This is a genomic window from Robinsoniella sp. KNHs210 (assembly GCF_000686105.1).
Taxonomy (GTDB): domain Bacteria; phylum Bacillota; class Clostridia; order Lachnospirales; family Lachnospiraceae; genus Robinsoniella; species Robinsoniella peoriensis.
Genome location: NZ_JMLZ01000002.1, coordinates 4681716 through 4739386, shown reverse-complemented (window position 1 = coordinate 4739386; position 57671 = coordinate 4681716). Strand labels below are relative to the sequence as shown.

The window sequence follows — 57671 nt, the reverse complement described above, 5'->3', positions numbered from 1 at the left end:
ACGCGCTTACAAAAAAATAGGTAGAAAAAAAATTTTTGGTCCTTATAGCAAAACATCAAAAGTATTAATAAAATAACACTTACTCTTCCCAATATACACAAAAACATCCCGCCCTATCATCGAGCGGGATGTTCTTCACAATTACTATTTATTCATATACTGTTCTTTTATAACCTTTATAGCATATTCAAAATCGTTCTTATTCTTCAATCCCTGCATCAGCTCTTTTATTTTTAGGATCTGTTCATGAGTATAAGTGTTCGTTTCAACAGAAGTTTCATTTTTTAGAATGGCTTTGAGTTCATCTTTATTCCATTTCGAATATTTATCCAGTGTATCCAAATGTTGTAGGGATATAAACCTTACGTATTCAACATTACTTGCTGTTAACTGTGCTGGCTCTAAAACAGTTAGTTTCATAGTTTTCTGCGTTTCTTTACCAAAACGGTCTTTCACTGAGTAAGTAATAAAATACTCTCCTACATCTTGAATAAGCTCTGGCTGTATGATATTGCTCGATTCATTTTGGATGTATAAAATCTTTACTTTATCCTGAATATTAATATAATTTCCATCTGCATCAGTCAAACCCTGATTCTTTGCTGCATCATCTTCAATATCATTTGCTTTTGCATAATTTTGCAAATCATTCATCATTAATGGTTTCCTTCTAAGCTCTTCTGTTGTCATAAAAAGATTCTCCGGTACTTTTAAAGTTGGATAATTGTTATATAATATTCTAATATCACTTTCTCTTGTTGTGCTATTTCCTGTACTGTCTTCGACCTTGAATGTCAGCTTATGCCTAACTTCTTCATCCTGTATCATTCCCTTTTTATCGTAAGTATCTAAGAAATACTCGTCTGGCATATTCTCAGCAAATATTATATTACTTTGATTAGGTTTGTAACCATTTTGTATCGGAAAATATTCAATACCTACAATTTTTACATTATCATCAAGAAGGTGTGGATAATATTCCATACTTTTGATTTTTATTCCATCTTCCTTGTCAGTGGCACCATTCTCTGATAAATAAATCTCCTCCATCAACTGATCTTTTTTTACAACTTCACCTTCATAAAATTCTAATACTGTAGTCTCTATTATTGGAGCTTCATTCCAAATAGCATTTAAATCCAATTGGTAATCATAGTCAACGTCATTTAAAACTCTTGAAACAGGTTTTCCGTATGCCTTTACTAACGCTGATACAGATACATGTTGAGATTTCTTATTTATAAGATGTTTTTTGCTTGTTATTTTTATATAATTTGGAAAAGTTGTGGCTGGTACCACAATCTGTCCTGGCAGAAAACGAATATCAGATGATTGTTTATTTGATTCTGGGTCCCATCCCGCATATGAATGGCTATTAAACACAAACTCATTCTCCCGCAATGTATAATCAGCCTCTAACGGCACAACATCCCCTGCCATCTTCCCTGTTCCCCCATTCGGCAGATAATTAATCAGAACTCTTTTACCATCCAATAATACCTGATACGGATAGTCCCTATCTACACCGGTCTGATCATCAATCACGATTCCCTTTGCGTCTGCGAATTCTTTCGTATCAGCCTCCAAAGAATACTTTCCTGTTTGCTTTTCTGTATTGAATTTGTAGTTAGCCAATATTCTGCCTTTAAAAGTATCCTCTTCCTTCATGGATGTAATAAAAGCCGCTTCGCACGTATTCTCCACAGTAATGAAATGATTCGGTGTTAAAAATATATCCTGTGTCACATTTGGATTTCCCTTTACATTTAAAATACCATTTTGATATATACTATTACCCATCTCATGAGCTCCGGTGACTCCATTGGGAAAGAATTTGGATGTAATTTCTTTGCCGTTATGTAAGATACCTCCGGAATATAGATTAAAGGTTCCTGCATTCTCTAATCCCCTTTTTGTATTTTCTGTGATAGTGCCACCGTTCAAAGTTGCAGTTCCTTCGTTTTTCAACCCTGTTTTTGCAAGCCAGATCTGATTTTCCTCACCCATTGTCATTGTACCAGTGCTTCCATTATAAATTCCAACATCAGAATTACCAGATAATGTACAATTTGCACCGCTAAACATATTTAATTTACCACGGTTATAAATTCCATAGGTGACGCCACTGTATATACGTGACCTGCCTTTAATGTTTAATCGGTCTGCATTGTAAATTGCACCGATTGAATTTTGTTTAGATTCTGCCTGTGCCTGAGTAAGTCCACCCGATGCATTTTCAAATTTTTCGAATCCGATTAAAGACCATCCATTACTGGAAGATGAAGCATTCTCCAAATTTACAGTACCTAACATATTAACAATTCCATACCCGCTATTTCCATAGATTCTGCCTCCGGTCATTGTAAAGGATGCAGCAGCATTTCCAAGCCTGATACCGCCACCGGTATTGCCGGCTTTACATTTATTACTATGGATCGTTCCCCCAGTCATTCGGATTGATCCATCATTGTTTATCCCTCCATCACCGGGAGCAGTATTTCCATAAATAGATGCATCATTTAATACCAGTGTATTACCTGACAACACCTGGATACCTCCACCCCAGGAAAGGGCTGTATTATTAGATATAGAACCTGATTTCATCGTATTCACAGGTCCTCCGAAGACAATGCCGCCACCAGTCACTGCTGTATTGCTGTTAATATTATTACTTTCTAATGTAACATTGGCATTGTAATATATTCCACCTCCATTACCTCCTGTAGCTGCATTACCCGTTATCGTTGTATTTGTGAGACTTAATGTCTTCGTATCATGGGTATCGGTATAGATTCCGCCGCCATTCCCAGCGGAAACTTTATTATTTTTTATGGTACCTCCAGATATGGTCAGTTCATTATTTCTTCCGCTAAAGATACCGCCGCCTCCGTTGGCTGCGGTATTTCCATTAATGCCTCCACCAGTCATGGTAAATGTCCCATCATTCCTGACACCTCCGCCTAATCTGCCTGAGCTATTATCTTTAATCTCTCCCCCATTCAATTTGAATATCCCATTGTTTTGCACACCGCCGCCGCCTGATGAAGTATTATTACGAATAAATCCTGATGTCATAGTATAGGTACCTAGATTATAAACCCCTGCCCCCGTCCCGTAGTTTTTATTATCATGGATATCTGCGTTCCCCATATTTACGATTCCGGAAACTGTATTGTATACCCCATAAGCAGTGCATCCGTAAATTCCTCCACCATTTATATTTATATTCTTACTATTGTAAATTCCGGCTTGTGCATTTAAAACCAGAACTTTCTCTATTGACATTTGTCCTGAATTATCTATTGCATGAGTGGACTTCCCTGTTATAACCGGCAAATTTCCTGATGAATTAATCGTACAAATTCCTACATTATTTATATTAAAATTAGTTGTACTAGCTAGACAAATCCATGCATTTGCACTTCCCTGAACGGTGAGATTTCCCTTATTATAGATATTTCCCTCTCCATTATTACTTGGTGTAAAGGAGGTACTGCTTGTCCATGATGAGAATCCCATACCTGCTCCATCTTTCACTTCTACTGTTCCGGCGTCATTATGTATCCCATAGCCGCCAGCATTTCCATATATCCACCCGCCTTTTACAGTCATTTTGGGATTATATGCACCATGCTGTTCAATTCCGGATCCTTTATTGGAAGTATTACCATATATTTTACCATTTGATATGGTTAAGACTGTAGCAACTCCCTGGGTGCCGCCATCATTACATATTCCACCGCCACTGTTAGCAGCTGCCCGGTTTCCCCCGATCTCGCCCCCGGTAACATTCAGGGTATTTTTATTCATTATACCGCCGCCGTAAGTCGCAGCAATATTATTCAATATCCTTCCGCCATTCATAATTAATCTATTATTGTTATATATAGCGCCGCCACTTGCTGATGCTGTATTTCCCGAAACAGAAGCAGTGCCCTTCATCGTTATTGTACCATCATTATAAATACCGCCACCATAATTTCCTTTATTAGAATTAATTCGGATAGAGTCTGCATCTCCACTTTGTGCATCTAACAAGCAGGTTCTGCCAGTATTATTATAAATTCCACCACCTTTATCTCCCCCTCCATTATTAATAATCTCTACCCGGTTGCCCAGACCATAGTCTGTTGTAACAATTGCCATATTACCGTTATTCATAACACCTCGTAACGTACAATTTTGTATCACCGTGCCTTTCGTTGAAAAAGGTGAATTTTCCATCATACAGCTATCTTTTTTGGTATTCTCATTTAAAATACCTGTCTTAGCGCCATCAATATTGACACCATAAAGGTATACATAACCTGTAAGTGTATTGCGGATACCATATGATGCATTCCCCCATATTTTAGTTCTATTACCATTTGTATTGCTTGTAATATCCAATGTCCCTTCATTGTGTATGGCTTCATTCCCTGTATGGTAAATCCTACCTGCGGATTCTATCCATACTTCTGATTTGTTGGATATGGATATTCCATAGGACGCATTAGAGGAAACTTTATAAGTGTCCGCATTTGCATATGATGTTAATCCAACATATACTGAACTAATGTCTGCCATAGAGTTATTTATTTGAATACCAATATCATTATTATAGATATATCCGCCGCTAAAATTAGCATATGCATCCTCTTTATTACCACCGTTTGCACCATTTCCATGATTAACCCCAATACCAACGATACAGTTATAAATACTTCCTCCAGTGACTTCTATCGTACCACCATTGGAGTGGACGCCCTGTCCATACTGCATTTTCCGATTTGAACTTTCACAATAAATTTTGCCATTTTTAATCAGAATGGTTCCGTAAGATCCAATTCCAAAGGTATTTCCACCGCCGTTTACAGCTGTGATCTCTTTCGTATTCATAATGCTTCCACCATTCAATACTATAGTTGTATTTGGATCTCCATATACGGTATGATAGCGGCTGTTGCGCACAAGAACGTTACTGTTGATTGTAGTTCTAGCCGTTCCCTGAACTATGATATTACTGGAATTGATACAGTTTCCAGTCCCTTTTGACGCACTTGCACCGATATATAGTTTATTATCTGCCACGGAGCCGTTGGATGCCAGATGGGTTCCCGTTGCTGCAAATGTTACTTTGCTGTTACCATTTATAATAAATGCAGTAACATTGTTTCCATTGGCAGGCGTGATTGTCCGGTTGCCGCCGGCTGCCCTAATCGTAATATTTTTATTTGTGATAACAACATTTTTTAATGTCATATTTTTGGAAATATTGATAATATCACCACTGCCGGACTGTCTAATTGCAGTTTCCAGTTCTGCCTGTGTTGATGCACTTCTGGTTGTAGCTGCAAAAGGAGAAATAGCATTTTTTAAACCATTGTTTTTATCTACAATAGAAACATTAAATTTGATATTTGCTTCCGGATAATTCTTCTTAATGTAATCGTCATAATAACTTTTGAGATCTTTGTATTTCTTTCCAGATTTATCACTGCGCTTTTTCAGGATATCCTGAATTTCAGAATCCTGTAATTCCTTAGACATCTGCAGGGCATTGTAATACAGGCTTCCAACATAGTTGCGATTTCCTCTGGAATCTGTTTTTCCATATGATTGAATTTCAAGCTTTACATAGCTTGGATACTGGAAAAATGCATCTTGATTTATCTTAATTCCTTTACCTTCTGCATCCTTTTCTCTGACCTTAAAACAGTTGTAAAATGCATACCCTTCTATTTTCTGCATAGAACCTGGAAAACTCTCTGCCTGAAGATTAATATTCTTACTAAACGCTCCCTCTTTGATAACTTCAAGATTGCCGGGAAACCGTACTTTTGAAAGACAGTAATTGTCAGCAAAAGCATATTTACCAATAACTTTTAAAGAATCCGGCAATCGCAGTATCTCTGCATTTAAACAATTACGAAATGTAAAATCACCTATAGCAGTTATTCCTTCTTCTATAATAATAGTTTCAATTTCAGCCTTTATATCATCGATGGGGTTTTGGGTATACATTGATAAATCAGGGAGATTTCCTTTCCCGGTTACCGTAAGTACTCCATCCAGGAATTCACCCCTTATGTTCTCTGAAAATTGAATAAGTTGCTTTTTACTCTTTGTTTGTTTCGAATTGGCTTGTGTGTTCGTTTGCGTTTTGTTTTCTGGATCAGCTTCTGAGAGAGATTCTGAATCAGCTTTTGAATTTCCTTTTGAATCAGCTTCTAATTTTACTTCTGAATTCGTTTCGTTATTAGATTCTATTTCCTGGCGTTCTGTAACTGTTGTTGTTTCGCTCTCTGACTCAGACTCGGTTTCCTTATGAGACTCATTCACACTCTGCAGTACTTCCAGTCTGTAACTTATTTTTATTCCATATTGCTCAAGTTCTATAAGATAGTCAAAATAGTCATTAACAGTTTCAAACGTCTGATTATATTCCACCTCCAATTGTGATAAAACCTTCCCAGTCTCTTCACTATCCAGCTTTATTGCCAAATCTGCAGCTGCCTTGTATATATTTCCAAATAGTACCCGGCTTCCATTTTCCAAAAAGTATGCTTTATCCGGGGTAAAAACAACTTGATTCCGGCATAAATAGAATGCTTCAGCACCAATTTTAATTTCCTGATCTGTGGCTGTCTTGTTATGATAACAATTGTAAAAAGCTGCTTCGCCTACTGTTTTTAGACTTATGGGGTATTCCGTATTGCTGAGGTTAATCCCATTAAAAAATGCCCCTGCTCCGATCTCTGCCACATTTTCAGGAAAATTTATTTCTTTTAGGGCTACGTTATAAGCGAAAGAATAATTACCTATGGCAACAAGTGTTTTTGGAAGTTCAACCTTCTCTGCATTAACACAATCAGCAAACACATAATTCCCTATTTCTGTAATACCCTCCCCTACCTGTATGGAGGTTATATTTTTCATAACTTCTTTCAGTGGCGAACTTCCTTTTTCGTAATCAGGTATCTTTCCAGTACCTGTAATGATAAGCTTTCCCTTGTCAAATTCTCCCTTTATTTCATCTGTAAAAATAATTTTCAGAGCATCATCCCCTGTCTGTTCCTTCTTATCTTGTTCCCTCTTATCTTGTTCCCTCTTATCCTGTTCCCCCTCCTTATCCTTTTTCTCTGTTGTTTGCGTTTCATTTTCCTTTTCTATTATCTTTTCCTTCTCTGTCACAGATTCAACTGATATCTCCGGTACTCTTTTGTTGACTGCGTAGGCGGTTTCCGGCATACACATCGCAAATATTAATGTAGCTGCTATAATAATTTTTCCTGGTTTTCTTTTCATAATATAATCCCCTAACTGCATACCGCACGAAATGTCATGTCTCCTGTTACTACGATTTTGCTGAAATCCCCATCCCATGCAGTATCATCTGTTAATTCCCACCGAATCAAATTGGCAGGTTCCGGTTGTGGTGCTGTCAGGCGCCCCTCATGGTAGACCTGTATCTGCCGAAACAGTGACCCATCCTTATTCAAAAATCTGACCTGATAGAACTTGTCATTTGGATCCTGAAACTGCTCAAATATCACTGTTTTCCTTACTGCGATCTTCCCCTCATTCCCGTTAAAATATTTAAAGTGTTCTACGGCCTCTACATCCATACAACCATTTTCAAAGTCTATATTTTTAATATGAATATCAATATCTGCATCACTGGTTATTTGTGCAAATAAATTCCCGGTTAAATCTGCAATCAGTTCGTCCTGATCCCTGATTGGATACGTATGATCCAGATATTTAACTTTCATTGTCTGTTCAATTGCATTGGAAAGACTTTTTTCCAGTTCCGATTTTCTGATATTTCTTCCTGAAACAGTATAAATAATGCTTCCTGTCAAAAGTAAAATCAGGATGCTGATAAATGTAATGATTCCCGCTTTCATATAATCCTCCCTTATCTTGCATAACCACGTATTGAATGTTGTTCATTTGTTATATTTAAAATTCCAATATCGTAGTTATAATTAAGAACAACCTCAGCTGTTTTTTCATAATCTTCTATTTCATAAGGAAGTATTGGTTCAAGAACATAACCTTTATCTGCCGCATCGGTATATAGATTTTCTATTATCTCCTGATTAAAATTACTGGCTTCCAACTCATTTATGATAGATGCATGATAGTCTCTTGCATTAGCGGTATTGATAGATGCCGTAATATATGCGGTTCCTGAAATTGCAAGTAACGCAAAAGTAATGGTAATCATAAAAAATTCAACAATTCCTTTCATATTCTCTCCCTTATCTCTAATTTAGTACGACAATGCCCCCATCACAGCCCACAAAATCTTCACCATTGACAATCCAATTATAACAATTGCGGCTGTCTGACCATATTCTTCTAAGATATCCTTCATAAGTGCCTCCATCTCCAAAACCTTCTTTTATATCATCCCCAGCATGTGTTTTAACGTGATCTATTCCTTTATACCCAAATATCTTACATTAGATCCATTCAACTTTATAATCTCCTGTATTACCATCTCTTTTAAGGTGGAACTATTGATTTCATTTGCAGCATATATTTTCAAAGAAACTCCGCCCGTCTGGCTTGCCGTCAACTCCAGGCAGTCCTGGTAGCTTAACGGATCTGCCTCAATTAACAATTCTCCCCTCAGCTTTACACATCCTGAGAAAGCTTCATCCATAATACTTACGGAAGAAAAGATGGGTCCCATTGAAGTCATTTCGGTGCATCCTTTAAAAGCCTGGCTGATATTTTCCACTGTATTTTCGATGTAACCATATTTTATGGCTTTGCAATTTTGAAAAGTCCCCTGCATTTTGCGGACTCCATAGAACTGCGGAATCACTTCCAGTCTGGAGCATTCACTAAACCAATAACTGACATCCTCTGTTCGGACAGAACGTGCAATCTCACATTCCGTTATCTTATCTGCATAATTTTTCAACCATGGTATCTGTTCTGGACTTCCATAAGCCTTTGCTGCTCCTTCTCCATTAATGGTAAGTACATATCTTTTTGTAAAAGTGCCGCCAGCCTGATAATCGTACTCAAAAATCCTTGCCGACACCGTTTCCGCTGCCTGTCCAATATCCCATTCTTCCAATAATTTTGCTGCCCCCAGACTATCCGGATTATTTACGATTGCTATGGCAAATTTCTTATCTGCAGCAAGCCCCTGGGAATCCTCTGCACGAAACCGAAAAGACATCGTCCCAAACTGAACTGCCCTGATTTCATAATCAGATGTTACCGGTGTCCCATCCTCCAGGTAATACCGGATATGCTCTTTCAGATCATTTCCGTCAGCATCGGTTGCACTTACCACCAGATCTCTGATCAGGATCTTATCCCCAAGTCTTAATTCTGGAGAAGAGAAGACAAACTTTGGCTTTTTTCTTTTTGACAGGCTGCCCAGTTTCAATCTTGTAAACTCATTCCGTACATCCGGATTCGCAGGCTTAAGACTATCCACCATATCCATAAATGCTCCATGAAACAATAAAATCATCATGCTGATAATACCAATTAGGGCAATTATCAGCACTTTCCCATACTCCTGTATAAAAACTTTCATCCCAATGCCTCCCGCGTTAGTTGAAATTATATGGCTGTCCCAGCTATCATGCTGGAAAACCTTCTTGCCAGCACTTCTAAAAATCCACCTTCTTTCAAGCCACTATATAAAAACATTAATATCAGTCCCGCCAAAACAATTGCTATTATGACATATGCATATTCCTCTAAAACTGCTTTCATCTGACACCTCCTCTACATTCCCTGTGTTAAACTAAGTAAAGACATAAGAAAGACTCCCAGGTCCGTCATCATTTTCAGGGATCCCGTTACCATTGGAATCAATACCAACATGCCTGTCCCCGCTGTCTTATCTTCATTTATAATTCTTTCCGACTTATCCAAAAGCCGGTTATTACGCTCCACCATAAATATAATCTGCTTTTTAAAGTCTTCACTTCCTGATTCAGACATGGAATATAACATACGAAGGAAAGACTGAACATCCGGCAAATCAAACTCAGTCATAAATCCCAGATACGGATTAATGGCTGCCGGATTTTTTTCCATTTCACTCACCAGTTTTTGTAAGCTTTCCTGTAGTACATAAGGTGCCCGGTCAACAGACTTTGTTAACGCCACCTGCGGATTGTCCGTTTGTAACAGCAGGGATATCTCCATAATCCATACCGGAAATGCCTTGTCAACTTCCCTTACCATTCTTTTTTTAGCCATCTTAAGTCCCATCCCCGGCTGCATCAGTGCATAAATAACAGCTGATGCTCCAATGATCGTTACCGGGATATTTTGCAGTATGATTCCTGATGCACCTATCATCATGCAGAATCCCGCCATTATAAAGGACTTTTTTCTTTCTTTTTTTGGATTATGTTTCATTACACGATCGTAACATCTCTTGATCTCCTCCCGGTTCTCTTCCAGATCGTTTAGCCAGTCCACACTTAGTTTCTTCTGTCCGATATACCAGATGATAATATTGCTGATAATCAACGACATCGTTGCTGCTTGTGATAAACCATTGTGTAAAGTCTGAAAATCCTTTGGGAGCATAAACATGGTCAATCCACAAATCAGAAATGAAAGTGCCAGTGAAATGGTTATTTTCACTTTTAGATTACTTCTGTCCTTCTCCAACTCATATACTCTTTCTATCCACAGCCTTCGGTCTTCCAGTAAAATATCGATTGCTCCGCTGAATTCTCCGCCAAAGCTCTCTACCTTTATTAAGAATTCATGCGCCTGACGCAGTCTGCGGCATCCGTAAGCCTCTTCCATTGCAGAAAATGCATCACGGTATAGATCCCCGCTCTCTTCAAGCGGTTTATTCTGAATGGCGTCCATAACCATCAGAATATGGTCATGCATCTGGCCTTCAGGAAATACGGCCAGAGTATCCTGGAGAGACGAGAGAATCTTTGGTCCTTTACGAAAGGAATACAGTAACTGCTCCAGATAATTTGTCACATCCTGAAATCGCTTCTGCTGATACATATTCTTATACGTATTTAAAATAATAAAAGGGGAGAGAAAAAGAGAAAAAATTGATACAGCCAGAATATAAGGCAATTGTAATTGATAAATCATACTTATGATAAAAATACTGACGAGCGCCAGCAGATAAAATTTCCAAAAACCCAACAGGGAAAAATGATACCCATACCTGTTTACTTCATACACTAAATTTTGGGGGCTGAGCCAGTTACAAATACCCGGTTTTCTTTTCGCACTCACTTCCAATGTTCATACCTCCCTCGTACCCGGAAGGGATCTTCGATATTATCCTGTGTAAATTTTCTCTCGATATTATGTGGAAGTTTACGACTTGTCATTTCGCCATTTTCAGCAAGCATCATAATTTCATTCACCCCTCTAACTTCATTCCTGTTATAGATACAGATTTGTTCGATATATCTCTGTATCACTCCTACATGATTCATTCGCTTTTTTAATAAAACACCCACATTCACAAATGAGTATATGTCATTTTCCATGCGGTTCGCAGCCAGGGAATCTTTCATCATATTCTGAATTCTATCCGGCACTTTGCGAACATCATCTGTATGCAGCGTGGTCAGACAATGGGTACCCGTACTCATTGCTTCCAACAAATATTTCACTTCCGCCGATCTGGCCTCTGACAACATAATCCACTTTGGATTTTGGCGCAGACATGCTTTTATTGCCTTGGTATAATCAAACAATTTTTCATTTACTTTTAGTTCCACCGCATCCTTGCCTGGATTAATATCTGCATAATGAATTTCCAGATTATCCTCAATCGTGATTACTCTTTCATTCGCAGGTACAAATCCAGTCAGATATTTCAGCAATTCCGTCTTTCCCGATCCCGGAAGCCCACACATAATAATATTCATATGAGCTTTTACGGCATTTTCTAAAAATGCCATCATCTCTCCCGAACAATATCCTGTTTTTTGCATCAACGACTCTGTCAGCCGTCTGCAGGGATCTGTTTTACGGATTGATACAGAGCGGCCAGTACTGGCTACACTTTCGTGTATTATTGATATCCGCAGAGTTTTCGTCTCTGCCTCCAGCAGATTTTCATTTTTATTGAAATTTGCGCTGACCGCATTGGACAGACGCATACTGAACTGATTGATAAAATCTGATGTAACTTCGATGTCCTCTGCAAGAAAACGCCCCTTTTCCAGGTGATCTATCCAGGTATCCCTGCCATTATAATTGATGTCTGTCACCAGGTCATCTTTAACATACTTTAAGAAAGGTCCATAATTTTCTTCTTTAAAGGTCCAAAAATCAACTGCATTATTAATACTGCTTCCTCCTTTCTTTCCTTGTTATGCAGGGATCTGAGACGGTCCCTGCAATTAATTGTACTACCAGGGCATTGTTATTTGAGGGGGGCTTGAGATACCAGATTTGGTAATGAAATTTGTGACGGTGGCAGCGACTGCTTCACCGATGTAATGTCCCAGTGGCGTTGCCAGTAATACCATAATCAGCGCAATAATTGCAACGATAATGATAATACCATATTCCTCCAGAAATGCTTTCATAGGCATATTCCTCCTTTCCATATTTTTATATAGAAAATCCCTATAAAAATCAGAGACTATTCTAGCTTCGTTTATAATTGTGCGATTTATCACACTATTAAAACAACAAGTGTTATCGCTTGTTTCTATAATGATTACTGCTGTTATTTGCGTTAAAAATCCTTCTTGTTACAAAATAGGGAAAACCTTTGGCGATATGCCAGAATTTATATCATTTAGATGTATATCCACACTTTAACATAATATATTTATTTTGTCAATAAAAAAGAGTGATGTTTTTAATATTATTAAAACATCACTCTTTGTCTGTATATTCTATTTTTACCAGAGTCAATCCTTCCGGCCTTGCTGTCTCACCTGCTTTTTTCCGGTCCTTACCTTCCAGAATATCCAATACATACTCTGGTTCAAAGCTGCCATTTCCTACCCGGATTAAGGTACCTGCGATTATTCTTATCATATTGTACAAAAATCCATTCCCTCGAACCCGGATTGTAATCAGATCATCATTCTTTTCAATATCCAGTGAATAAATTGTTCTTACCGTATTGGTTATCTCCGGTTTATGGGTACAAAGCCCGGCGAAATCATGCTCCCCTACCATATAAGCAGCCGCTTTACGCATACGCTCCACATCCAGCGGGATATAATAGAACAGGGAATACAGGCGGCGTATAGGGTCCTGAAACCGTTTATTCAAAATTTTATACTCATATGTTTTCACCGTGTTGCAGAATCGCGGATGAAAATCTTCTGGCACTTCACAGGAATCCTGAATACGGATGTCAGACGGAAGCCTGGTATTCATCGCATAAGAAATCTTATCTGCCGGCATTCTTGCCATTGTATTAAAAACAGCTACATTCCCCAGGGCATGTACTCCGGCATCTGTTCTGCTGGCACCGATTACCTTAATTTCCTCCTGGAGAAGTTCGGAAAGATGATGATTTAATTCATCCTCTATCGTATTCCCATTGGGTTGTACCTGCCAGCCGCAATAATTTGTGCCGTCATACGCAACCACTAATTTTACTCGCTTCATGTTCCATGCACCTACTTTTATTTCATATCCAAACTCTCAATATAGTATCAAATTATTTTTCTTTGAAATCAACTGATTATATTTTAATCCCTGAAATCCATTCCTGCTGTTTACATTTTTACATATAATTTTATCAGTATCATTCCTGCTAAATACACTAAAAGGCAGATATACGCTGCATAATCCTGCTTTTTATAAACCAGCGGCTTCATCTTGGTTCTTCCTTCACCGCCATGATAGCCCCGTGCTTCCATAGCCATGGCGAGATCATTCGCTCTTCGAAATGCAGAGATGAATAACGGGACAAGCAATGGAACCAGGTTCTTTGCCTTTTGAATCAAATTCCCATTTTCAAAGTCAGCGCCCCGGGCCATCTGGGCTTTCATTATTTTATCCGTTTCTTCTAACAAAATCGGGATAAAACGAAGTGCGATAGACATCATCATCGCTACTTCATGTACCGGTACATGCAATTTATTCAGGGGACGGAGCCCCTTTTCCATACCGTCTGTCAGCTGGTTCGGTGTTGTAGTCAAAGTCATGACCGATGATCCTATAATTAAAAATGCCAGCCTCAGCGCCATAAATATTGCCGTTTCTATTCCTTCCCGGGTAATGGTAAACTTCCATATTGTCAAAACCGGGGTTCCGCCTGTTAAGAAAAGGTTAAAAACAACCGTGATCATCAGAAGAATCATAATCGTCTTCAGACCTTTTACCATAAATTTAAAAGGTACTTTAGACATTTTTATCACGACACCCAGGCAGACAGCAGCAAATGCATAAGCAATAAAAGACCGGACGATAAATAAAGATACAATAAATACAATCGTACCGACTAATTTAGTCCTGGGATCAAGACGGTGAATGGGAGATTTCACCGGATAATATTGTCCTAATGTAATATCTCTTATCATATTTATAACCATTGCATATTGCAGGACCGCCTGCAATACTGCCACAAATAAAACAGGTTGAAAGAATCACAGTGTGGCTTCCTTTCCATTTCTCATTTTTCTTTCAGCCTTTCAACATCTTCACCATGCATTATTGCATTTTTCTGCCTTTCATGGCTTTTAAGATGGCATCCCTTGCCTCTTCTACCGTGGTAGCGCTGGTATCAATATTCCATCCTTTGTTCTCAAGGGCCTTTACAGCATAAGTTACCTGCGGCGCCGCCAATCCAATTGCTTCTAACTCTTTATAATGCTGGAAGACATGCTTTGGCTTGCCATCAAACATGACTTTTCCTTTGTTCATAACGATAATACGCTCCACATAGCGCGCAACATCTTCCATACTATGTGATACCAGAACAACCGTTATTTTTCTCTCCCTATGGAGTTTTGCTATCTGATCCAGAATATCATCCCGTCCTTTGGGATCCAGACCAGCAGTAGGCTCGTCTAAAATCAACATTTTCGGCTGCATCGCGAGAATTCCGGCAATAGCCACTCTTCTCTTTTGTCCACCGGACAATTCAAATGGAGATTTCTTATAGTACTTTTCCTTAAGTCCTACCTGCTGAAGCGCCTCTAATGCCCTCGCTTCTGTCTCTTCCTTTGACAATCCCTGATTTTTAGGACCAAAACAGACATCGGTAAATACATCAATTTCAAACAGCTGGTGCTCCGGGTACTGGAAAACCAGTCCTACCTGATTTCTGAGACTGCGCATATCATACCCGTCCTGATAGATGTCTTCCCCGTCATAATAGATCTTACCGGATGTCCCTTTAACAAGGCCATTCAAATGCTGGATCAATGTGGATTTACCTGATCCGGTATGACCGATAATCCCGATAAACTGTTCATCTGGAATCTCCAGATTAATATTATCCAGAGCCTTCTTTTCAAATGCTGTACCTTCACTGTACACATAACTTAAATTTTCTATTTTCATCGACATAGTTCATTCACCAACTCATCTACACTTAAAATACCTTCCGGCAGATCTGCACCTGCCTTTTTTAACTCATGAGCCAACAGCGTTACCTGAGGAACATCCAGACGATATTTTTTCAGGGTTTCCACCTGTGAGAAAATTTCTTTGGGCGTTCCCTGCATTACAACTCTGCCCTCATCCATCACAATAACTTTATCGGCATGTACCACTTCTTCCATATAGTGGGTGATCAGAATTACCGTCACCTCTTCTACCTGATTTAAAGCTCTTACGGTACGGATTACTTCTTTTCTGCCGGTTGGGTCTAGCATAGCAGTTGGCTCATCCAGAACAATACACTTTGGATGCATCGCCACGACACCTGCAATGGCAACGCGCTGCTTTTGTCCGCCGGAAAGTTTATTCGGAGATGCTTCCCGATATTCCCACATGCCGACTGCTTTCAGACTCTCCTCAACCCGTTCCCAGATTTCCTTGGACTCCACTCCCATATTTTCCGGTCCGAACCCAACATCTTCTTCCACTACCGTTCCTATAATCTGATTATCCGGATTCTGGAATACCATGCCTGCAGTCTGCCGTATCTCCCACACCTTGTTATCATCCCGGGTATCCATCCCATCCACATACAGCGTTCCTTCCGTAGGTATCAGAATCGCGTTCAAATGCTTTGCCAGGGTAGACTTTCCAGAGCCATTATGACCCAATATTGCAATAAAATCCCCTTTTTTCACATCCAGATCCACATGATCAATCGCTCTTTGGGTAGATTCTACATTTCCGTCTTCCCCATATTTAAAATATTCATATACAAGCTTACTTGCTTTTATAATTCCCATATTGTCACCTGTTTTAGTTTAATCGTTAACAATTATAATCTTTGTATATTGTATATGATTTAATGATTTTTTACAAGGACTTTCGCGCCCAGAATTTCTAAAATGATTCTATATATTTTCTAAAATAAAAAAGCAATGGATGAATAGCGCCCCTTTCGAACAATTCTCTAAAATGAAAATTAAAAGAGAGTGCATAAGTTCGAAGAAACTTTTTTCACTCTCTTTTAATCACAATATTTTACACTCCCATATCCTGCAGATACTTTATCTCATTCTCACTCTATCCTTTTTACGGATTTTCCCTCTATTAGTTCTCCATCAAATACTCTCTGTTGTTCCCGTGCACCGTTTAAGATCACATCAAAGAGCATTTTTATCGTAGCTTCTGCCATTTCCTCTACCGGCTGTTTTATTGTTGTGACAGACGGATGATAATAAGCCGCCATTTCCAGACCGTCAAATCCCGCTACCGAATAGTTCTCCGGCACACTCTTTCCGGCATCAAAAATAGCCTTGCAGCATCCAATTGCAATACTGTCAGAAATTGCAAAGATAGCCGTAAAATCTTTTCCTGATTCCAGCAGTTCCTTCGTAACTGCATAACCGTTTTCCATTGAATAACTATCCACATCGTCCTTCATCCGGGCTACATAGGATTCATCGTATTCAATACCATGTTCCTCCAGCGCCCTTCTGTACCCCTCCAGCCGGAGCCTTCCAATACTCTCATCATCCTCACCGGATGCGATTATAGCAATTTTACGGTGTCCCTGCTCAATCAGGTAACTTACCATCTTGGCACTTTCCTTTACATCATCCACGTAGACACTGGAATACTTTTCACTGCCGGATTGGTCCCGCAGACCGATTGTACTGAGTACAAAGGGAACTGGAATCTGCTCCAGCTTCTCTCTGGAATGGGAAAAATGACCGCCTAAAAATACAATTCCATTCAATCTTTTTTCCTTTTCCAGGCGGATTGCAACATCCACCTCATCCTGGTGGTCATCCACATGCTGCAGGACAAATGTATATTTTTTCTCCTGAATTTCCTGCTCAAATATTTTGATCATTTTGCTAAAAAACGGGTTCGTAATCCCCTTAATTAATACTGCAATTGCCTTTGCATCTGCACGCTTTAAATTCCTTGCGCTGTTGTTGGGGACATAATGATAATCCTTAATCACTTCCATGATTTTCTGCTTCGTTTCTTCATTAATATCCGGATGATTATTCATCGCCCTGGACACCGTACTCACACCAACACCGCATAACTTTGCTATATCCTTAATCGTAATAGTTTCCATTGATCTTCCTCTTCCCACTATCTAATAGTAAAAGTATATCAACTGATGAATAAAAATACAAGAAAAATAAGATGTAATGCAGTACTATCCTCTGCTCCGGTTTTATCTATCCCATTGTCTTACTCACTTCTGCCAAATAAAACACAAAGTTTTCTGATTTTGCTAATCAATTCTTCATCAAAATCTTCATCGGTTAAACGCCAGGTCCAATTATCACCTAAAGTAGACGGCGTATTAATTCTGGCATCGGAATCCAGATAAAGATAATCCTGTACCGGTATTACCGCCAGCATTGCCACACTGGAAAGTGCCAAACGAATGAACTCCCAGTGAATTTCTTCATCGCTTCTGCCATACAGATTCATATATTCTTTAGCAAGCTCCCGGTCTTCCTCTGCCATTTCATAATACCAGGTTCTCAGTGTCTGGTTATCGTGGGTACCGGTATAAACCACACAGTTCTTGTCATAGTTATGAGGCAGGTAATTACTTGGTTCCCTGGAATCAAATGCAAATTCCAGCACTTTCATCCCCGGGAATCCGCTCTCTTCCACCATCTGTATAACACTTGGAGTTAAATATCCGAGATCTTCCGCAATCACCCGCATTTCCCCTAACTGCTTCCTTAACTGCCTGAACAGATCCAGTCCCGGACCCTTTTTCCAACATCCATTTTCTGCAGTCTTATTTCCATAAGGAATCGCGTAATATTCATCAAATCCCCGGAAATGATCTACCCTCACAATGTCGTAAAGGCGGAAACACCGTTCCATACGTTTTGCCCACCATACATATCCGGTCTCTTTGTGATATTCCCATTTATACAGAGGATTCCCCCACAACTGGCCTGTAGCTGAAAATCCATCCGGAGGGCACCCAGCTACATCGATGGGCAGATTCTCATCATCAAACTGAAATAAATCCGGACGCGCCCAGGTATCTGCGCTGTCAAATGCTACATAAATGGGAATGTCTCCAATAATCTCCACACCGCTTTGATTTGCGTATTTCTTTAATGCATACCATTGTTCCTGGAACTTAAACTGCTGAAAGCGGAAAAAATTAATTTCATCTTCATACAGATTCCTGTACTTTTCCATTGCCTCCGGTTTACGAAGCCGGATATCCTCATCCCAATGGTCCCAGCTGACTCCGTCAAAATGATTTTTTACTGCCATATACAGGCAATAATCATCCAGCCATTCCTCATTCTCTGCTAAGAATTTCTGGTAATCCTGATTTCCTTCTAATTCACAGTGCTCGTATGCTTTCCGTAAAAGGAGAAATCGGGAGTCATAGATCTTTCCATAATCAATATGTCTTCTATTTGTACCAAAATCAAAAGACTTACATTCTTTTTCACTTAACAATCCTTCTTCCACCAGCTGGTCCAGATCAATGAAATATGGATTTCCAGCATAGGTAGAAAATGACTGGTATGGTGAATCCCCATAACCCGTAGGACCTAGAGGAAGAATCTGCCAGAACTTCTGGCCTGCCGCCTTTAATATATCTACAAAATCATATGCGCTTTTTGAAAATGTGCCAATTCCATACTTAGATGGAAGGCTGGCTATCGGTAATAACATTCCACTGGCTCTCATATAAGTGCCTCCTCTGTTCTTCTTTATCTGTTTCCGGTAACGTTATCGGTACCGTTTCCAATTCTATAATTATCATAGCACAGATATACACGGCTGGCAACTCCAATTCTCCTGATTTTTTGCATTTCAGAAAAACGCATAAGTTACAGCCCTGTATTCTGTGCACATTTACTTTAACTACTTTATCTTACGCCTGTTAACGACTATAATTCCGGCACTGACGAGAATCAATGCCCCAAGATTTCTCAGGGTAAAGGCATTCTCCTGAAGGAAAATTGCAGATAAAAACACTCCAAACACCGGAATCATAAACCCATAGATCGCTACCTTTCCCACGGGATTATATTTCAGCAGAATCGTCCATATGGAAAATGCTGCAGAGGATATAAATGCCATATATAAAAGCAGAAGTAACCCGGATGCAGAGAATCCGCTGACAATTTTTCCACCGCTTAAAAATCCTATTCCAATTAACAGAGCACCTCCAGATAAGAGCTGCAATGCAGTAATCAAAATGGGATCTTCTTTTTGCGCAAGCCGCTTTGACCACAAAGAAGCCACAGAATATGCCAATGCAGAAATCATCAAAAATCCTTCCCCCTGAATTGAAAAAGATGTATCCCATCCACTCAGGGAAAAATTAGTAAGAATGACTCCTCCAAACCCAAGAAGACACCCCACACATTTTTGAATATTCAGCTTCTCACTTTTCATAAAAAAATGAGCCAGTAATATGGTAAAAAAGGAATTCGACGCACTAATGATTGATCCTTTTACACCGGTGGTATTCGCAACTCCGATATAGAAAAAAATGTACTGTATCGTGGTCTGTACCACACCCAGTCCCAATATTCCGGGTATCATTTTCCGAACCGGAACCGGGAATCTTTTCTTTAGTATCCATACAAAAACAAACGTCATGATCCCTGCAAGGAAAAATCGATAGCCCGCAAATAAAATTTTTGATCCAATATCCTCTGCAGCTATCTGAAAGATCTCATATCCCGATTTCACACAGGGATACGCACTTCCCCACAAAGCAGTGCTGATCACGGCAAGTATTCCTACTATCCAGGGATTTGTCAAATAATGACCCGCATCTTTTTTCATATTCTCTCCAAAAAACAGAGCCAGACACAAGATCATCTCTGAAAAATGCTCTTGTGCGGCCCTATTTCGTATCTATTTATTAATTTACATCCCAGAGACGTTCGTAGATATCCATAATATCATCTTTGGTTGGAACTCTTGGATTGGTTGGTGTACAGGCATCCGCTAAAGCTGCATCCGCCATAGCCGGAATTGCTGCAAAATATTCTTCTTTTGTGCATTTTCCAGTCTGTGCAATACAAAGCGGAATATCCATTTCTCTTAACATGAACTGTACCCAGGCTACCAATGCTCTAATGGTAGTGATTGTATTAAAGTTCTGAAGTCCTAAGATTCTTGCGATCGTTACGTATTTTTTAACCTGTTTCGGGTATTCCTTCTGACTTCTGCTGTGTTTGCTTATGTAACTGTTATATTGAATAATAAATGGCAGCAGCATTGCATTCGCACGTCCATGAGGAATATGGAATCTTGCCCCCAGCTGATGTGCCATACTGTGATTAATCCCCAGCGAAGCGGAGTTAAATGCAAGTCCTGCAAGACAAGATGCAATATGCATTTTCTTTCTGGCATGTGTGTCGCTTCCATCCAGGTAAGCACGTAATAAGAAGCTGCCGCAGATTTCAATTGCTTTTTCGGATAATGCTGCTGCAAATTCCTGATTTTCGGTACTTACATATGCTTCTAACGCATGGGTAAATACATCCATTCCGGTATCTGCTGTGATTGCAGGCGGAACACTTCTGGTCAGCTCTGCATCTAAAATCGCTTCGGTTGGAAGCAGGCTTTCAGAAACCAGTGGATATTTAATCTGTTCTACCGGGTCGGAAATGACAGAAAATGACGTTACTTCAGAGCCTGTACCACTTGTAGTAGGTATTGCAATTAAAGCCATTTCTTCTTTTGCACCAAGCTTTGTAGCAAACTCGCGCATACCTTTTGCGGAATCAATCGCGGAACCGCCGCCTACTGCAACAATTGCTTCCGGCTGATATTCCAACAGTGCTTTTACGCCTAAAACTACTTTTTCAATCGGTGGATCCGGCACTACATCCTTGTATATGGAATATTCTTTCCCACTCTTGTCCAATCGTCTTGTTACCAGTTCGATCATACCGCTCTGGACTACAAACGGATCTGTTATAATCATTATTTTCTGATATGGAATATCTGTCAAACGGTCTAATGCATTGTCACCGAAATATATCTTCGTCTTAATATCAAAACTATTCATGATTCCCGTCCCTTCTTTATCACTTTTTTGTCATTGTTAACATATTAACATTAATATACCACATTTATTTGGGATTCGCAAGTTTAAATCCTAGAAAACAACAAAAATCCACATTGAAATCTACCTAATCCAAAACCCGCTGCTGCCGTATAATAAATGCAGGAAAAGAAAGGTATTCAGAAAAAACTTTTTATAATAAATAAGTGGGCATTTTATCCTTAATACCGATATAATTCTTCTGTACTCCTGTTTCCTGTTCAACCATAACGGTTTCTTTCGTTTCCTTTTTTACTCGTGCGGGAGCCTTGGTTTTTGCAGCTGCTTTTTTCACAGGTGCTGCTTTTGATGTTGTTTTTACTGCAGCCGTTTTCTTTGCCGAAGCCGCTTTTTTAGCTGGTTCTGCCTTCTTTGCCAGTTCAGCCTTTTTATCTGACTCTTCCTTCGTTACCGGCTCTGCCTTTTTCACTGGTTCTGCCTTTTTCACTGGCTCTTCCTTTTTCACCGGCTCTTCCTTAGGCGCAGTTTTTCTTCTGGTCGTTTTTTTCACGGGTTTTTCAGCTGCAGACACTTCCGCTTTTGTTTCTGATTTAACAGATTCCTTTTGTTCTTCTGCCGGCATTTCAGCTGCTTCTTTTACTTCCTGCTTCTCTTCTGCCATACTTTTTTCCTCCACTTGATTTTCTGTTGCCTGTGTCATAAACTCTATATTATTTTCCTTTTTACTTCCTGATTTCGCTGCTCTCATGATGCTTCCTCTACCTACTGCCAATTTCCAGTACCTCCTCTGCCAATGCTGTATATTCTTTTGCACTTCTGCTGCTCTTTTTATAGGCAACTACCGGTGCGCTGTTATCCTGTGACCATTCGATAGAACTGTCCACCCGAATATAAGATTCGAATAAATGGATATCTTCCATCTCCTTTAATGTTTCCATTGTCTGTTTAAAATAATTCTTTCGGGTATCTACTTTTGTTACTACAATTCCCAACAGTTTCAGTTCTGTTGAAATCTGCTTAACCTCATTTAAAAAATCAAACATATTCGCCAGGCCAAATAAGCCCCAGGGACTGGCTTCTACGGGTATGATTACCTGATCGGATGCACAGAGTATGTTCATTACCCATCCTCCAAGCGTAGGAGGTGCATCAATCAGTATATAATCGTAGATACCGGATGTACGAACCTTCTCAAGACACTTTTTCAAAATTAATTCTCTCTGCCATTTTGTAAACAATTCATATTCAATAGAACTCATTAAAGTAGAAGAAGGAATCAGATCCAGATTCTCATAAGCGGTAGAAACTATGTAATCACTCAAGTCCTTTTGGGCCTTTATCGCCTGATAAAGATTCTTATCGCCTGTAGCAAATTCTAATACCTCATCCTCTGTAAAAAATGACAGTGATAAATTCAGCTGCATATCCGCATCGATCAAAAGCACTTTTTTCCCGGCCATAGCCATAGCACATCCTACATTAGAGCAGGTAGTAGATTTACCACTTCCTCCTTTATTATTCGTAAAACAAATGACTTTTGTTTCTTTCATCAGGCACCTCGCTTTATTTCATAGATATTTCTTATATAAAATTGATTATACGAGGTTTTTTGACTTATTTCAACTTTTAATTTCTTACTGTTCCCGGAATAAGATTTCTTTTTCAGATAACAAAAGAACCAGGTTTTGAGTAAATTCAAAACCTGGTACAAGATATTTCTCTAATAACTTCCCACTTCTTCCTTTCCAAATGACTGTCCCATGGATCGGAAGACTTTTCCTGCTGCTAATGCAATTACAATTGAGATAAAAGCTGCACCAAAAATAACGATATGCGGTGTCATTTTAAATTTTTCAAATAGAGCTCCATACATTGCCTGCCCAACCGGCTGCGAACACATAGCCAATGCCAGTACCCAGGAAATTACCTTTCCTAATAAATGTGCCGGAGTCTGCCCCTGAACAAAAGATAACATCTGCACGCTGAACATGGTAGACATACCCATCAATCCAAAACTGCTTATGGTAATAATGATATACGCAGCCATTGGGGTACAATCAATTAAAAACACAGCCCCCATAGGAATTAACAGTATCGCAGAACCTAAAAGCATCCATGAGGTCTGCTCCACCTTTAATTTTTTAGCCAGAACACCCGTCAGTATGCCGCCAAGTAACCCACCTGCTGCCAAAGCCCCCTGGGCATATCCATACATCTGGTCCGGCATCCCCAGAGTCTGTGTAATCATAACCGGCATGGAGACCATCACCATAGAACTCAGGAATAAATTAAACGCTGCCACAATCATGATACCTTTCATGATAATGGGGTTTTCTTTAACAATAAAAGTCATGCTTTCCTTAAAATCACTTTTCACTAATACCAGAATACTTGTCGCTTTTCTGGTCTTCACATTTGGAATACGTATAAAAATCTCCATTACCGCAGAGCAGAAAAAGCAAATACCGCCAATTGCCAAAATCGGGGTCAGTCCCCATAATCCAAATAATATTCCTCCTATAATAGGACCCAGTAAATTAGAAAGTGCGCTGACCTGATTGATCACGGCATTCGCCTGCAGTAAATGTTCTTCATCTGCCAGCAGGGGCATACTAGCCTGAACAGCAGGCTGATAAACCCCCTGTATTCCATAAAGAATCATTAATGTAATGATCAATAGTACAATCAGATTCAATCTCCCCATAGTAATTGAAAATATGGTTATGAGCGCTGCTGTGGCAAAATCCAGTACCACCATAATATTTCTTTTATTCACCCTGTCTGCAATCATCCCTCCAATAGGAGTTAACACAATCATTGGAATAAATGACAGTGCGCTGGCAAGCCCAAAATAAGCAGCAGATCCCGTTATATTCAGCAGGTAAAGTGGCAGTGCAAATCGAATAATTGCATTTCCAAAAAGGGAAATAATCTGTCCGATTACCACCAGTGTGAAATCCCGGTGGAATAAAGTTGTTTTTTGATTCATTCTAAATCCTCCTTAATTGATACCGACGTTTGGTATGTATGTTTTTAAAAATATACTGCCACTATATTACGTGACAGTAATTGAGTTGCTATCTTTTCTATGATAATTCTTTTGCTGTGTTCTCATCCATGATGCGTCGAAAGTATTGCAGTCTTTCAAGCATACTATCATCTAAAACGGGAATGCCTATACGCTCTCCTACATCTTTTAGAAATAAAAATTTATCATACAGTTCATTATCCGGAACCGGAAATACTGCCGGGTTCAACCAGATATTAGACAGGATTATCAGCATCTCCGCCAATTGTTTGGGATACTTCGTACAAATGGAACCGTCTTTAATTCCCTCATGCACCAGAGGCTCTATCACTTCTCTGCAAAAATTATTAATACTACCATACAGTTGTGCTGCCAAAAAGCGTGAGTTATGCATTAGATCCGGCGCCGACTTCAGTACCTTTTCCTGATTTGGATTTCCCAAAGAAACCCGAATCGTTTTCTGTATCTTCTGTAAACCATTTAATGATGAGTCTTCCATTATCGCATATACACTACTATACATCTCTGCAAACATACGCTCCATAACGGCTTCAATAATATCTTCTTTGGATTTAAAATGATGGTAGATGGCACCCTTGCTTAAATCCCCCAATTCATCTATTATTGCCTGAATTGTTGTACTATCGTATCCTTTTTCCACAAACAATCTGGTAGCCACATCTAAGATACGATTTACTGTAACTTCCGGATACTTATTTCTAGCCATACGCTCATCTCCTGTATACATACTATTGGTATGTATGTAGTATACAGGAACTTTTACGCATTGTCAATCATTATTCTGGTCTTCGATAACGTTACCTTCTGATCTGTATAATTTTTACTCTTTATTCTCTCTAAATCTCATTATCATTTCATTCGTCAGACTAATCGCGGTGTCGCAAACCGGTATATCTTCTCTGTTAAACCACTCTGCAAATTCCAGCTCATTCCGATCCAGCGTTATGTCTTTTGCGCCATCAAGGTCTGCATAAAATCCGAACAGCAATGTACTGGAAAAAGCCCAGGGCTGGCTTTTATAATATCTAATATTCTTTACTTTAAGCCCCACTTCTTCCATAACTTCCCGTTTTACTGTTTCTTCAATCGTCTCACCAACCTCTGCAAATCCCGCTATCAAAGCATATTTCTTATAATTCCGCCCGGAATATCTGGACATCAGAAGCTTATTTCCATCTACAATTCCTACAATTACTGCAGGTGAAAGTTTGGGATATTCCTGTAATCCGCATTCGCTGCAAAACATCATTCGTTCTTTATCATGATGTTTCATAGGTTTACCGCATCTGCCACAAAAACGTCTGGTTTGATACCAGCTGAATATTTGAAATGCGGTTATTCCTGCAAATGCCAGATATTGGGGCTGTGCAGTCCGGAATATTTCCACATTCGCCATGGTAAATCCTGTTCCAGGGGAATTTGCTATGTTATTTGCCAGATAAAAACTCTGGCTGTTGATTGAAAATAAATAAGTACATCCCTCCTGCAGATTCTCTTCCATCGATTCCAGGTCTTTTAACCTCGGAAAGACGATTTGGTCATCACTGATATTTATCAAAACTTCATTTCCATGAAAACAAAGCAGAAAACTATCCTTATTTGGCAAATCAGGGGTATACTGATTATCTAAAACATATGGTGCTATATCCTGAATCATTTATTCCTCCACCTTTCGTTTTGTTTTCTGCATTATATCAGGTTTAGAAAAAGCTTTCAATGCTTTTCAGAATCCGCCGCTTATATTCTTTTATTTTCTATATTTTTCAATCCACTTAACAGCAAAGTCCACCAGTTCTCTTTGCTTCATGATGCGAATATCCGCATTTCCCAGTTGTACCACCCTTACTTCGTTTTCCTCTTCAAAAGCTTCACCAATTTTTTGAAAATCCTCACCATCCACCGCCAGTGTCTCGTAAGTAACCCATTGTCTGATTCCGCCTTTATTGACTGCACTGCTCTGAACCTCACTATGCTTTCCCGGATAATCAGCTATTGCATCTGCCAGATGCAGCGATGTGTTCTTATCATATCCCACTCCAATCAGTAAAACTTCCCCGCCCAGCTGGTACAAGCGATCGATCGGGGATCCTGCACCAAAGATATTGGATAAATCGTGCTTTTCTATTAAAAACTCTGCATATCTTCCCACCGCTGTCACAGAACGCACCGGATGACTGCTGCGCTTTGCACCCGGCCATTTACGGAACATTTCTGCTACTGCCCCCATGTTATTGGAAGGGGTGATTTCAGGGTCATATGCAGGCCAGCATTTGCGTATGACAGGATACCACTTTCTTGGAAGATCCCCATGAACTCCTGTATCCGGATCCATGTTCTTCCAGCTCTGGGTTGGCATCATAATGGTTCCTTCCTCACCAACAGACTCTAACAGTGCTTCAATCACAACTTGTGCCCCTCCACATACAAATCCAAGACTGCTCAGCGAAGTGTGCACAAAAACGGCTGCTCCTTTTTTTATCCCTATTTCATGAAATCCTTCCATGAAATCTGCTTTTGTTAAAAATGCTCTGTTTTCATCATTATTCGTCATTTTGTTTCTCCTCGCATTATAAGTCGGCATTCTGGAAAGGAATTTTCCTTTCTTTCCAATACCTTTATCCTATCACGCATTTTCTGAAAAACAAAAGGTTAACCGCGTAACCAAAGCCAATTCTTTCAAGATATTTTTGTACAATTTAACGAAAGCCACATTATATTTTTTTTACACTCTGCCGTTCCACCAGCGTAACCGGTAAGATCCTTTCTTCCTGTATAATATTTCCTTTCATCATTGCCTCCAGTAAATCCATTGCCAAAGCCGCTTTCTCTTTTAAATCCTGCCGGATTGTAGTAAGCTTTGGTCTCACTATCTGTGCCGCCGACACATCATCAAACCCGGATACGGAAAAATCCTCCGGTATACGGTACCCATGATCCGTCAAATAACTCATAAATTCTATGGCATATACATCAGAAGCACAGAACGCCGCCGTATATTCTCCCAGTTGGGATAATAATTGTTCATAGACCTCTGGGCGTTTTCCGGCTTCCATTGGCAGCATTTTAAAATCACACATACCTCCGCCCCATTCCGTGATAGCCTTAACAAATCCACAGTATCTCTGGTGATCTGCGCACTCATCATTATCTGCCAGAAATAATATATTACGATGCCCCATATTCCACAGATACTCCCCCATCTGGTATCCACCGCTAAAGTTATCAATGCCGATATTCCCATAGCGATCTATTTTTTTCAGAAAACCGTCAATTACAACAAACGGAATTCTCATTCTGCTTCTCAGCTTCTCATACTCCTGTTCACAAAATCCCAGTAATAAAATCCCAGCCATATTCCAGATCGAAGAATATCGGACAATTTCCTCCAAATCATCTTCTTCCCGAAGCAGCATAAAATATCCCTTTGCCTGAATTTCCTTCAAAAGGTTGGAAACCACCGTACCGACAAATGGATCTTCAATCATTCTGCCTTCGTATTTACAGTCATCAGACAGTATCACCCCGATGATTCGCGCATCATTTTGCGCCATCAAAATAGATGCCATATTGGGAAAATACTGATTTTTCTCCAATACTTCCTGCACTTTTGCTACGGTAGTCTCGGAAATCTTTCTCGTCTTCCCGTGGATGACATTAGATACCGTGGCTGTGCTCACCCCCAGCTCATCTGCTATATCTTTAATCCGCACACGATATTCCTGCTTTTCTTCTTCAGCCATTATAATCCCCTTCTGTAATACTGTATATCACCATCTTTGATCAGCTGAAAGCCTGCTTTTTCAGCCAAAGCACGGGAACCCAGATTCTCTGATTTCGTTCTGATATAGACTTCCTCAAATCCCAAAAATGTCTTCCCATAATCCAGAACAGCTCTGACTGCTTCAAATGCATATCCCTGTTTCTGCCAGACGCTGCCAATCAGATATCCCAGTTCAATCATTCCTGCTCCTTCCAATTCCCCATTTTCAAATCCCACTCTGCCAATCATCTGACTGGAACTTTTTTCAACTACAGTCCACATACCATATCCATATAATGCATACATATGATCAAAATAGGATTCCAAAATCTCTCTTTCCTCATTAAGATCCTTCGGCAGTGCCGGTAAATACCTGGATATCTCCGGATCTTTGTATATCTCATATAATTCATACACATCTTCCGGTACAGTTTCCCGAATAAGTAAACGGGCTGTCTCCGTGATAACAGAAGCGATCTTATAGTGTCTGTTATAGACACTCATCAAGAAGTCGCTGCCCACTTCTTCCAGACCTTCTACCACCATATCAACCCCGTAAATACCGGCTGCACTTCCCAGTGCATCATAAAAAACGCAGGGAATTCCTGCGTTTTTCGCTTTTTTTCCATTGGCAGCTGAATTTGTGATCAGGATTACGGATTCCAGATCATAAGACATGTCAGATGCTGCAGTTATCACTTTCCATCCTTCCTTTTGCAGGCGATTGAAAAACTGGTTTATTTCTTCTATTATATTGTTGTTCTCTATGTTTTGATTGAATATAATGTCATTTATGATAATCATAGGGCTCCGATTAGGCTGTAATATATATTCTTATTGATGCAGCCTGAAAAGATTTAATTTTTTATTATGTTAAACTATTAAATAATTATTTGCAATATTTTTATTATATCATATTTAGTCCAAAAAATGCTGCAATATCCGCAATCTATATCAGCTTAGTAAACCACAAGAACAAAGGAATGCCCAATCACCCGGCATTCCTTTGTTCCCCACTATTCAATCTTCAATTTTATTCCAGTCATTCTATTGATATTCGCAAACATCAATCCACTTCATTAAGAATTCTTTTTCTGCTTCCACACCCTTTGTGAGGCGGGATGCAGCTACAATCGGAAGCCACTGCTCTACGTATTGTTTTGCAGTGTCACTCTTCCTGCAGAATAGATCCATGTAAAGCTTTGCTGCTTCATGATTTTGCAATGCGAAGCAGAGATAAGTATTGGCGGTATCGGCACTTGCGTTACCCTGGGTGGCATGTGCCCAGTCAACAATCGCAGCTGTTCCGCTTTCATCGATAATAATATTGCTCGGGTTAAAATCGCCATGACATACTTTGGTATGGGTAGGCATCCCCTGCAGGCGGGTGTTGAGTTCATAACGAACAGTTGCATCCAGACCTGCTGCAGTAATCTTACGAATCATCTTATCTTTTAACTTGTTTAATAAAGGTGCTTTTTTGCTGTGCATCTCAAGCTGAAGGTCAACAAATAAATTCATATATTCCTCAAGCCTTTCCGGATGCTCCTGCATCAACTGCTCTAATGTCTTACCTTGGACAAATTCAGATACGATCGCCCATTTTCCATCGACTTTCGTTACTTCCAGAACCTGCGGGATATTAAGTCCCGTTTCTTCTGCTCTTGCCTGATTTAATGCTTCATTTAAAATATTTGCTTTCGTGAAACTTGATTCAAATACCTTGACCGCCTTGCCGCCGTCTCTGTAAACCATTTTCTGGTCCCTTTTTGCAATAATCTGTAATTCTGACATTAGAAAATCCCCCTTTTCCATGTTGTTGGTTCTGCCAGGCAGACACTTGTAATGTACTAAGGAGGACTGCCTGGCAATTGATGTTTACAAACTGCCATTCAACCGTTCTTGGAATAAAACTGATCGTGGAAATTACGGCAGACTGTAGACTCAATCTGCCGTAATTCTTCATACTATAGCAAGGTATCCGACTGAACAGCTTATCTATAAACTATACCATATAGGAATCCTATTTGCCATAGTATGCAGCTAAATAAATTTCTTTGATTTCCTTCATAAGAGGATATCTTGGGTTAGCTCCTGTACACTGATCATCAAATGCCTGTTCAACCATGTCATCTAATGTATCCAGGAAGTATTTTTCATCTACGCCGTAATCAGCGATACATTTTTTAATACCGATTTTTTCTTTTAATTCTTCTAATGCTGTAATTAATTTTTCGAATGTGTCGTTGTCATCCTTGCCTACGATGCCTGCAAAGCGAGCTGCTTCCGCATATCTTTCTTTTGCATGCGGATACTGATACTGAGAGAATGTACCCATCTTTGTAGGAACGTCAACTGCGTTGAAACGCATAACTCTTGTAAGGATTAAAGCATTTGCAACACCATGTGGCAGGTGATGGAATGCACCTAATTTATGGGCAAGAGAGTGGTTGATTCCAAGGAATGCGTTAGCGAATGCCATACCTGCCATACAAGCAGCATCAGCCATTTTTTCTCTTGCGATCGGATCATTTGCTCCGTTTTCATATGCTGAAGGCAGATACTGGAATACATTTTTAATTGCTTTTAATGCAAGACCGTCTGTATAATCTGTAGCCATGATGGAAACGTATGCTTCTAATGCATGTGTCATTACGTCGATACCGGAAGCACTTGTTAAGCCTTTTGGCTGGTTCATCATGTTATCAGCATCAATGATAGCCATGTTAGGAAGCAGTTCATAGTCTGCTAACGGATATTTTACTCCGGATTTTTCATCTGTGATAATTGCAAATGGTGTAACCTCAGAACCTGTACCTGAAGATGTCGGGATAGCTACGAAGTAAGCTTTTTCGCCCATCTTAGGGAAGGTGTATACTCTCTTACGGATATCCATGAAGTCCATTGCCATTCTCATGAAGTCAGCTTCCGGATGTTCGTACATTACCCACATAATCTTAGCAGCATCCATTGCAGAACCACCGCCAAGTGCAATGATCGTATCCGGTTCGAATTCTGTCATTGCTTTTGCACCAGCCTGTGCACATGCAAGTGTTGGATCCGGAGCTACGTCGAAGAAGCAGGTATGCTGGATTCCCATAGCGTCTAATTTCTCTTCAATTGGTTTTACATAACCATTCTTATATAAGAAACTATCGGTTACGATAAAGCATTTTTTCTTATTCATGATTGTTCCCAGTTCATCAAGAGCAACCGGCATACAGCCTTTTTTGAAGTAAACTTTTTCAGGTGTTCTAAACCACAGCATATTTTCTCTCCTCTCAGCAACTGTCTTGATGTTGATTAAGTGTTTTACACCAACATTCTCGGAAATGGAGTTACCGCCCCAGGATCCGCATCCAAGTGTTAAAGATGGAGCCAGTTTGAAGTTGTATAAGTCACCGATACCACCCTGAGCTGCAGGAGTATTGATTAATACACGGCAGGTCTTCATAGCTGCTGCGTGTTTTTCCATTTTTTCTTTCTGTGCCGGATGGATGTACAGGGATGCTGTATGTCCGTATCCGCCGTCAGCTACTAACTGAGCTGCTTTTACAAGAGCTTCATCGAAGTCTTTTGCTTTATATAATGCCAGTACCGGAGATAATTTCTCATGTGCGAATTCTTCACTGATGTCTACAGATTCTACTTCACCGATCAGGATCTTGGTTGCTTCCGGAACTTCTACACCTGCAAGCTTTGCAATTGTATAAGCGGACTGTCCAACGATCTTAGCATTTAATGCGCCGTTGATGATGATTGTTTTACGAACCTTATCTAGTTCTTCGCCTTTTAAGAAATAGCATCCGCGGTCTGCGAATTCTTTCTTTACTGCGTCATAGATGCTTCCTACTGCTGTTACAGACTGCTCAGAAGCACAGATCATACCATTATCAAATGTCTTGGAATGGATGATGGAGTTTACTGCAAGTTTTACATCTGCTGTATCATCAATTACAACAGGGGTATTACCAGCGCCTACACCTAAAGCGGGTTTTCCTGAAGAGTATGCGGCTTTAACCATACCAGGGCCACCGGTTGCAAGGATGCAGTCTGCTGCTTTCATTACTTCATTTGTTAATTCAAGGGAAGGAACGTCGATCCATCCGATGATGCCTTCCGGTGCTCCTGCTTTTACTGCTGCATCTAAAACAATCTTAGCTGCTGCAATGGTACAGTCTTTTGCACGCGGATGCGGGCTGATGATGATGGCATTTCTGGTCTTCAGAGAAATTAAAGTCTTGAAGATTGCTGTTGAAGTCGGGTTTGTTGTCGGGATAACTGCTGCGATTAATCCTAACGGCTCTGCAATTTTCTTGATTCCAAATGCAGAATCCTCTTCAATCACGCCACAGGTCTTTGTACTTCTGTAAGCATTGTAGATATACTCTGCAGCATAGTGGTTTTTGATAACCTTATCTTCTACAATACCCATACCTGTTTCAGCAACTGCCTGTTTTGCCAGCGGAATACGCTGCATATTTGCTGCCATAGCAGCTTCAAAAAAGATCTTATCTACCTGTTCCTGTGTGAAAGTAGCAAATACCTTCTGCGCTTCGCGCATAGCAGCCAGTTTCGCATTCAATGCTTCAACACTGTCAATCACTTCAGGTACTACATTAACCGTGGTTTCTTTCTTAGCCATGTTTGTTCCTCCTTGAATAGGTGAATTTATAATTTGTTTTGGTTCATTTATTGACAATTTTTTAACAAGGTCATCATACTATACCGTTAAAATTTTGTCAATCCTTTTTTTAAAAAAACTACAAAGATTTTTTTACCATCTGAATACTCGTAAAATTCCACATTGTAACCTGCTCAAATTCGCTATAAATACAGATTTTCTCACAAAAAATCACATTCCAAAAGGACAGGACCCCTAATTATTAAATTTTTGTAAATTGACCTAGTATTTCCAAATAACAAAAAAATATTCCCCAGGTCCGGCGGTTTATTTCGTTAATAAAATGCCAAACTCTGAGGAATATTTATATGAAATTTGTTTTAGTTTGTTAAAAAATTAGCATTTCTCCGGTTCCGGATAATCAACACCAAAAGTATCTACTGTCATAGATTTAATCTTTTGCTCATCTAATGGACGGTCGCTGTAATCTGTATCTGTTTCTGCTATCTTATTTACAACATCCATACCCTCCGTAATTTTACCGAAAGCCGCATAAGATCCATCCAGATGAGGTGAATTCTTATGCATAATGAAGAACTGGGAACCTGCAGAGTTAGGGTCCATAGCTCTTGCCATGGAAAGAACACCCGGTGTATGTTTAAACTGGTTTGCAAAACCATTCTGTGAGAACTCTCCTTTAATACTATATCCCGGACCTCCCATACCATTTCCGTTAGGACATCCGCCCTGGATCATAAATCCATTGATTACACGGTGAAAAATAATTCCATCATAGAAACCTTTTTTTATAAGGCTGATAAAATTGTTTACACTGTTTGGTGCAATCTCCGGATATAATTCTGCTTTCATAACATCGCCATTTTCCATAGTAATGGTTACAATTGGATTCTGTGCCATAGTTTTATTCCTTTCATTAAATGTAATTCCCGCCATAAAGGAGGGCTGTGTTACAAACAGTTACTTTTTCCTGCCTGTACCAATAAATTATAATATGTAATCTTCAATGTTGCAAGGCATATTTACAGCATATCTCTACATAAAATCACAAAGAAACACTCCTTGCCCCCACCTCTTATCCATGCTATAATTATTTAATTATACACTACCGTGTTAACTTGTTAAGTCAAATATCCCGCCTAAGGCGACGGGGGATTTGAACCTCGTGGCAGTCGCCAAATGAACACGCAAGCGCGTCCGTCTGGCTTGTTGCTCACGGGAATAATTATCAGGAGGAAACCAACATGAATTTCTCAACGATCTTATCCGATGTTAACAGTTTTGTCTGGGGGCCTGTCATGCTGATACTGCTGGTCGGAACCGGCATTTTCATGACTATTCGCCTCAAATTTCTTCCCTGGCGCAACCTGGGTTACGCTCTGCGGTCCGTTTTTCAAAAAGCCGATCCGGATATGGATTCTAACAGTGGTGACATCTCACCTTTTCAATCTCTGATGACAGCTCTTGCTGCTACAATTGGTACAGGAAATATCGTTGGTGTTGCTACGGCTATGGTTATAGGTGGTCCCGGAGCTCTTGTCTGGATGTGGATCAGTGCTCTGTTTGGACTTTCTACCAAGTATGCAGAAAGCGTTCTCGCTGTAAAATACCGTGAAACCAATGTATTTGGTGAAATGGCAGGCGGCCCTATGTATGCCATGAAAAACGGTTTTCGCATCAAATGGATCGGCTCTGTTCTTGCCGCACTCTTTTCCGTCTTTGCGGTTGTGGCATCTTTTGGAATCGGCAACATGACCCAGGCGAATTCCATATCCCTTGCCCTGCATGATACCTTTGGCATTCCGCTCTCTGTAACGGGTGCAGTGATTATGATTCTGGCTCTGATCGTGCTTGTGGGAGGGATTAAAAGTATCGGTAAAGTATGCTCCCTGATTGTTCCTTTCATGGCCGTCCTCTACTTTATATGCGGTCTTATTGTCATAATTCTGAATTTTAAAAATCTTCCAGCCGGTATTGCACAGATCATACATATGGCTTTTTCACCGGACGCCATTGCCGGAGGGGTGGGCGGTACCATTATCGCCAGCATGCTTTCTGCAATGCGCTGGGGCGTCGCAAGAGGGGTATTTTCTAATGAAGCAGGGCTTGGATCTGCTCCAATCGCCGCTGCTGCCGCCAAAACGGATCATCCGTCCAGACAGGGTTATATCAACATGACAGGTACTTTCTTTGACACTTTGGTTGTCTGCTCCATTACCGGACTTGCAATCGCTTCCTCCGGTGTTCTTGGTACACTGGGTGTGGACGGAAAAGTAATCACCGGGGTAAACCTGACCATACAGGCTTTTTCTACCGCTCTTGGTGGTGCCGGGGGTTGGCTTGTCACCATCGGCATTACATTATTTGCTTTCTCCACCATTTTAGGCTGGGAATACTATGGTGAAAAATCTTTGGAATATCTGGTGAAGTCCCCAAAGATCACTTATCTTTACCGTATTATCTTCTGCCTGATCATTTTTGTCGGCGCTACTACTACTTTGCAGGTAGTATGGGATTTTTCAGATACAATGAACGGACTTATGGCAATTCCCAATCTGATCTGCCTGTTAGTATTGAATAAGACAGTTGCAAAAGAATGTTTTCATTTCCAGGATACAGTAATAACCCCGGATCGTAAAAAGAAGAAACGATTGAAGTAAAAAATGTAAAAAAGCCCATATCGCTGACGCACAATTACGTACAGCCATATGAGCTTTTTTTAAAATCCTAATTGTTTCCGGTATTTTCCCCATATACTTGCCTGAAAATACTCGTATGCTTTATCATAAATAAAAAGAACAATCTGTCCCAATACTACTGCTACCAGAAGAATCCATCCTGATATCTCCCCAGCAAACAGAAGCTTTGGAAAAAGAAACAGCATCGGTAAGAATAATACATTAAAAATGAGATATTTGAAAATCCAGAATATCCTGCGGCCTTTGGCATTTGGACATACTTTTCCAAGTTTCAGCCATACAAATTCAATCGCCAGAACATAGAGTCCCATAATCGCAAAAGTAAGGCAGTGCAGTTTATCCGGCGCTATCAGCAGGCCCAGAATGACTGCTCCTATGTAAAAGCCGGCGCCCAGCTTTAATCCGAATTCCCGGATCATAATTCCCACGAAAAACGAAGCTGCTCCCAGTAAAAACAACGTGTTAAACTGAAAGACACCGCTCAGCACCATAAGTACAATCGTAAGCGCCAGTAACAGGCCTGAAAATGCCATTTTTTTGCCACTTACATGCATGAACAAAGATCTCCTCCCATACATTCGCAAAGTGAATCTGCACACCACAGATCACAACAACAATTACCGGTCGTACATCCGCCGGCAGAACGCCCGTTCCCATAACTGTTAGACTGGTAACGCTGACCGCTCCACTGCAATTGATTAACCAGATTTCGGTACTCCTGGTTGTTTGGTTCCATACTGCATGCCTGCTGTGCCTGGTTCATCGCCTGCACATTATTGCCGATACCGGAATTAGCCACCGCACTGTAGTAATACCACTTCGCGGTACGATTCTGCATTCTTGATAACATATTCAATGCATCCTGATAATATCCCGAATTTATATAATTCGTTACAGACTTCATCTCATTGGAATCATCCTGGCTGCTTTGATATCCTCCGGCAGTATAACCGCCTGAACTATAGCCGCTTTCCCGTTCCTTCATAATCTGATCATAGGCTTCCTGAACTTCTTTAAACTTTTCTTCAGCCAGACCCGCCAGTGGATTATTCGAATAAGAATCAGGATGGTATTTCCTGCTCAAATCTCTGTATGCTCTCTTTACTTCATCATTGGTCGCATTGGATGAAATCCCCAATACGCTATATGGATCACTTACCATTTTTCTGTTCCTTTCCTTCTTTCATTTCTTTTTGTATTTTATCATATTTTGTCCATACTCCGACGTAGAGTATATTTTTCAGGATATCCACATCCCAAAGACAGGGCAGCAGCTCAAATTCTCTGCTGCACTCTCCCATCATCATATTAAGCATCTGCTCACAAACCGCTTCATAATTCTCTTTACCCTGTAATGGGATGAGAGGATTATAATTACCTTTTTCAATATCTTTTTTCACATCCTCATAGGCATCCATGATATATATAAATTTACCAAGGAAAAATCCCATTTTACGAAGTCTGTCTTCCCACTGGTCTTTCCTGTAAACCAGAAGTTCACCCATTAATTCGCCAAAGCTTCCGGCAACGGCATCCATATCCGTTATCTGCTTTTTTTCATATTCCTGAAGTTTTTTTAAACAGCGCTGTATGGTTTTACACTTATCCGGATATTTCGAAATGATGCTTTTTACGCTTTTGCCAAGCAGCTTACTGCCTGCAAGCCCAGCCATACTCTTTTCATCTTCCCAGTCATCTATAAAATGATAATAAGATAATATTACATTCATCTCTGCTGCATATTCTGTAAAGTCATTTTGCAGCATGTCCATTTTTTTAACCGGATGTACTACACAATGATATTTGCTGTTCTTCATTTTATGTTCGTACAGTGAAGTAAGCAGAATGACTACAAAAGTCATATCATAGGTCAGCGTCATTTGGCCGCGGAATCCGAAGTTCTCTTTTAGGGTTCTGCATAAACCGCAATAATATGCTTTATATTTATAATAATCTTTAACTTTTAACTCCGGTTTATAAATGGTAACATAGCCAAACATGTACAATCTCCTAATCTTTTTGCCTTCATAGGGGATTATACTATATTCGTTTCAAAAATACCAGTTAACTTTATATAAAATATTGGCCTTATCCCAGTATCTACTGCCAGCTGTCATTCTCCTGCGGCAAAGACTGATTCTCTATATCACCAGGCCCGCTGACATCCGGCTCCTGGTAATTTTCCTGCCCATCTGTTACTTCTGGCTGTTCATTTTCTTCGCCACCCTGCACTCCGGGCTGCTGGTAATCACCTGCTCCATCCTGCACTCCGGGCTGCTCATAAGCTCCACTCTCTGCTGTCCCCGGCTGTTGGTAACCTTCCTGCCCATCCTGTACTCCAGGCTGCTGATAGCTGCCGTCTCCTTGTACCTCCGGCTGTTCATAATTTCCTTGTCCATCTGTAGTGTTACCTGCATCCGTCTGTCCATAAGCTTTAGATCCCCGAACATTCCCTCCTGCATTCGTTGAACCAGTACCGGTAGGTGCATCAGCATGCTGAAACAGCTTTGCCAGCACTTCATGGGTATAAGGCTGATCCATGGGAATTGTAACATCCAGATTATCAATGCGTATGGGCACATTCCCTTCCATACAATAATAAATATCTACACTTTCCGGATTTTTTGGACTCGCATAAGTCTGAAGTGTTTTCTGGATACTGTCCAGTACGGCATACACCATACTTTGCGCATCGTAAACATGGAAGTTTTCCTTCTGGTTAGATGGTGGTCCCATAAAAACAGCGCTTTCTCCGGTAATGCACACCGTCATTCCGCCTTTTCCCGTGGTTATCTGATCAGCCAGAGATATATTCCATCCGGTCAGTGTTTCCATTGCTTTTACCAGGCTGTCGGGCGTGGCTTCCTCTGTCTCAGAATAGTCGTAACTCTGAAACTTACCATCTCCCGTAGATATGTATAATTTCACTCCTTCTGAATTCTGTGAATCACCGACAGCATTTGTCTGTGCTCCGCCGCCGCTTTCCGTTACTTTCATAATTTCAGAAGTACTGCTTTCTGCCGTTCCTTTTGCTGCATCTGCTTTGCCATCTTTCTGGCATCCTGCATTAAATCCCAATATACTGCATAGCAAAACTAGTAAAAGTACCTTTTTTCTCATATTTATTCCCATTGCATATTGCAGGTAAGGCTGCAATACTGCCACAATCAAACAGATTGAAAGAATCACATCGTGGCATCCTTTCTGCGTTATTTTCTTTCAACCCTTCTACTCCTCTTTCGGCAATACATTTCTTATGTATCCTGATTATATGCCAGTCGATCATGAAATTCAATAATATGGAATGAACGACTGTTATATTAATTATTTACAATCCTAATTCTTTTAGCGCCGCTTGTCAAACGCTTCTGCATAAAAGTAGATAAAATCTTTTTTCTCCTGTTTGTAGTTTAAACCATTACATTATGAAAAGAAAGTACTTTTATAAAATTAGTTCTCTATTTTTTCCTGTAAATTCATAAAATCAAAAAATGCTCCCTGTTTTTCTTTTAACTGATTGTAAGATCCTTTTTCTACAATCTCTCCATTTTTCATAAAAATTACCTGGTCGTACTGTTTCAGCAATTCTTCCTTCAGATTGTGGGTAATGGTAATCAGCGCCAGTTTTTCCTGGGCCAGAAGCCGGTTTTCCATATCATATGCCGTCTGCATATCTACCGCTGAGGTGCCTTCATCCAATATTAACAGGGGGGTTCTTCGGATCAGTGCTCTTGCTACTGCTACTCTTTGGCGCTGCCCCCCGGACAGGTGTATTCCATTTTCTCCAGCCGGAGTCTTTAGCCCATTTTCCATCTGGTCCAAAAATAAACTGATGCCGCTTCTGTCTATTACATCCTGCAGTTCTGTGCCGGAATACTCCCGCTCCAGGCAGATATTCTGGTAAATATCCGTATCAAATAAATATACATTCTGATGAATCATCGATACAATATTACTTAAATCCTTCCCATTCATATCCCTGATTTCACGTCCGTCAAACTGGATACTGCCACTATATCTGTCTGAATATCCGGTCAGCAATTTTACCAGCGTGGACTTTCCGCTCCCGCTTTCCCCAATAATGGCATATTTTTTGGCAGGTTCTATTTGCAGATCCACTTCGTTCAAAATATTTCTTTCCTCCTGGTATGAAAAACTAACTTTTTCTATGTTCAACAGACTTTTAAAAGAAGATCCGGATACCCCTTTGCTCACTGTTCCCAAAATCCTGCTATCCTGTGTGTCTTGTGTGTCTTGTGTGTCCTGTTCCTGGCTAAGCCGTGAGAGACGCTCTAACACAGGTTTCATTCCCGTAATTTTAGGTAAATTCTGCATAATCATCATTACCGGCGTTATAAATGTTCCGCTTAACTGGACAAGTGCCAAAAGGGTTCCTACCGTAGACCTGCCTGTCAAGACAAAATAGGCTGCTACAAAAACGATAATTACAGTGGAAAGCGCTGATAAAATACTGGCAAAACACTCATTAACCGCCAGCAGCCGGTCAGCCATAAACTTGCTCTCTGCAGTATCCCGGTTTTCCTTTTGGAATTCTTTTCGAATATAACCCTCAATGGCAAATCCCCGTATTACCTCATAACCGGACAAATAATCTTTACATTTTGCCGTAAACTCTGCTATTTTTTCTGAAAAATTGTTCTGCCTTACCTGAAGCGCTTTCCCAAAAAATGCAGGTATTAAAAACATTAACAGCATAAAGAAGATTAGAATCACCGTTACCAGCCAGCTTAAATAAAACAGAATTCCAAGAGTTGCTACAAACAAAACGACCATTTTAGCCAGGAGCTGAATTGGTACTAAATAATTTTCTTCCACAAGCTTCACATCGTTTACTATTGCTGACAGATAATCCGCGGTATTAACCTTATAGAAACCCTCCGGGTTCCTGCTCAGCAATCCCTGAAACGTCTTTTTTCTAAGACTCTTCGTTACATTCCGGATCAGAACCTTTCCACAGTAAGCTTCCAGAAAACCAAATCCGCCCAATATAAGAAGATAAATCATAGTAAATGTAAACAGACGCCAGAAAGTATTTACATCCTGCCCAATCGCCGCATCCACTATCTTTTGCAAAATAATTGATATAAATGCGGATGCTACTGAACTTAGTGCTCCAATGCCAATTACCAATGCAAGAATCCACTTATTTTCTTTTAAACATGCTTTCAAATCAGATACCTCTCTTTTTCGTTTATTGGAATGCATTGTTTTATATATTCTATATTCATCAAATACATTCGTCATTTACAGAATATATTACTATTTTATTTTTGTCAACTATATTTGATCATTGTCGAATATTTTTAAAGCAGGATCAGGATTTTTTATTGAACCTTTCGAATTTTGGGCAAAAAATCAACAGAAGTCTTAAGTCTGCAATAAAATACAGATTTAAGACCCCTGTTGATCTCAACTTTTTCCTATATAACGGAATTCTTACATTAGAGTGTGTTTGAAAATTGATTTCCTGCAGCTGTGCGTCACGGATTCCCTCATTTTTATAATAGCAGCTGCTTCAGATCCCCGATCAGATCCATAACTGCGTCTTCTTCCAGGCAGTAGTATACTTTGCCATTCTTTTTCTCAATATTCACCAACCCACAGGAAAATAATACATTCATATGATGGGACATGGTGGACGCTGATAATTTCATGGTTCCCGCCAGTTCCAGGTTGTACTTTTTGGATTCCTTTAAAATACACAGAATATCCAGTTTGCTCCTGTCACTCAGTGCCTTCAGCTTCATGATAACAGCGTCTTTTGCGGCATCCGTACTTTTTCCTCTCCTGGGCAGGAGCTCTAAGAATAATCCCTGATAACCATGGGAATATAAAATCAGCTGTATTGCCGGAGCCACCAGGGTAGGATAGACTACTGCCTGGGATAAAAAACTCGTAAACAGCCGGTCAAATCTCTCAACCTTGTGTGCTGCATAACGTTCCAGTAAGGTCTGTAAAGGTTTTTCCACTGATGCAAGCGCTTTCTCATACACAGGTATATTTTTACGGATTGCTTCCATGAGGTATTCCATCCAGAACCTGGGCCGGTGTAGAAATTTAAGTAAATGCCACTTTTTTCCTTCATCCATGTCCAGAGGTTCTAAAAACTCAATAATATCCAGCTCGTTTTTGATACAGGGAATTTTCTGTCTGGAAAGCTCTTCCGAATTAACTCCATCATCAATAATAATTGACATCAGAGTATCTCTAAGCTCTTTGTCTGTTACTCCATCCAGGGATTGGATCCATTCCTTGTTTTCTGTAACCGATACAATCAAAATGAGTATCCATTCCTGATCCTTATCCTTAAAAAAGAATTCTTCATTTTCCGTTTTCACGTAATGATCTTTAAAATATTTTTCATAACGTTCCAGGATTTTAAAATGCTTTTGATAAAATGCCTCACCATCAATCCCAATTTCATTCAATTCCTTTATTGTTTCATCTCTTGTCTCTTCACTTTGATAACAACTGCATAATAAGCCAAGTGTTTCAAATACCGGATCCAACTCATTTTTCATGATCATGCCCATAAAAAAATTCCTCCTGACTGCCTGCTATGATTTCATTTGCTATACCGGCTGTCTGCCAGTCTGCCTATTATAACAAATCTTTCCGCTCATAACAAGCGGAAGCGTGTCTTAAAAATCTATGCCGCAGCAATTTTAAGACACGCTTCCGAGGGTGTTTGAAAGTCTCAATATATAATTTAAATTTTTACATGCTGTTCCACATCTACTACGAATATGGTTGCTCCGCCGAACTCAACAGTCATTGGTACTGTGGCGTAGCTGATTGATTGTACGCCGCCGGATACATAAGGGGTGTTCACATTTACTTGCTTTCTGGTTGAGCACTCTTCTTTAATAATATCAATAACCTGCTCCACTTTATCATCTTCCGTTCCAATCAGCAGTGTCGTGTTCCCCCTGCGCAGGAATCCTCCGGTAGTGGCAAGTTTCGTCACAATAAAATTGCTCTTATTTAGTTTGTCAACTACAAATCCTCCGTCCTCGTCATGGACAATTGCAAATATCATTTTCATATTGGACACCTCCATCACTTTTTACATCTCGCAGATGTACTTTTCAATCATTTTACCGGAACTAACCGATTTTCCTTCTACAACCATCTTATCATAAATCACTTCTTTGTTGTTCATCAAAATAGTAAATATCCGCCATTCATTTTGAAAAGCGCAGATCGCATAGACATGATTGTGATAATAATCGTTCAGATACTGGAATAAGACATCTTCACTTTCATTCTCGCCTAAGGACAGCATTACAAGATGATAAGATCCCGCACATTTTTTCAGAATATCACTGTTATCCCAGTCCGTATGTTCCTCGTCATGAAGTATCACAATGACTCTGTCATTTTCTCTTCCAAGTTCGTGGATAATCATAATGTCTGCCTCCTGTTTTCATGCAAGATGGATGCTCTTTTATAATAAACGCTGCCGGGATCTTTTGCAACTAATTTATACTTTTTCATGACTTTTAACAGCTTTTCTGCCATCACCGGCTCCATTTCACAGAGAGGAAGGCGGCATTCCCCCACATCCCATCCCATGTAGTTGAGAGCCTGTTTCACTGGTATGGGATTCACGTCATAAAACAGCGCCTCAATCAGCTCCAGATACTCAATCTGCAATTCATCACTGGTTTCCGGATGATGGTTAAAAAAGCTTTCGCAAATATCATGGGCAACCTTAGGCATAATATTCGATAACACCGAAATTACTCCTTTTGCTCCAAGTGCCAGTGCTGATGTGATCTGATCATCATTGCCAGAATAAATATCCAGTCTGTCCTTACAGAGAGAAGAAATTTTAGCAATCTGGGAAAAGTTACCGCTGGCCTCTTTAACTGCTACAATCTTCTCATTTTCACATAAACGAAGATAAGTCTCCGGCTGAATATTCAACCCGGTCCTGGACGGAATATTATACAAAATTACCGGCAGATCAGACGCATCCGCAATTGCATTAAAATGGTAAACCAGTCCCTGCTGTGAAGTCTTATTATAATACGGCGTTACGTGAAGCAATGCATCTGCTCCTGCCTTTTCTGCCTGTCTGGAAAGTTCAACAGCATGTTCGGTACAATTGGAACCTGCCCCGGCGATGACTGGAACACGATGTCCCACACAAGATGCAATAAACCGGATAACTTCAAAGTGCTCTTTATCGCTTAGCGTTGACGCCTCTCCTGTTGTACCTGCAGCAACAATGGCATCCGTATGGTTTTTCAGTTGAAAATCAATCAGCTCTTCGAGCTTTTCAAAATAAACACTTCCATTTTCTTTGAACGGAGTGACCAATGCAACTCCTGCGCCTGTAAAAATTGTATGCTTCATATTCTTTACCTCTTTCATACATTTTATTTTAAAACTATCTGATTCGCTGTCAAACAGCTAAGTTAAATTTCCTACATCATAGCACAAAGCATATTAAAATGAGATACAGCATCTGCTTTTTTGCATTAAATTTACATAAAAGTCTTGTACTGCCTCTTATTTAATATGCAAAAAGAAGATGTATTTTATTATATTCATCTAAAGTAAGTCAGGAACTTTAAAAAAAGTGAAATTGAACGGTCATGGCAGCCGTTTCCTGCCTGATCGTCCAATCTCACTTTATATTACCCGATACAGCTTATATTATATTGTACTTTTATGACAAATGCAGCAAGGCTTCCGCCAAAGCCAGTATGGTCAGAGACTGCCCGTAAGCCATTGGTGCAATTAATATATTTTTGTAATGATCTGCATCATATCCCATTCCGGTTCCACCGGATACATTCAGCACGGTTCCATCCCGGTCGATATTTTTCAAAATTCCTTTCACGGCTTTCTGGGCACATTCCATATAGGAATCATCCAGAATTCCATAACGGATTCCTTTTAGGATTCCTGCTGCAATTGCCGCTGAACCGGACACCTCTTCATAGCTTGAAGGATCCAGAAGCACCGTATGCCACAAGCCGCTTTTACTCTGTACCTCTTTTAGCTTATGTACCTGCGCCTTATATGTATCTGTGATAAATTGTTTTACGCCAGCATTCATGGTTCCTTTGAACATATCAATATAATCCAGTATCCCCAGGGTAAACCAGCTGTTTCCACGACACCAGAAGATGCCCCCGAAATTATTTCTCTCATTAAAAGTCCACCCGTGGAAGAACAATCCGGTATCCTTATCACAGAGGTACTTTATATGCATCAGAACCTGATGTATGGATTCATCTATCCATTCCTGCTTTTTATATTTCTGACCCATTTTATTCAAGAATAATACTGTCATAAAAATAGTATCAATCCACATTTCATTTTCATTCAAACGAACACCCAGACGATCTCCGTTTGCACTGGTAACATGCTGAAAGCCTCCTTCCTTTGTCCGGGGAAGGCAGTTCATCAGCCAGTCAGCCCACTTCAGGCAGAGATCTTCAAATTCCGGATCATTATACTGCTCATTTAATTCTACCAGCGTTAGCAGCGGCGTAGTGGTATTGATATTTTTTGACGGAAGCCCCTGTTCTATATTTTCCTTAAACCAGTCATATAGAAACTTCTGATACTTTTCATTTTTCTCTGTCTTCATTATTTTTAACAGCCCGTACAGACCTACACCCTGAGGCCAGTCCCATTCCCGGATACCGAAATCTCTTTTGAAAAATCCAATTGATTCCCCACCATTTTCTTCCAGTTCCTTTGCATTATCGGGACCGTCCAGATTCAAAAGCTTATCAATTACCAGATCTAACTTATCTCTCAATTCTTTTTCGTTTATATTTTTCATTAAAATCCTCCATATATTTCAAACAGGCGCCAAGCGTGCAGAACCGGAACAAGGATTTTCTGGCACGTTGGGTCAGGCACTGGCTTTTTTAAGTTGTTTATTATATAATGTACTAAATATATCACACAGCCTGTCTTATGGACAGACCCCGCAGGTGGTTATATTCATATTTATTCCTTAAACAATTCCAAAGAAAAGGTGGTAATCCATGGAAAAAGTGGTCTATTATGCTGAAATGGAAGGAATCTCCCTGGAGCATATGGTGCGAAACGGTAAATTCGACATGCGTGTCAAACATTTTCACAATGAGTATGAAATTTTTTATATCTTAGAAGGCGAACGCCTCTTTTTCTTTAATAACCGTAATTATCTGGCATCCAAAGGTGATCTTATCCTTGTGGATACTAATCTTATACATATGACTAAATCTGTTACTGAGGAAGATCAGGGCCATAACCGGATTATTCTCTACATTGGTAAAGGGAAAATGCAGGAACTAAGTGAAAAATTCCCTGCCCTTGGCCTGGTTCGCTTCTTTCAGGATAACTATGGTGTATATCATCTGAATAAAGATCAGCAGTATCTGTTTATGCAGATGTACGAGCATCTGCAGACAGAATTCAGTAAAAAGCACCGAAACTACAAATATGCTATTGAACTGGAAATCCTCTCTTATTTTCTCAAACTGGTACGTGATATCTCACATAAGAACCAGGAAACTCCACAGTTTGGTAGTGAAAGCAAATACCGGACAGCTTACGCCGTTGCCGATTATCTCTCAGAGAACTGTCAGGAAACCATATCCCTGGAGGATTTGTCCAGTCATTTTTACTTAAGCAAATACTATATCTGCAGAGTTTTCAAAGAAGTAACCGGCTATACCATCAGTGAATATATCAATATCCACCGTATTAAAAAAGCAAAGCGCTATTTAGAGGAAACAGACATGAGCATCTCATCCATCGCACATGCCCTTGGTTATGAAAGCATCACCTATTTTGAAAAAATGTTTAAAACTTACATGACCATCTCTCCTCTGAAATATCGTAAAACATTAAATACAGTCACTCATACAAATATACCAACTAACCCATAAGCCCAAGAACAGACGGCAGCCAGGTACTGAGTGCGGGTATGAAAGTAACAAACAGCAAAGCGATCAGTATCGCACCAAAAAATGGCAGGAGTTTCTTCATAACATCTTCCACCTGGAGCTTTGCCACACTGCATCCTACGAACAATACACTTCCCACCGGGGGAGTTACGGTTCCAATGGATAAGTTCATTACAATCATAACGCCAAACTGAATGGGATCCATACCAAGATTCGTTGCTATCGGAAGAAAGATCGGCGTAAAAATCAACAGCGCCGGAGCCATATCCATAAAAGTACCTACTATTAACAAAATCAGGTTAATGATCAACAGGATGACAATTTTGTTATCGGAAATGCCAAGGAGCAGATTACTGATTGCCTGGGGCAGCCCCGTAAAGGAAAGTACAAAGGATAAAATGGATGATGCCCCGATGATCAGCATAACTACTGCTGTCATAACTCCGGTATCAACCAGAATAGCCGGTATCTCTTTTATTTTAATACTTTTATATACGAATACCGATAATAAAAATGCATACACCACCGCTATCCCGGATGCTTCTGTAGGAGTAAAGTATCCGGAGAGAATTCCGCCGATAATAATTACCACCAATAGTAAGCTTGGAATTGCATCCCAGATGGTTTTCAAAACCACAGATCCGGTAAGCTTCTCTCTTTTAATCACATATCCGTGTCTTTTCCCATAGAAAAATGCTACGATCATACATAGTCCTGCCCATAACAGACCCGGTATCCAGCCCGCCATAAATAAGGTAGCTACCGACGTACCACCGCTTGCTGCGGAGAATACTATAAATGCAGTAGTCGGAGGGATTAACTGTCCTACCGGAGCAGTTGCAATATTAACTGCTGCTGAAAACCCTTCATCATAACCCTGTTTCTTTTCCAGTGGATTCATAACACCGCCGATTGCAGTAGCCGCTGCAATACCGGAACCGGAAATGGATCCAAACATTGCGTTTCCGGCAATATTAGTCAGTGCCAGAGAACCCGGAACCTTACCCAGTACTAATAATGCCAGATTTATTAGTCTCTGTGCAATACCGCCGCTGCTCATCAAAAGACCTGCCAGGATGAAAAATGGCACTGCCAGCAGGGTAAAACTATCAATACCGCCAACTAATTTCTGTGCTGATATGAACATCCCGAATCCCGGGGATAAAAACATGATAATTGTCAAAAGCGCGGAAGCAATAATACTAAAAGATACGGGTGCACTCATTGCCAACAGAAAAAAGAACGTAATAACCAGAACAATAGCTGCCTGTAATTCCATACTATTTTACCTCCTTTAATTTTTTTACAAAGCTAATCATCCGGTTCACACTGTAAATAATCATTAGAACACCACTGATTGGTACACATGCATAATACAGCTGCATCGGAATCTGCATAGCCGGAGAAATCTGTCCTGCGGAGTTCATCGTTACCAGCCATCCTCCCGCGATCATAACAAACACACTCAGTACAATAATTAATACTTCAATTCCTATTTTGGTTAAAACATTATTTTTCGGCTGAAAACTCTTGGTAAGAATACCGATGGATAAATGCTTTTCTTTTCCGTAAGCATACGGAACTCCCAGCATCGTTACCCAGATTAATACATACCTTAGAAACTCTTCTGTGTATTTACTTGGATTTCCTAACAGAAATCTTGTAATTACCTGCCAGAAACAACCGATTACCATTACCGCAACCAGAACAGCAATCACAATTTCCAGAACTTTATTTAATACTTTCATCTTTGTACCCATTGCATAGTGCAGAACCACCTGCAATTTCCTTTCTATTTCTTTTTTTAACTCTGCTGTTTATTCCGCATATTTTTGAATATCCTCGTACAAAGTTTTATACGAATCTCCCTTTGCACAGAATGATTCCCGAATAGGATGTACGGCTTCAATCAATGCAGATTTATCAATATCCCTGTAAACGGTAACGCCATGTTCTTCTGCTTCTTGTATCGCTGCTTCCATCATTCCTGTGTAGAGACTTTTAAAATTCTCATTCGTACTTTTCAGGCTTTCTCTTAAGTAATTCTGCTGTTCCTCTGTCATACTGTTCCATTTTTTCGTACTGATTATATAAATATCCGGTGAATACTGATGCTCTGTGTAAGTATAGGATTTTACCAGATCCTGATGTCCGTCGACGGTCAGTGCCAGCTCTGTATTTTCCGCACCATCCACAATTCCCTGCTGAAGTGAAGTATAGGTCTCTCCTGCTGCCATCGGTACCGGTGAGCCTCCCATTTTTTCAATCATATCCATGGAAGTGGTACTTGGCATAGAACGTATCTTTTTCCCTTTAAGTACGGACGGATTATCACACTTCACATCTTCCTTAAGATAAAAATTTCTTGCACCATTTGCATAATAACCAATTGCTATGTATCCTTCTTCTTCTGTGGAAGTAAAAAGTTTTTGTACCTCTTCACTTTTTTCCATGGCGTCATAGTAATGCTGCTGCCCATTGAACAGATACGGTACTGCAAAGATTGAATACTCATCCTGGAACTGTCCCAGGGTGTTGGAACTGACTTTTGCCATGTCCAGAATTCCCGCTTTTACCATTTCGATGATTTCTTTTTCCGTTCCGAGAACACCGCTTGGATAAATCTTAACTTCCATTTCTTTAGAATCATCTTCTGCAACTATGTCAGAGAGCAATGCAATGGAATCTGCAATCTCAGATCCTGCCGACTGGTTATGCGCCAGCCTGATCTCCACTTTTCCGCTGGAATTCGCACTTACTACTTTAAAAAATGTAACTGCTACAATAACAATTCCTATCAAGCCAACTGCAATTCCGAGTGTTTTCTTAATGCTTTTCATGTATTTCTTCTCCTTCTTCATCGTGAATATATACAAATTTTTGATCTATTTTTTAGTAATGTTGCATAAATTCTCGATATTTTTTTCAGCACTATTACAGCACTTCTTATAGTTGCATTATAACATAGTTAAAAGGCTCTTTCTTCTTTTATGTTGCAGTCCTTTGTACTTTTTCAAACTATATTGCACCATTTTTTTGTTGAAATTTGATTATATTTATGTTTTTTTGTATTTTCCGTTTTATCCGGGCAGAAAAAAGGAACCTCTGACTAAAGAGATTCCTTCTGTTTCATTTATCTCATTGCATAATTGCAGATTTGTGTGCCATGCTGGCTTCTTTCAATCTTTATGATCAAAACTTTTTCAAAAAAGCGATATCCGCTCTTGCAAACTCCGGATTCATCTCTTCTCTGAGGAGATACATATCCGGTTTGTTTTGTCTCAGCCATTGAATGATGGTATCGTAAGCAATTATGCCTTCTCCCAATCTGGCAGGAACGTATGCACGGTTATCATCCAGTGTGAAATCTTTAATATGCATCACATCTATGTATCCGCCAATTTTATCCAGCCACTGGCTCCAATATTTCTCCTGATCCGTATTTTCCGGAAATTCCAGGAGATTAGAAGCATCAAAAATCAGACGCAGATGCTCACTGTCCTGTACCTGGTCAATCACATCCAACACTGCTTCCACATTTTCCAACGGATGCCAGTATACCGGTTCTACTGCCAGTTTTACATCCAGCTTTTGCGCTTCTTCCATAACGCGTTTTATGCTGTCCATCATGAATGGGTACCAGATTTTCTTTTGTTCTTTGCTCAGGTGAGGATAAGCCGTTTCTGTACCTACCACCTTTGCTCCTACTTCTTTACTGTAAGCAAGGCACATTTTTAAGTTCTGCACCCCGTTGGCGCGAATCTCCTCATCCGGGTTTCCAAGATCCATATAACAGCCAAATACCGGAATCTCAATCTGATGCTCCTCAAATGCTTTGCGGATTCTCTCCAGATGCTTCAGGCTTATATCACTGTATTGTTCAATTCCTTTAAAAGCCTTTGGCAGCGCCAGCTGGGCTGCCTGATAGCCCTCTTTGTGCAGTACTTCTGCCAGTTCTTCGATCTCCATTTTCCCATAGTCATGGGCACGAACTCCAATTTTCATAGTCTCCTCCACTCAAAAGCGTATTTGCAGCATGATCTGCTGTGTCATTCTATTAAACTACCACAACTGAATTTTCTTGTCAAAAGTTTTCTACGCTTTTTTTCCTGCTGCTTTCTTTTTATTCCGGTACCAGTTCCCAGCGATCCAGAAAATAACCACCAGAATCAGGCTTGACAAACTATTTATTACAATAACTCCGATGGATGAATTTTTTGTTCCCTGCATTGCCAGGACATAGGCATTGCTCAAGGTGTTGGTAACTATATTTCCCGGTATGCCAAGTAATGTCAGAAATGCCAGACTATGCCAGATATTGAAATGGAAAAGCCGAATCGCCAGATCAGTCACCCAGACAATTACCAGCCACACACAGGTGATCGGAACACCCAGTCTCCACAGCCAGGCTCCTGTATATTCGACGCTAAAATCCTTTAGTGTATATTGAATAATCATCAGTAACGGTATAATGAGTACGGTAATACATAACAGCGTCTTCTCTGGTTTATATTTTTTCGATTTAACTAATACATACCCGCAGGCCAATGCAAATACTACGCTTCCTGCTACAATCAGCGACCAGGTAAATGTTCCGTCGATGGCTAAATTTACGATCATACACACGATAATGCCAATGAAGCCAAGGCCTGCCAGCCCCCCTGTGATATACCTGAGTTGTGTCCATCCCAGATACTTCTTAAAGTTCTTAACCTCGGGAGCAGTCTCTACCTGTATTTCTTCACGCATCTCAAGATAGATTTCTTTGCACTTTGTACATCCTTCCAGATGTTCTTCGATACTCTCATTCGTTGCCATGCCAGTCATATGTTCTATATAATTAGGCAGCAAATCCCTTACAATTTCACAATCTAATTTTTGTCCCATTCTTTTCTTCCTTTCACTAATTTCTGTTTTCCTCTGTAAAAAGTTACTCTTGCCCATGTTTCTGATTTCCCAAGTATGTCTCCTATCTCTGCAAAACTCAGTTCCCCGGTAAGCCTTAAATATATCACTTCTTTGGTCTGTTCATCAAAATGATGCAGCTGTTTAAAAAGCTCTACTTTTTCAATATTCAGCAAATAATCATTTTCAATGTTTTCATATGACGGTATCTCTTCTGTCAGTTCATTAACAGATACCTGCTGTTTTTGCCGCCTTCCCAGTTCCCGGTACCAAAGCCTTTTTGCAATCTGGCACAGCCAGACCGATACTTTACAGTCACCCCGAAACTTTTCAATTCCTCTTGTAGCCTGATAGAAAGTTTCCTGGGTCAACTCCTCAGAAATGTCAGCATTATGGGTCAGGCAGAACAAATATTTATAAACTGCTTTCACATTATTTTCATATATCTGCTCCATATTCTGCTTATCCATCTCATCCACCAAGACCGCCCATTCAAACAGTTTGAAAGTACTGGGCAGAATCGCTTCCTTTCGTAAAATTATCTTTCAAACTTAACCCATGAATAGCTCAAGCAGGCTTGTGCTATTCCCAACTCATCAGTGTGAAAGCGATTTTTCTTTCACACTTTCACCTCCTGTCTATAAGTTACACAAATACACGATTCGTTACAGTAATTTCAAAAATATTTTTATTCAATAAAAATACCGCTATTCCCTTAACCGGGAACAACGGTATTTACATTTTCCATAGTCATAAATCCAGTTTCTGCAGTTTACAGACACCGATCCCGCAGCCGTATCATTTCTCCAGCAAAATCATTTCTCAATCAATTTTATTGAAAATTACCGTCTTTTCTTTTAAAGAAATTTTACCTGCCTGATATCCATATTCCGTTAGTTCTTTTTTATAATTCAAAAAAGAGTGATCTATCTCAATTCCTGCAATGTTTTTAATTTCTTCAAACGTCAGCTTTAATGATGGACTGTCAGTTTCTTTAACGTATTCCCAAAGAGGATTATATTTACTCATCGTACATTTCTCCTATAAATATTCCTGTTTATCTGTAGATCATATTTTACCACACACATACATTAAAGTCATTCTTTTTTTGCTTTTTGTTATATATCTACCCGACTTAATCGTCATATCTCTCATTTATCAGCTCATACTTATCTTCCAGATAATCTTCTATACTGTCTTTGTAATCTTCCAATTTATCTAACTTTCTCTCAAGAGACTTCATCTGGCTATAGGAAAGTTTCCCCGGGCGTTTGACACATCCATCAATCCAAAAGTACTTCAAAGCCTTATTGTAGGCTTAATTTTTTGTCAACTTTTTTGTTTTACTATCTAGTAATATTTAGTGATTTGCGCTATACTGGTATAGAGGTGATTATTATGAGAGTTACAACATCTAAATCAAAAAATTCAGAATCCTTTTACATTACCAAATCCTATACCAATGACCAAGGAAAAAGTACTTCGAAGACCATTCGAAAATTGGGCACTCTGGCAGAACTTTCAAAACGTCTTGGTACCGACCGGGACGGTGTAATGGCATGGGCTAATGAACAGGCACGTCTCGAAACACTGAAATATAAAAGTGAAACCGAAGATGCTGTTATTCTGATCCCTTTCCATTCCAATCGGCTCATGGATTATAACAGAAAAAAACTTTTTACCGGTGGCTATCTTTTCCTCCAGTCTGTTTACTATGGGCTTAAGATGGATTCTATCTGCCGTAAAATCAAAAGCCGCCATAAGTTTGAGTATGATTTAAATGCCATTCTCTCTGATTTGATTTATACCAGAATCCTGGATCCTTCCAGTAAAAGTTCTTCTTTCCGGGCTGCAAAGCACTTCCTTGAAACACCGACTTATGAACTCCATGACATATATCGTGCACTTTCCATTCTGGCAAAAGAAATGGATTTTATTCAGGGGGAAGTATACAAGAACAGTTTTTTCCTGGGAAACAGAAATGACAGAATCCTTTATTATGACTGTTCAAACTACTATTTCGAAATTGAGCAGGAAGATGGGGATAAAAAATACGGGAAAAGCAAGGAACACAGACCAAACCCGATTATCCAGATGGGTCTCTTTACGGATGGTGACGGATTACCGCTGGCTTTTTCTCTGTTTCCAGGTAACCAGAATGAGCAGAAATCACTAAAACCTCTGGAGTCTAAAATCCTACAGCAGTTCGGATGTGAAAAGTTTATTTACTGCAGTGATGCAGGTCTCGCTTCGGAAGATAACAGAGTGTTTAACAGTTTGGGGCAGCGCTCCTTTATTGTTACACAATCCATCAAAAAACTTCCAGCGGAGGAGCGCAAATGGGCGTTGAACCGGAGTGGTTTTAAACACTTATCCGATGACACGCCTGTCGACTTCTCCCTGCTGGCAGATGCTGATCAACAAAGCCTCTTTTATAAAGATGAACCCTATACAACCAAAAAGCTCCATCAGAGACTGATCATAACTTACTCTCCAAAGTATGCGGCCTATCAGAAAGCAGTTCGCGCAGAACAGGTTGCAAGAGCAGAAAAAATGGTTGCCAATGGCTCTTTAAAACGGCAGCGTAAAAATCCAAATGATCCGGCAAGATTTGTAAACAAGCTGGCCGTAACCACGGAAGGGGAAAAAGCAAAAGTACACTATTTTCTAGATTTGGATAAGATTGCAGAAGAAGAAAAATATGATGGTCTCTATGCCATCTGTACCGACCTGCTGGATGATGACGTGGCAGATATCCTGAACGTCAGTGAAGGCAGATGGCAGATTGAGGACTGCTTCAGAACCATGAAAACAGATTTTGAGGCAAGACCGGTTTACCTTGCACGTGATGACCGCATAAAGGCTCATTTTCTCACATGCTTCCTTGCATTATTACATTTCAGGCTGCTGAAACGCTCCTTAAAAAGTACCTATACCACAGAGCAGCTGCTTCAAGTGTTAAGGAGTATCAATTTTGCTGATATAGAAGAACAAGGCTTTATGCCTGTATATGAACGGCAGGAAATAACAGACAATCTGCACAAGGTCTGCGGTTTCCGAACAGACTATCAATTTATAACGAAGCGTAAGATGAAAGAAATTCAGAAAAAAAGTAAAAACAGATAGAACATTACTATATTTCATGTATGGGGCATAAAGTGCCACAAACCCATTATTTTCAAGGGGTTGTGGCACCTATAAATCCCTACATGTGTCAAAGATGGGATTTTACCACACACATACATTAAAGTCATTCTTTTTTTGCTTTTTGTTATATATCTACCCGACTTAATCGTCATATCTCTCATTTATCAGCTCATACTTATCTTCCAGATAATCTTCTATACTGTCTTTGTAATCTTCCAATTTATCTAACTTTCTCTCAAGAGACTTCATCTGGCTATAGGAAAGTTTCCCCTCATGATAAGCATCTTCTATCTGGTCATCTAAACGGTCTGCCTTTCGGGCAATGGCATCCAGTTCCCGTTCAAAATTCAAATATTGCTGTCTCGCTGTTAACGCATCCGCTTCAACGTTTGTTTTCTTAATATTATTGAACACTTTTTTATACTGTTTGCGGTAACCATCAATCTTATCTTCCTGTTTTTTTACAGAAACTCCTTTTGTCTTATTCTGTACCGTAATCTGGAAATCTGCTTTTAACTTTGTATTCTTAATTTTGACTGAAATGACTGCATCTCCAGTTTTCATAGCTTTTACTTTCGTATCATCATCTCTTTTTTCCAGCACTTTAACTACTTTGGGATCACTGCTGGTCCATATAATGTTACGGTCTCTTACTTTTGCTTTCCCCGGGAGAATTTCGCTGTCCAGATCCATGGTCTTACCTACCCGCATAACATTATTGCCACCTTCAATCATAATCTGCTGCGGTTTCGGTGCCGCTAATGCTGTTGCTCCCATCATCAGAAATGTACATCCCATTAAAATCACTGTTTTTGCCATCTTTTTCTTCAACATAATTATTTACCTCCATTATCAATCGTCATTATCTGGTTCATCGTCATCGTCTAAATAATCGGATCGTTCATCCAGGTCCTCGTCATCCCAGTTTTCGTCATCGCGGTTCAGGTTTTCTGCATCGTTATCTAATTCGTCTGCGTCATCATTCAAATCCTCCAAATCCTGATCGAAATCATCTGCATCATCATTTAAGTCGTCCGGATCATTATATAAATCATCCTCATCGTCCCTATCATCTATGTCATCCTCATCGTCTGAATCATTATCCCGGTAACCCCCATCTCTCTGATCGGATCCTCTCTTCTGCATTTTCTGCTTATTCCCGGTGCTTCTTGAATCACTACTCTCTTCAATGATATCTTCCACATTTTCTAAAATAGATTCATCGGATTCATATCCTGCCATATCTGAAATATCGATGCTCCTAATCCTGATCAGCTGGGCAATCTCCTGCATGGTCATTTTTGCCAGCTGTTCCATTTTCAGTTCCGGATCTTTTTTGATCAGCTTTAATAAAAATGCCGCCTTACCCTGGGAAATCTCATATTGCTGCGCAAGACCAGATATTTCCTCACTGCTTGTAATCTCCTGGTTATAGATGACCCCTTTGATATTTTTTTTATCCAGTACCTGCCTGATGTCTCCTACAATAGACTGACAGATTTCATCTGCTTTCTTTGTGTCTTTGTTTTCCACGGATACCAGAATAGAATTATTCACCTCTGTTATATAGCCTTTTCTCACCATAGAGCCAATTAACGCATTCACAGCTGTGTTTAACTCCACATTCTTAAGATTCATATCTGCTATTATAATTTCACCATCTTTATTGAGAGCCTTTACCTCCTTAACCAGATTCTTACGGTTTGTCTGAATCTCAACACTTGGATTGACATCAATATCAATTGTAGAATCAATCTGATTGTTCCAAAAAATACGGATACCCAATATAAGAATCAGACAGGCTGCTAACGCTGCTGCGCCTCTAAAAGCCAAATGAATTTTATGCCAGGATTTTGGTTCATCCAGCAGCCATTCTTCTTTTTGCAGCTTCTCATCTTCAGATGCTGCCACTTTGTTAAAAACGTCAGGAGTAATGTCTTCTACTGCTTGTTTCAATCCTTGCTCGATCTTTTGCATATCTAAGACATCCTCCCTTCTATGTAATTTCGTAGTTTCTTCATTCCGCGGTTATATTTAGACAGTACTGTAGAAAGGGGGAGTTTCAGTAAGGCTGCAATTTCCCGGTGTTTCATCCCGGTATTGGCATGCAGAATAATAATCTGCCGCTCTTCATCCCCTAAAATGGAAAACGCTGCTTCCAGTAACAATTTATTTTCCTTATCTTCTACTGCTGAAAAGTCCAGCATATTCTCAAGCTCTTCATAAGGTGATGTCTGAGTATTTTTATCTTTTCGAATCTTCATATAAGAGAGATTTCTTGCAATGGTAAATATCCAGGCAAGGGGCTTTCCCTGAGGCTTATACAAATGCGCTCCTGTTTTGATCTTGATATATGTCTCCTGCAATATATCCTCTGCATCATACTGATTCTTCAATATCGATAAAATAAATCCATAGACTGCCTTGTAAGTTTGGTAATACATCGTCTCTAACGCCTGCATATCTCCCTCTGCAATCTGAATAAATAACTCTTCTTTCACAATCTGACCCAGCCGTTGATTTTCATTTTGCTCTTCCGGAATTAAACAAAATAGAATCATTCGTAATTCACCTGTATAAGATTGTCTCTTTCCCTTTCTATTTAGTTAATGCCTGTGGTAGCTGTTTTATTGCATGGTAAATAAAAAAATTTGCAGAAATTTATTTATAGGTTTATATTAACATATCAAAGGGATGGGAACAATTGACATTAATAGATTTTGGTATTTTGTTGGAAACTTACACAAAGTAAAACAGTTACCGGCATACATTTGTCTGCATACCGATAACTGTTAATTTTTCTTACCTGTTTCTAACTGTAATGACTGAACAGTGACTGTCTATTCTTTTATCTTATTTTTAACTTTTTATAACTGCTGTAATGTCCGTTTATTTTTTTATCCTTCACACGCGTATAAGCACGAACACGAACATAATAATTTT

Annotated in this window: 53 protein-coding genes (2 of these 53 cut by a window edge); 4 read left to right on the top strand and 49 right to left on the bottom strand. The window is 39.8% G+C overall.

Annotation, left to right across the window (positions count from 1 at the left end; genetic code table 11):
- Positions 1 to 76: the 3' portion of an N-acetylmuramoyl-L-alanine amidase family protein gene (locus CD03_RS0127130; protein ID WP_027296313.1), read on the top strand. 2765 nt of this gene lie to the left of the window's left edge; the window shows 76 of its 2841 coding nt (coding positions 2766-2841); the start codon falls outside the window, past its left edge; the stop codon is at positions 74 to 76.
- Between the two features lie 68 nt (positions 77 to 144).
- Here CD03_RS0127130 and CD03_RS0127125 read toward each other — a convergent pair whose 3' ends face one another.
- The 27 genes from CD03_RS0127125 to CD03_RS0126980 form a co-directional block, all read right to left on the bottom strand.
- Entirely contained in the window at positions 145 to 7287 is a 7143-nt protein-coding gene (locus CD03_RS0127125; RefSeq protein ID WP_197041702.1) for a leucine-rich repeat domain-containing protein, read from the bottom strand.
- 11 nt (positions 7288 to 7298) lie between these two features.
- Positions 7299 to 7889 (bottom strand): hypothetical protein, encoded by a 591-nt coding sequence (locus CD03_RS0127120; RefSeq protein WP_027296311.1) that lies wholly within the window; start codon positions 7887 to 7889, stop codon positions 7299 to 7301.
- 11 nt (positions 7890 to 7900) lie between these two features.
- Positions 7901 to 8236 carry a hypothetical protein gene (locus CD03_RS0127115; protein ID WP_027296310.1) on the bottom strand — a complete coding sequence of 112 codons (336 nt, stop codon included), beginning with the start codon at positions 8234 to 8236 and terminating at the stop codon, positions 7901 to 7903.
- Positions 8237 to 8422: 186 nt separating this feature from the next.
- Positions 8423 to 9547 (bottom strand): leucine-rich repeat protein, encoded by a 1125-nt coding sequence (locus tag CD03_RS0127105; protein WP_027296309.1) that lies wholly within the window; start codon positions 9545 to 9547, stop codon positions 8423 to 8425.
- Positions 9548 to 9573: 26 nt separating this feature from the next.
- Positions 9574 to 9729 (bottom strand): hypothetical protein, encoded by a 156-nt coding sequence (locus CD03_RS38095; RefSeq protein ID WP_156043044.1) that lies wholly within the window; start codon positions 9727 to 9729, stop codon positions 9574 to 9576.
- Between the two features lie 12 nt (positions 9730 to 9741).
- The gene (locus CD03_RS0127095) at positions 9742 to 11238 is read right to left on the bottom strand and encodes a hypothetical protein (RefSeq protein WP_197041701.1); all 1497 of its coding nucleotides are present in this window, start codon (positions 11236 to 11238) and stop codon (positions 9742 to 9744) included.
- The gene (locus CD03_RS0127090; protein ID WP_242849160.1) at positions 11235 to 12227 is read right to left on the bottom strand and encodes a CpaF/VirB11 family protein; all 993 of its coding nucleotides are present in this window, start codon (positions 12225 to 12227) and stop codon (positions 11235 to 11237) included. Before CD03_RS0127090 ends, CD03_RS0127095 begins: the two co-directional genes overlap by 4 nt.
- A 141-nt stretch (positions 12228 to 12368) precedes the next feature.
- Positions 12369 to 12548, bottom strand: a complete 180-nt coding sequence (locus CD03_RS35005) for a hypothetical protein (protein WP_044289699.1) — start codon at positions 12546 to 12548, stop codon at positions 12369 to 12371.
- 295 nt (positions 12549 to 12843) lie between these two features.
- On the bottom strand, positions 12844 to 13590 hold the full coding sequence (gene truA / locus CD03_RS0127080; RefSeq protein WP_027296306.1) for a tRNA pseudouridine(38-40) synthase TruA: 747 nt from the start codon (positions 13588 to 13590) through the stop codon (positions 12844 to 12846).
- A gap of 110 nt (positions 13591 to 13700) precedes the next feature.
- Positions 13701 to 14507, bottom strand: a complete 807-nt coding sequence (locus CD03_RS0127075; protein WP_027296305.1) for an energy-coupling factor transporter transmembrane component T family protein — start codon at positions 14505 to 14507, stop codon at positions 13701 to 13703.
- Positions 14508 to 14637: 130 nt separating this feature from the next.
- Entirely contained in the window at positions 14638 to 15498 is an 861-nt protein-coding gene (locus CD03_RS0127070; protein ID WP_027296304.1) for an energy-coupling factor transporter ATPase, read from the bottom strand.
- Positions 15489 to 16334 (bottom strand): energy-coupling factor transporter ATPase, encoded by an 846-nt coding sequence (locus CD03_RS0127065; RefSeq protein WP_027296303.1) that lies wholly within the window; start codon positions 16332 to 16334, stop codon positions 15489 to 15491. The genes CD03_RS0127070 and CD03_RS0127065 overlap by 10 nt, the downstream gene beginning before the upstream one ends.
- 275 nt (positions 16335 to 16609) lie before the next feature.
- Positions 16610 to 17641 carry a LacI family DNA-binding transcriptional regulator gene (locus tag CD03_RS0127060; protein WP_027296302.1) on the bottom strand — a complete coding sequence of 344 codons (1032 nt, stop codon included), beginning with the start codon at positions 17639 to 17641 and terminating at the stop codon, positions 16610 to 16612.
- A gap of 119 nt (positions 17642 to 17760) precedes the next feature.
- Entirely contained in the window at positions 17761 to 19245 is a 1485-nt protein-coding gene (gene malQ / locus CD03_RS0127055) for a 4-alpha-glucanotransferase (RefSeq protein ID WP_027296301.1), read from the bottom strand.
- Positions 19246 to 19422: 177 nt separating this feature from the next.
- Positions 19423 to 20355: a DMT family transporter gene (locus tag CD03_RS0127045; RefSeq protein ID WP_027296300.1), complete on the bottom strand. Its 933-nt coding sequence runs from the start codon at positions 20353 to 20355 to the stop codon at positions 19423 to 19425.
- A gap of 79 nt (positions 20356 to 20434) precedes the next feature.
- Positions 20435 to 21589: a 1-propanol dehydrogenase PduQ gene (locus CD03_RS0127040; RefSeq protein ID WP_027296299.1), complete on the bottom strand. Its 1155-nt coding sequence runs from the start codon at positions 21587 to 21589 to the stop codon at positions 20435 to 20437.
- A 190-nt stretch (positions 21590 to 21779) separates the two neighbouring features.
- A complete protein-coding gene (locus CD03_RS35000) occupies positions 21780 to 22358 on the bottom strand; it encodes a hypothetical protein (protein WP_052377999.1) in 579 nt (192 codons plus the stop codon).
- On the bottom strand, positions 22345 to 23136 hold the full coding sequence (locus CD03_RS0127030) for a ParA family protein (RefSeq protein WP_027296298.1): 792 nt from the start codon (positions 23134 to 23136) through the stop codon (positions 22345 to 22347). The genes CD03_RS35000 and CD03_RS0127030 overlap by 14 nt, the downstream gene beginning before the upstream one ends.
- A gap of 170 nt (positions 23137 to 23306) precedes the next feature.
- A complete protein-coding gene (locus tag CD03_RS0127025; RefSeq protein WP_027296297.1) occupies positions 23307 to 24575 on the bottom strand; it encodes an MFS transporter in 1269 nt (422 codons plus the stop codon).
- A gap of 97 nt (positions 24576 to 24672) precedes the next feature.
- The gene (locus tag CD03_RS0127020) at positions 24673 to 25341 is read right to left on the bottom strand and encodes a TetR/AcrR family transcriptional regulator (protein WP_044289698.1); all 669 of its coding nucleotides are present in this window, start codon (positions 25339 to 25341) and stop codon (positions 24673 to 24675) included.
- Positions 25342 to 25455: 114 nt separating this feature from the next.
- A complete protein-coding gene (gene nudC / locus CD03_RS0127015; RefSeq protein ID WP_027296295.1) occupies positions 25456 to 26292 on the bottom strand; it encodes an NAD(+) diphosphatase in 837 nt (278 codons plus the stop codon).
- 90 nt (positions 26293 to 26382) lie between these two features.
- Positions 26383 to 27186 carry an aminoglycoside N(3)-acetyltransferase gene (locus CD03_RS0127010; RefSeq protein ID WP_027296294.1) on the bottom strand — a complete coding sequence of 268 codons (804 nt, stop codon included), beginning with the start codon at positions 27184 to 27186 and terminating at the stop codon, positions 26383 to 26385.
- Positions 27187 to 27346: 160 nt separating this feature from the next.
- Positions 27347 to 28375, bottom strand: coding sequence for a LacI family DNA-binding transcriptional regulator (locus CD03_RS0127005; protein ID WP_027296293.1), 1029 nt, complete (start codon positions 28373 to 28375; stop codon positions 27347 to 27349).
- Positions 28375 to 29199 carry a GNAT family N-acetyltransferase gene (locus tag CD03_RS34995; RefSeq protein ID WP_052377998.1) on the bottom strand — a complete coding sequence of 275 codons (825 nt, stop codon included), beginning with the start codon at positions 29197 to 29199 and terminating at the stop codon, positions 28375 to 28377. Before CD03_RS34995 ends, CD03_RS0127005 begins: the two co-directional genes overlap by 1 nt.
- Before the next feature lie 243 nt (positions 29200 to 29442).
- Positions 29443 to 30189 (bottom strand): phosphotransferase family protein, encoded by a 747-nt coding sequence (locus CD03_RS0126995; RefSeq protein ID WP_027296292.1) that lies wholly within the window; start codon positions 30187 to 30189, stop codon positions 29443 to 29445.
- A 229-nt stretch (positions 30190 to 30418) separates the two neighbouring features.
- Positions 30419 to 33040 (bottom strand): bifunctional acetaldehyde-CoA/alcohol dehydrogenase, encoded by a 2622-nt coding sequence (adhE, locus tag CD03_RS0126985; RefSeq protein WP_027296291.1) that lies wholly within the window; start codon positions 33038 to 33040, stop codon positions 30419 to 30421.
- A 375-nt stretch (positions 33041 to 33415) separates the two neighbouring features.
- On the bottom strand, positions 33416 to 33937 hold the full coding sequence (locus tag CD03_RS0126980) for a peptidylprolyl isomerase (protein WP_027296290.1): 522 nt from the start codon (positions 33935 to 33937) through the stop codon (positions 33416 to 33418).
- Positions 33938 to 34281: 344 nt separating this feature from the next.
- On the opposite strand from CD03_RS0126980, the gene CD03_RS0126975 reads away from it, so the two are divergent.
- Complete coding sequence (locus tag CD03_RS0126975; RefSeq protein ID WP_027296289.1) at positions 34282 to 35697, top strand: alanine/glycine:cation symporter family protein; 1416 nt, start codon at positions 34282 to 34284, stop codon at positions 35695 to 35697.
- Between the two features lie 59 nt (positions 35698 to 35756).
- Here the strand turns inward: CD03_RS0126975 and CD03_RS0126970 are convergent, their stop codons facing one another.
- From CD03_RS0126970 to CD03_RS0126925, 10 genes are all read right to left on the bottom strand, one after another.
- A complete protein-coding gene (locus tag CD03_RS0126970; RefSeq protein WP_027296288.1) occupies positions 35757 to 36290 on the bottom strand; it encodes a hypothetical protein in 534 nt (177 codons plus the stop codon).
- Positions 36281 to 36898 (bottom strand): J domain-containing protein, encoded by a 618-nt coding sequence (locus CD03_RS0126965; protein ID WP_027296287.1) that lies wholly within the window; start codon positions 36896 to 36898, stop codon positions 36281 to 36283. The genes CD03_RS0126970 and CD03_RS0126965 overlap by 10 nt, the downstream gene beginning before the upstream one ends.
- Complete coding sequence (locus CD03_RS0126960) at positions 36888 to 37736, bottom strand: DUF5685 family protein (protein ID WP_027296286.1); 849 nt, start codon at positions 37734 to 37736, stop codon at positions 36888 to 36890. The genes CD03_RS0126965 and CD03_RS0126960 overlap by 11 nt, the downstream gene beginning before the upstream one ends.
- Before the next feature lie 100 nt (positions 37737 to 37836).
- Positions 37837 to 38901: a hypothetical protein gene (locus CD03_RS0126955; RefSeq protein WP_156043043.1), complete on the bottom strand. Its 1065-nt coding sequence runs from the start codon at positions 38899 to 38901 to the stop codon at positions 37837 to 37839.
- A 285-nt stretch (positions 38902 to 39186) separates the two neighbouring features.
- Positions 39187 to 40926 carry an ABC transporter ATP-binding protein gene (locus CD03_RS0126950; protein ID WP_027296284.1) on the bottom strand — a complete coding sequence of 580 codons (1740 nt, stop codon included), beginning with the start codon at positions 40924 to 40926 and terminating at the stop codon, positions 39187 to 39189.
- 329 nt (positions 40927 to 41255) lie between these two features.
- Entirely contained in the window at positions 41256 to 42290 is a 1035-nt protein-coding gene (locus tag CD03_RS0126945; protein ID WP_027296283.1) for an ArsR/SmtB family transcription factor, read from the bottom strand.
- A gap of 176 nt (positions 42291 to 42466) precedes the next feature.
- Positions 42467 to 42802: a cyclic-di-AMP receptor gene (locus CD03_RS0126940; protein WP_027296282.1), complete on the bottom strand. Its 336-nt coding sequence runs from the start codon at positions 42800 to 42802 to the stop codon at positions 42467 to 42469.
- 21 nt (positions 42803 to 42823) lie between these two features.
- Positions 42824 to 43165, bottom strand: coding sequence for a hypothetical protein (locus CD03_RS0126935; protein ID WP_027296281.1), 342 nt, complete (start codon positions 43163 to 43165; stop codon positions 42824 to 42826).
- The gene (dapA, locus tag CD03_RS0126930) at positions 43162 to 44118 is read right to left on the bottom strand and encodes a 4-hydroxy-tetrahydrodipicolinate synthase (protein WP_027296280.1); all 957 of its coding nucleotides are present in this window, start codon (positions 44116 to 44118) and stop codon (positions 43162 to 43164) included. The genes CD03_RS0126935 and dapA overlap by 4 nt, the downstream gene beginning before the upstream one ends.
- 316 nt (positions 44119 to 44434) lie before the next feature.
- A complete protein-coding gene (locus tag CD03_RS0126925; protein WP_027296279.1) occupies positions 44435 to 45562 on the bottom strand; it encodes a glycoside hydrolase family 88/105 protein in 1128 nt (375 codons plus the stop codon).
- 208 nt (positions 45563 to 45770) lie between these two features.
- Between CD03_RS0126925 and CD03_RS0126920 the strand changes: the two genes are divergently transcribed.
- Positions 45771 to 46658, top strand: coding sequence for an AraC family transcriptional regulator (locus CD03_RS0126920; protein WP_027296278.1), 888 nt, complete (start codon positions 45771 to 45773; stop codon positions 46656 to 46658).
- On the opposite strand, the gene CD03_RS0126915 is transcribed toward CD03_RS0126920, so the two are convergent.
- The 8 genes from CD03_RS0126915 to CD03_RS38090 form a co-directional block, all read right to left on the bottom strand.
- A complete protein-coding gene (locus tag CD03_RS0126915) occupies positions 46648 to 47955 on the bottom strand; it encodes a TRAP transporter large permease (RefSeq protein WP_027296277.1) in 1308 nt (435 codons plus the stop codon). The genes CD03_RS0126920 and CD03_RS0126915 overlap by 11 nt on opposite strands.
- 1 nt (position 47956) lies before the next feature.
- Positions 47957 to 48424, bottom strand: a complete 468-nt coding sequence (locus CD03_RS0126910) for a TRAP transporter small permease (protein ID WP_027296276.1) — start codon at positions 48422 to 48424, stop codon at positions 47957 to 47959.
- A 69-nt stretch (positions 48425 to 48493) separates the two neighbouring features.
- Positions 48494 to 49516, bottom strand: coding sequence for a TRAP transporter substrate-binding protein DctP (dctP, locus tag CD03_RS0126905; protein ID WP_027296275.1), 1023 nt, complete (start codon positions 49514 to 49516; stop codon positions 48494 to 48496).
- A 352-nt stretch (positions 49517 to 49868) separates the two neighbouring features.
- Positions 49869 to 50681, bottom strand: coding sequence for a sugar phosphate isomerase/epimerase family protein (locus CD03_RS0126900; protein WP_027296274.1), 813 nt, complete (start codon positions 50679 to 50681; stop codon positions 49869 to 49871).
- Between the two features lie 90 nt (positions 50682 to 50771).
- Positions 50772 to 51563 carry a zf-HC2 domain-containing protein gene (locus tag CD03_RS0126895; protein WP_027296273.1) on the bottom strand — a complete coding sequence of 264 codons (792 nt, stop codon included), beginning with the start codon at positions 51561 to 51563 and terminating at the stop codon, positions 50772 to 50774.
- A complete protein-coding gene (locus tag CD03_RS0126890) occupies positions 51548 to 52051 on the bottom strand; it encodes an RNA polymerase sigma factor (RefSeq protein ID WP_027296272.1) in 504 nt (167 codons plus the stop codon). The genes CD03_RS0126895 and CD03_RS0126890 overlap by 16 nt, the downstream gene beginning before the upstream one ends.
- A 352-nt stretch (positions 52052 to 52403) precedes the next feature.
- Positions 52404 to 52610, bottom strand: a complete 207-nt coding sequence (locus CD03_RS0126885) for a hypothetical protein (RefSeq protein ID WP_027296271.1) — start codon at positions 52608 to 52610, stop codon at positions 52404 to 52406.
- 106 nt (positions 52611 to 52716) lie between these two features.
- Entirely contained in the window at positions 52717 to 52884 is a 168-nt protein-coding gene (locus CD03_RS38090; RefSeq protein ID WP_156043042.1) for a hypothetical protein, read from the bottom strand.
- 95 nt (positions 52885 to 52979) lie between these two features.
- On the opposite strand from CD03_RS38090, the gene CD03_RS0126875 reads away from it, so the two are divergent.
- Entirely contained in the window at positions 52980 to 54707 is a 1728-nt protein-coding gene (locus CD03_RS0126875) for an IS1634 family transposase (protein WP_027296270.1), read from the top strand.
- A gap of 162 nt (positions 54708 to 54869) precedes the next feature.
- Here the strand turns inward: CD03_RS0126875 and CD03_RS36565 are convergent, their stop codons facing one another.
- From CD03_RS36565 to CD03_RS0126855, 4 genes are all read right to left on the bottom strand, one after another.
- Positions 54870 to 55562 (bottom strand): Ig-like domain-containing protein, encoded by a 693-nt coding sequence (locus CD03_RS36565; RefSeq protein WP_052377997.1) that lies wholly within the window; start codon positions 55560 to 55562, stop codon positions 54870 to 54872.
- Between the two features lie 18 nt (positions 55563 to 55580).
- On the bottom strand, positions 55581 to 56705 hold the full coding sequence (locus CD03_RS34985; RefSeq protein WP_052377996.1) for an anti-sigma-I factor RsgI family protein: 1125 nt from the start codon (positions 56703 to 56705) through the stop codon (positions 55581 to 55583).
- 2 nt (positions 56706 to 56707) lie between these two features.
- Positions 56708 to 57289: an RNA polymerase sigma factor gene (locus CD03_RS0126860; RefSeq protein WP_027296269.1), complete on the bottom strand. Its 582-nt coding sequence runs from the start codon at positions 57287 to 57289 to the stop codon at positions 56708 to 56710.
- Positions 57290 to 57576: 287 nt separating this feature from the next.
- Positions 57577 to 57671 carry the 3' portion of an FN3 associated domain-containing protein gene (locus CD03_RS0126855; RefSeq protein ID WP_027296268.1) on the bottom strand. 4909 nt of this gene lie beyond the right edge of the window, so 95 of the gene's 5004 nt are visible here — the last part of the coding sequence; its start codon lies off the right edge, out of view — the gene reads right to left on this strand; the stop codon is at positions 57577 to 57579.

Bases quoted from the DNA above. Each gene is read 5' to 3' on its own strand.
- CD03_RS0127125 (WP_197041702.1), bottom strand. From the start codon at position 7,287: ATGAAAAGAAAACCAGGAAAAATTATTATAGCAGCTACATTAATATTT.
- CD03_RS0127120 (WP_027296311.1), bottom strand. From the start codon at position 7,889: ATGAAAGCGGGAATCATTACATTTATCAGCATCCTGATTTTACTTTTG.
- CD03_RS0127115 (WP_027296310.1), bottom strand. From the start codon at position 8,236: ATGAAAGGAATTGTTGAATTTTTTATGATTACCATTACTTTTGCGTTA.
- CD03_RS0127105 (WP_027296309.1), bottom strand. From the start codon at position 9,547: ATGAAAGTTTTTATACAGGAGTATGGGAAAGTGCTGATAATTGCCCTA.
- CD03_RS38095 (WP_156043044.1), bottom strand. From the start codon at position 9,729: ATGAAAGCAGTTTTAGAGGAATATGCATATGTCATAATAGCAATTGTT.
- CD03_RS35005 (WP_044289699.1), bottom strand. From the start codon at position 12,548: ATGAAAGCATTTCTGGAGGAATATGGTATTATCATTATCGTTGCAATT.
- truA (WP_027296306.1), bottom strand. From the start codon at position 13,590: ATGAAGCGAGTAAAATTAGTGGTTGCGTATGACGGCACAAATTATTGC.
- CD03_RS0127075 (WP_027296305.1), bottom strand. From the start codon at position 14,507: ATGATAAGAGATATTACATTAGGACAATATTATCCGGTGAAATCTCCC.
- CD03_RS0127070 (WP_027296304.1), bottom strand. From the start codon at position 15,498: ATGTCGATGAAAATAGAAAATTTAAGTTATGTGTACAGTGAAGGTACA.
- CD03_RS0127065 (WP_027296303.1), bottom strand. From the start codon at position 16,334: ATGGGAATTATAAAAGCAAGTAAGCTTGTATATGAATATTTTAAATAT.
- CD03_RS0127060 (WP_027296302.1), bottom strand. From the start codon at position 17,641: ATGGAAACTATTACGATTAAGGATATAGCAAAGTTATGCGGTGTTGGT.
- malQ (WP_027296301.1), bottom strand. From the start codon at position 19,245: ATGAGAGCCAGTGGAATGTTATTACCGATAGCCAGCCTTCCATCTAAG.
- CD03_RS0127045 (WP_027296300.1), bottom strand. From the start codon at position 20,355: ATGAAAAAAGATGCGGGTCATTATTTGACAAATCCCTGGATAGTAGGA.
- CD03_RS0127040 (WP_027296299.1), bottom strand. From the start codon at position 21,589: ATGAATAGTTTTGATATTAAGACGAAGATATATTTCGGTGACAATGCA.
- CD03_RS0127030 (WP_027296298.1), bottom strand. From the start codon at position 23,136: ATGAAAGAAACAAAAGTCATTTGTTTTACGAATAATAAAGGAGGAAGT.
- CD03_RS0127025 (WP_027296297.1), bottom strand. From the start codon at position 24,575: ATGAATCAAAAAACAACTTTATTCCACCGGGATTTCACACTGGTGGTA.
- CD03_RS0127020 (WP_044289698.1), bottom strand. From the start codon at position 25,341: ATGGCTAGAAATAAGTATCCGGAAGTTACAGTAAATCGTATCTTAGAT.
- nudC (WP_027296295.1), bottom strand. From the start codon at position 26,292: ATGATTCAGGATATAGCACCATATGTTTTAGATAATCAGTATACCCCT.
- CD03_RS0127010 (WP_027296294.1), bottom strand. From the start codon at position 27,186: ATGACGAATAATGATGAAAACAGAGCATTTTTAACAAAAGCAGATTTC.
- CD03_RS0127005 (WP_027296293.1), bottom strand. From the start codon at position 28,375: ATGGCTGAAGAAGAAAAGCAGGAATATCGTGTGCGGATTAAAGATATA.
- CD03_RS34995 (WP_052377998.1), bottom strand. From the start codon at position 29,199: ATGATTATCATAAATGACATTATATTCAATCAAAACATAGAGAACAAC.
- CD03_RS0126995 (WP_027296292.1), bottom strand. From the start codon at position 30,189: ATGTCAGAATTACAGATTATTGCAAAAAGGGACCAGAAAATGGTTTAC.
- adhE (WP_027296291.1), bottom strand. From the start codon at position 33,040: ATGGCTAAGAAAGAAACCACGGTTAATGTAGTACCTGAAGTGATTGAC.
- CD03_RS0126980 (WP_027296290.1), bottom strand. From the start codon at position 33,937: ATGGCACAGAATCCAATTGTAACCATTACTATGGAAAATGGCGATGTT.
- CD03_RS0126975 (WP_027296289.1), top strand. From the start codon at position 34,282: ATGAATTTCTCAACGATCTTATCCGATGTTAACAGTTTTGTCTGGGGG.
- CD03_RS0126970 (WP_027296288.1), bottom strand. From the start codon at position 36,290: ATGCATGTAAGTGGCAAAAAAATGGCATTTTCAGGCCTGTTACTGGCG.
- CD03_RS0126965 (WP_027296287.1), bottom strand. From the start codon at position 36,898: ATGGTAAGTGATCCATATAGCGTATTGGGGATTTCATCCAATGCGACC.
- CD03_RS0126960 (WP_027296286.1), bottom strand. From the start codon at position 37,736: ATGTTTGGCTATGTTACCATTTATAAACCGGAGTTAAAAGTTAAAGAT.
- CD03_RS0126945 (WP_027296283.1), bottom strand. From the start codon at position 42,290: ATGGGCATGATCATGAAAAATGAGTTGGATCCGGTATTTGAAACACTT.
- CD03_RS0126940 (WP_027296282.1), bottom strand. From the start codon at position 42,802: ATGAAAATGATATTTGCAATTGTCCATGACGAGGACGGAGGATTTGTA.
- CD03_RS0126935 (WP_027296281.1), bottom strand. From the start codon at position 43,165: ATGATTATCCACGAACTTGGAAGAGAAAATGACAGAGTCATTGTGATA.
- dapA (WP_027296280.1), bottom strand. From the start codon at position 44,118: ATGAAGCATACAATTTTTACAGGCGCAGGAGTTGCATTGGTCACTCCG.
- CD03_RS0126925 (WP_027296279.1), bottom strand. From the start codon at position 45,562: ATGAAAAATATAAACGAAAAAGAATTGAGAGATAAGTTAGATCTGGTA.
- CD03_RS0126920 (WP_027296278.1), top strand. From the start codon at position 45,771: ATGGAAAAAGTGGTCTATTATGCTGAAATGGAAGGAATCTCCCTGGAG.
- CD03_RS0126915 (WP_027296277.1), bottom strand. From the start codon at position 47,955: ATGGAATTACAGGCAGCTATTGTTCTGGTTATTACGTTCTTTTTTCTG.
- CD03_RS0126910 (WP_027296276.1), bottom strand. From the start codon at position 48,424: ATGAAAGTATTAAATAAAGTTCTGGAAATTGTGATTGCTGTTCTGGTT.
- dctP (WP_027296275.1), bottom strand. From the start codon at position 49,516: ATGAAAAGCATTAAGAAAACACTCGGAATTGCAGTTGGCTTGATAGGA.
- CD03_RS0126900 (WP_027296274.1), bottom strand. From the start codon at position 50,681: ATGAAAATTGGAGTTCGTGCCCATGACTATGGGAAAATGGAGATCGAA.
- CD03_RS0126895 (WP_027296273.1), bottom strand. From the start codon at position 51,563: ATGGGACAAAAATTAGATTGTGAAATTGTAAGGGATTTGCTGCCTAAT.
- CD03_RS0126890 (WP_027296272.1), bottom strand. From the start codon at position 52,051: ATGGATAAGCAGAATATGGAGCAGATATATGAAAATAATGTGAAAGCA.
- CD03_RS0126885 (WP_027296271.1), bottom strand. From the start codon at position 52,610: ATGAGTAAATATAATCCTCTTTGGGAATACGTTAAAGAAACTGACAGT.
- CD03_RS0126875 (WP_027296270.1), top strand. From the start codon at position 52,980: ATGAGAGTTACAACATCTAAATCAAAAAATTCAGAATCCTTTTACATT.
- CD03_RS36565 (WP_052377997.1), bottom strand. From the start codon at position 55,562: ATGTTGAAGAAAAAGATGGCAAAAACAGTGATTTTAATGGGATGTACA.
- CD03_RS34985 (WP_052377996.1), bottom strand. From the start codon at position 56,705: ATGCAAAAGATCGAGCAAGGATTGAAACAAGCAGTAGAAGACATTACT.
- CD03_RS0126860 (WP_027296269.1), bottom strand. From the start codon at position 57,289: ATGATTCTATTTTGTTTAATTCCGGAAGAGCAAAATGAAAATCAACGG.